Origin of the sequence: Streptomyces lydicamycinicus, assembly GCF_000829715.2 — a bacterium.
Classification (GTDB): domain Bacteria; phylum Actinomycetota; class Actinomycetes; order Streptomycetales; family Streptomycetaceae; genus Streptomyces; species Streptomyces lydicamycinicus.
The window spans coordinates 1-57,671 of sequence record NZ_BBNO01000013.1 but is presented as its reverse complement, the minus strand read 5'-3'; the positions used below and the strand labels follow the sequence as shown (position 1 = coordinate 57,671).

At 68.5% G+C, this 57,671-nt stretch carries 45 protein-coding genes and 7 pseudogenes (1 of these 52 running past the window's edge); 27 read left to right on the top strand and 25 right to left on the bottom strand.

Features of this window, described 5'->3' with window-relative positions; all coding sequences use genetic code 11:
- From TU31_RS34890 to TU31_RS34865, 6 genes are all read left to right on the top strand, one after another.
- On the top strand, positions 1–2,395 hold the 3' portion of the coding sequence (locus TU31_RS34890) for an NHL repeat-containing protein (protein WP_042162264.1). 1,460 nt of this gene lie to the left of the window's left edge; the window shows 2,395 of its 3,855 coding nt (coding positions 1,461–3,855); its start codon lies off the left edge, out of view; it ends in the stop codon at positions 2,393–2,395.
- A gap of 22 nt (positions 2,396–2,417) precedes the next feature.
- Complete coding sequence (locus tag TU31_RS34885; RefSeq protein WP_042162262.1) at positions 2,418–4,088, top strand: LBP/BPI/CETP family protein; 1,671 nt, start codon at positions 2,418–2,420, stop codon at positions 4,086–4,088.
- A gap of 13 nt (positions 4,089–4,101) precedes the next feature.
- The gene (locus tag TU31_RS36130) at positions 4,102–6,411 is read left to right on the top strand and encodes a pentapeptide repeat-containing protein (RefSeq protein WP_052719144.1); all 2,310 of its coding nucleotides are present in this window, start codon (positions 4,102–4,104) and stop codon (positions 6,409–6,411) included.
- Positions 6,412–6,735: 324 nt separating this feature from the next.
- Positions 6,736–7,176: a glycosyltransferase family 2 protein gene (locus TU31_RS40040; protein WP_052719143.1), complete on the top strand. Its 441-nt coding sequence runs from the start codon at positions 6,736–6,738 to the stop codon at positions 7,174–7,176.
- 18 nt (positions 7,177–7,194) lie between these two features.
- Positions 7,195–7,845, top strand: a complete 651-nt coding sequence (locus TU31_RS40035) for a hypothetical protein (protein WP_052719142.1) — start codon at positions 7,195–7,197, stop codon at positions 7,843–7,845.
- 79 nt (positions 7,846–7,924) lie between these two features.
- Positions 7,925–9,238 (top strand): UDP-glucose dehydrogenase family protein, encoded by a 1,314-nt coding sequence (locus TU31_RS34865; protein ID WP_042162260.1) that lies wholly within the window; start codon positions 7,925–7,927, stop codon positions 9,236–9,238.
- A gap of 135 nt (positions 9,239–9,373) precedes the next feature.
- On the opposite strand, the gene TU31_RS34860 is transcribed toward TU31_RS34865, so the two are convergent.
- Complete coding sequence (locus TU31_RS34860) at positions 9,374–10,168, bottom strand: class I SAM-dependent methyltransferase (protein WP_245698979.1); 795 nt, start codon at positions 10,166–10,168, stop codon at positions 9,374–9,376.
- 433 nt (positions 10,169–10,601) lie between these two features.
- On the opposite strand from TU31_RS34860, the gene TU31_RS39285 reads away from it, so the two are divergent.
- Positions 10,602–10,751, top strand: a complete 150-nt coding sequence (locus TU31_RS39285; protein ID WP_181018736.1) for a hypothetical protein — start codon at positions 10,602–10,604, stop codon at positions 10,749–10,751.
- A 1,071-nt stretch (positions 10,752–11,822) separates the two neighbouring features.
- Here TU31_RS39285 and TU31_RS34855 read toward each other — a convergent pair.
- Both TU31_RS34855 and TU31_RS34850 read right to left on the bottom strand, forming a co-directional pair.
- Positions 11,823–12,695, bottom strand: a complete 873-nt coding sequence (locus TU31_RS34855) for a PhzF family phenazine biosynthesis protein (RefSeq protein ID WP_042162256.1) — start codon at positions 12,693–12,695, stop codon at positions 11,823–11,825.
- 110 nt (positions 12,696–12,805) lie between these two features.
- The gene (locus TU31_RS34850) at positions 12,806–13,114 is read right to left on the bottom strand and encodes an EthD family reductase (protein ID WP_042162255.1); all 309 of its coding nucleotides are present in this window, start codon (positions 13,112–13,114) and stop codon (positions 12,806–12,808) included.
- On the opposite strand from TU31_RS34850, the pseudogene TU31_RS37555 reads away from it, so the two are divergent.
- A pseudogene (locus tag TU31_RS37555) lies at positions 13,100–13,962 on the top strand (IS5 family transposase). The gene TU31_RS34850 and the pseudogene TU31_RS37555 overlap by 15 nt on opposite strands.
- A 57-nt stretch (positions 13,963–14,019) precedes the next feature.
- On the opposite strand, the gene TU31_RS34840 reads toward TU31_RS37555, so the two are convergent.
- Complete coding sequence (locus TU31_RS34840; protein WP_042162254.1) at positions 14,020–14,556, bottom strand: Lrp/AsnC family transcriptional regulator; 537 nt, start codon at positions 14,554–14,556, stop codon at positions 14,020–14,022.
- Positions 14,557–14,616: 60 nt separating this feature from the next.
- Between TU31_RS34840 and TU31_RS34835 the strand changes: the two genes are divergently transcribed.
- The 3 genes from TU31_RS34835 to TU31_RS37550 all read left to right on the top strand — a co-directional run bounded on the left by TU31_RS34835 (position 14,617) and on the right by TU31_RS37550 (position 17,221).
- On the top strand, positions 14,617–15,882 hold the full coding sequence (locus tag TU31_RS34835) for a trans-sulfuration enzyme family protein (protein WP_245698974.1): 1,266 nt from the start codon (positions 14,617–14,619) through the stop codon (positions 15,880–15,882).
- A gap of 366 nt (positions 15,883–16,248) precedes the next feature.
- The gene (locus TU31_RS34830; RefSeq protein ID WP_063770851.1) at positions 16,249–16,695 is read left to right on the top strand and encodes a hypothetical protein; all 447 of its coding nucleotides are present in this window, start codon (positions 16,249–16,251) and stop codon (positions 16,693–16,695) included.
- A 346-nt stretch (positions 16,696–17,041) separates the two neighbouring features.
- Complete coding sequence (locus TU31_RS37550) at positions 17,042–17,221, top strand: CsbD family protein (protein ID WP_078886116.1); 180 nt, start codon at positions 17,042–17,044, stop codon at positions 17,219–17,221.
- A gap of 488 nt (positions 17,222–17,709) precedes the next feature.
- Here the strand turns inward: TU31_RS37550 and TU31_RS34825 are convergent.
- From TU31_RS34825 to TU31_RS40795, 5 genes and pseudogenes are all read right to left on the bottom strand, one after another.
- Positions 17,710–18,417 (bottom strand): annotated as a pseudogene (locus tag TU31_RS34825) (PAS domain-containing protein); the annotation flags it as partial.
- Positions 18,418–18,583: 166 nt separating this feature from the next.
- Positions 18,584–18,756: pseudogene (locus TU31_RS40725) on the bottom strand (transposase); the annotation flags it as partial.
- 257 nt (positions 18,757–19,013) lie between these two features.
- Positions 19,014–20,357, bottom strand: a complete 1,344-nt coding sequence (locus tag TU31_RS34820; RefSeq protein ID WP_042162250.1) for a serine/threonine-protein kinase — start codon at positions 20,355–20,357, stop codon at positions 19,014–19,016.
- A gap of 700 nt (positions 20,358–21,057) precedes the next feature.
- Positions 21,058–21,671 (bottom strand): annotated as a pseudogene (locus TU31_RS34815) (serine/threonine-protein kinase); the annotation flags it as partial.
- Between the two features lie 829 nt (positions 21,672–22,500).
- Positions 22,501–22,794: a DUF8730 family Cys-rich protein gene (locus tag TU31_RS40795; RefSeq protein ID WP_078886115.1), complete on the bottom strand. Its 294-nt coding sequence runs from the start codon at positions 22,792–22,794 to the stop codon at positions 22,501–22,503.
- Positions 22,795–23,764: 970 nt separating this feature from the next.
- Between TU31_RS40795 and TU31_RS34810 the strand changes: the two genes are divergently transcribed.
- The 3 genes from TU31_RS34810 to TU31_RS40030 all read left to right on the top strand — a co-directional run bounded on the left by TU31_RS34810 (position 23,765) and on the right by TU31_RS40030 (position 25,292).
- Positions 23,765–24,421 carry a YeeE/YedE family protein gene (locus TU31_RS34810; protein WP_042162248.1) on the top strand — a complete coding sequence of 219 codons (657 nt, stop codon included), beginning with the start codon at positions 23,765–23,767 and terminating at the stop codon, positions 24,419–24,421.
- Positions 24,421–24,837 carry a YeeE/YedE thiosulfate transporter family protein gene (locus tag TU31_RS34805; RefSeq protein WP_042162246.1) on the top strand — a complete coding sequence of 139 codons (417 nt, stop codon included), beginning with the start codon at positions 24,421–24,423 and terminating at the stop codon, positions 24,835–24,837. Before TU31_RS34810 ends, TU31_RS34805 begins: the two co-directional genes overlap by 1 nt.
- A 215-nt stretch (positions 24,838–25,052) precedes the next feature.
- Complete coding sequence (locus TU31_RS40030; RefSeq protein WP_245698971.1) at positions 25,053–25,292, top strand: transposase; 240 nt, start codon at positions 25,053–25,055, stop codon at positions 25,290–25,292.
- An 842-nt stretch (positions 25,293–26,134) separates the two neighbouring features.
- Here the strand turns inward: TU31_RS40030 and TU31_RS39430 are convergent.
- The 3 genes and pseudogenes from TU31_RS39430 to TU31_RS34790 form a co-directional block, all read right to left on the bottom strand.
- Positions 26,135–26,367 (bottom strand): annotated as a pseudogene (locus TU31_RS39430) (site-specific integrase); the annotation flags it as partial.
- A 239-nt stretch (positions 26,368–26,606) separates the two neighbouring features.
- A complete protein-coding gene (locus TU31_RS34795; protein ID WP_042162244.1) occupies positions 26,607–27,806 on the bottom strand; it encodes a serine hydrolase domain-containing protein in 1,200 nt (399 codons plus the stop codon).
- 70 nt (positions 27,807–27,876) lie between these two features.
- The gene (locus TU31_RS34790; protein ID WP_042162242.1) at positions 27,877–29,076 is read right to left on the bottom strand and encodes a serine hydrolase domain-containing protein; all 1,200 of its coding nucleotides are present in this window, start codon (positions 29,074–29,076) and stop codon (positions 27,877–27,879) included.
- Positions 29,077–29,216: 140 nt separating this feature from the next.
- On the opposite strand from TU31_RS34790, the gene TU31_RS34785 reads away from it, so the two are divergent.
- Positions 29,217–30,458, top strand: a complete 1,242-nt coding sequence (locus tag TU31_RS34785) for a sensor histidine kinase (RefSeq protein ID WP_042162240.1) — start codon at positions 29,217–29,219, stop codon at positions 30,456–30,458.
- Positions 30,459–30,540: 82 nt separating this feature from the next.
- Positions 30,541–31,221 carry a response regulator transcription factor gene (locus TU31_RS34780; RefSeq protein WP_042162238.1) on the top strand — a complete coding sequence of 227 codons (681 nt, stop codon included), beginning with the start codon at positions 30,541–30,543 and terminating at the stop codon, positions 31,219–31,221.
- Between the two features lie 117 nt (positions 31,222–31,338).
- Here TU31_RS34780 and TU31_RS34775 read toward each other — a convergent pair whose 3' ends face one another.
- Entirely contained in the window at positions 31,339–32,511 is a 1,173-nt protein-coding gene (locus TU31_RS34775) for a GDSL-type esterase/lipase family protein (protein WP_042162236.1), read from the bottom strand.
- Positions 32,512–32,547: 36 nt separating this feature from the next.
- Here TU31_RS34775 and TU31_RS40370 point away from each other — a divergent pair, with 36 nt between their 5' ends.
- Positions 32,548–32,673: a hypothetical protein gene (locus tag TU31_RS40370; protein WP_275451877.1), complete on the top strand. Its 126-nt coding sequence runs from the start codon at positions 32,548–32,550 to the stop codon at positions 32,671–32,673.
- Positions 32,674–32,853: 180 nt separating this feature from the next.
- On the opposite strand, the gene TU31_RS34770 is transcribed toward TU31_RS40370, so the two are convergent.
- Positions 32,854–33,858 (bottom strand): alpha/beta hydrolase, encoded by a 1,005-nt coding sequence (locus tag TU31_RS34770; protein ID WP_042162234.1) that lies wholly within the window; start codon positions 33,856–33,858, stop codon positions 32,854–32,856.
- Positions 33,859–34,097: 239 nt separating this feature from the next.
- Here TU31_RS34770 and TU31_RS34765 point away from each other — a divergent pair, with 239 nt between their 5' ends.
- On the top strand, positions 34,098–37,046 hold the full coding sequence (locus TU31_RS34765) for an AfsR/SARP family transcriptional regulator (protein ID WP_042162332.1): 2,949 nt from the start codon (positions 34,098–34,100) through the stop codon (positions 37,044–37,046).
- Positions 37,047–37,955: 909 nt separating this feature from the next.
- Here TU31_RS34765 and TU31_RS37530 read toward each other — a convergent pair.
- Positions 37,956–38,473, bottom strand: a pseudogene (locus tag TU31_RS37530) (HNH endonuclease family protein); the annotation flags it as partial.
- A gap of 231 nt (positions 38,474–38,704) precedes the next feature.
- Between TU31_RS37530 and TU31_RS34760 the strand changes: the two are divergent.
- Positions 38,705–39,211, top strand: a complete 507-nt coding sequence (locus TU31_RS34760) for a hypothetical protein (RefSeq protein WP_042162231.1) — start codon at positions 38,705–38,707, stop codon at positions 39,209–39,211.
- A gap of 244 nt (positions 39,212–39,455) precedes the next feature.
- Entirely contained in the window at positions 39,456–40,034 is a 579-nt protein-coding gene (locus TU31_RS34755) for a hypothetical protein (RefSeq protein WP_042162230.1), read from the top strand.
- Between the two features lie 325 nt (positions 40,035–40,359).
- Here TU31_RS34755 and TU31_RS34750 read toward each other — a convergent pair whose 3' ends face one another.
- A complete protein-coding gene (locus TU31_RS34750) occupies positions 40,360–40,815 on the bottom strand; it encodes a VOC family protein (RefSeq protein WP_042162229.1) in 456 nt (151 codons plus the stop codon).
- A 589-nt stretch (positions 40,816–41,404) separates the two neighbouring features.
- Here TU31_RS34750 and TU31_RS40025 point away from each other — a divergent pair.
- Entirely contained in the window at positions 41,405–41,584 is a 180-nt protein-coding gene (locus tag TU31_RS40025) for a hypothetical protein (protein ID WP_245698968.1), read from the top strand.
- A gap of 1,165 nt (positions 41,585–42,749) precedes the next feature.
- Here the strand turns inward: TU31_RS40025 and TU31_RS38905 are convergent.
- On the bottom strand, positions 42,750–42,887 hold the full coding sequence (locus TU31_RS38905) for a hypothetical protein (RefSeq protein WP_158894858.1): 138 nt from the start codon (positions 42,885–42,887) through the stop codon (positions 42,750–42,752).
- Positions 42,888–43,599: 712 nt separating this feature from the next.
- On the opposite strand from TU31_RS38905, the gene TU31_RS38900 reads away from it, so the two are divergent.
- Together TU31_RS38900 and TU31_RS38895 are read left to right on the top strand one after the other, a co-directional pair.
- Positions 43,600–43,848 (top strand): hypothetical protein, encoded by a 249-nt coding sequence (locus TU31_RS38900; RefSeq protein ID WP_158894855.1) that lies wholly within the window; start codon positions 43,600–43,602, stop codon positions 43,846–43,848.
- 33 nt (positions 43,849–43,881) lie between these two features.
- Positions 43,882–44,025: a hypothetical protein gene (locus tag TU31_RS38895; protein WP_158894852.1), complete on the top strand. Its 144-nt coding sequence runs from the start codon at positions 43,882–43,884 to the stop codon at positions 44,023–44,025.
- Between the two features lie 728 nt (positions 44,026–44,753).
- Here the strand turns inward: TU31_RS38895 and TU31_RS34730 are convergent.
- The 4 genes from TU31_RS34730 to TU31_RS34715 all read right to left on the bottom strand — a co-directional run bounded on the left by TU31_RS34730 (position 44,754) and on the right by TU31_RS34715 (position 49,543).
- A complete protein-coding gene (locus TU31_RS34730; RefSeq protein WP_042162223.1) occupies positions 44,754–45,587 on the bottom strand; it encodes a PIG-L family deacetylase in 834 nt (277 codons plus the stop codon).
- A 629-nt stretch (positions 45,588–46,216) separates the two neighbouring features.
- Positions 46,217–47,254: a hypothetical protein gene (locus tag TU31_RS34725; protein WP_052719141.1), complete on the bottom strand. Its 1,038-nt coding sequence runs from the start codon at positions 47,252–47,254 to the stop codon at positions 46,217–46,219.
- The gene (locus tag TU31_RS34720; protein ID WP_245698967.1) at positions 47,254–48,045 is read right to left on the bottom strand and encodes an AAA family ATPase; all 792 of its coding nucleotides are present in this window, start codon (positions 48,043–48,045) and stop codon (positions 47,254–47,256) included. The genes TU31_RS34725 and TU31_RS34720 overlap by 1 nt, the downstream gene beginning before the upstream one ends.
- Positions 48,020–49,543 carry a TnsB C-terminal domain-containing protein gene (locus tag TU31_RS34715; protein WP_052719149.1) on the bottom strand — a complete coding sequence of 508 codons (1,524 nt, stop codon included), beginning with the start codon at positions 49,541–49,543 and terminating at the stop codon, positions 48,020–48,022. The genes TU31_RS34720 and TU31_RS34715 overlap by 26 nt, the downstream gene beginning before the upstream one ends.
- A 417-nt stretch (positions 49,544–49,960) precedes the next feature.
- On the opposite strand from TU31_RS34715, the gene TU31_RS34710 reads away from it, so the two are divergent.
- The 3 genes and pseudogenes from TU31_RS34710 (at position 49,961) to TU31_RS34700 (ending at position 50,913) form a co-directional block, all read left to right on the top strand.
- Entirely contained in the window at positions 49,961–50,275 is a 315-nt protein-coding gene (locus tag TU31_RS34710; protein WP_042162220.1) for a hypothetical protein, read from the top strand.
- A gap of 92 nt (positions 50,276–50,367) precedes the next feature.
- Positions 50,368–50,639, top strand: a pseudogene (locus TU31_RS34705) (hypothetical protein).
- Positions 50,640–50,748: 109 nt separating this feature from the next.
- Entirely contained in the window at positions 50,749–50,913 is a 165-nt protein-coding gene (locus TU31_RS34700; protein ID WP_370682786.1) for a hypothetical protein, read from the top strand.
- A gap of 48 nt (positions 50,914–50,961) precedes the next feature.
- Here TU31_RS34700 and TU31_RS34695 read toward each other — a convergent pair whose 3' ends face one another.
- Positions 50,962–51,216, bottom strand: a complete 255-nt coding sequence (locus TU31_RS34695; RefSeq protein WP_245698966.1) for a hypothetical protein — start codon at positions 51,214–51,216, stop codon at positions 50,962–50,964.
- Between the two features lie 379 nt (positions 51,217–51,595).
- Here TU31_RS34695 and TU31_RS36115 point away from each other — a divergent pair, with 379 nt between their 5' ends.
- The gene (locus TU31_RS36115) at positions 51,596–52,981 is read left to right on the top strand and encodes a WD40 repeat domain-containing protein (RefSeq protein WP_078886112.1); all 1,386 of its coding nucleotides are present in this window, start codon (positions 51,596–51,598) and stop codon (positions 52,979–52,981) included.
- Between the two features lie 33 nt (positions 52,982–53,014).
- On the opposite strand, the gene TU31_RS34685 is transcribed toward TU31_RS36115, so the two are convergent.
- From TU31_RS34685 to TU31_RS34675, 3 genes are all read right to left on the bottom strand, one after another.
- A complete protein-coding gene (locus tag TU31_RS34685) occupies positions 53,015–55,510 on the bottom strand; it encodes a DEAD/DEAH box helicase (protein ID WP_078886111.1) in 2,496 nt (831 codons plus the stop codon).
- Positions 55,511–55,538: 28 nt separating this feature from the next.
- Positions 55,539–56,099, bottom strand: a complete 561-nt coding sequence (locus TU31_RS38890) for a hypothetical protein (RefSeq protein ID WP_158894849.1) — start codon at positions 56,097–56,099, stop codon at positions 55,539–55,541.
- Between the two features lie 504 nt (positions 56,100–56,603).
- Positions 56,604–56,909: a hypothetical protein gene (locus TU31_RS34675; protein ID WP_042162216.1), complete on the bottom strand. Its 306-nt coding sequence runs from the start codon at positions 56,907–56,909 to the stop codon at positions 56,604–56,606.
- Between the last annotated feature and the right edge of the window lie 762 nt (positions 56,910–57,671).

Sequence of the window (57,671 nt, the reverse complement as noted above, 5' to 3'; positions counted from 1 at the left end):
CACCGCCGCCGCCGGCTTCGTCCTCGGCATCGTAGTGCAGAAGGGCCTGGAGAAACTGGGAGAGTGGCTGATCGAGCAGGTCGGCGAGGGGGCTCTGGCGAACGCCTTCGGGCCGGTGGGCTGGGCGCTGAAGCTGGTCGCCGCGGGCATGGACTTCGAGCAGATCGCGATCACGACCGGCGAGGTGCTGTCCTCCCCTGCCTGCGTCACGGTCAAGGCCAGTAGGTCGCTGGACGTGACCCTCACCCTGCACCCCGACCCCCGCCACGGTGAGGCCGGCCACCCCGAGACGGCTGTGTGGCCGGCGGTGGCGACCCGGTATGTGGCGACGCTGCAATACCGGGGCGGTGCCAGCCGACAACTCACCGGCGAGCTGCCCGCAGTGACGAGCAAAGATCCGCTGAAGCTCCGGTTCGCGGACGTGCCCGCGGGTGGCGACCTGCAGATCGTCGTGGGCGTCTACAGCGCCGGCGGCTGGCTGGCCGGGTCCTGGCAGAGCGACTGGACACCCTCGAAGCCCACCGGTGAGGCCGTGCTCGACCTCGGCGACCACCAGATCACCGAGAACCTCGTGCCGCTCGCACCCGACACCCAGTACGTCTACAAGGAACAGCTCGCACTGTCCGACGGCAAGCCGGCCTGGCGGGCCGACGGAACTCCCCCGAGCGCCACCAAGGCCGACCTCGACTGCCAGGGTGTCTCCGGCCTGTGCGACATCGCCGGCGCGACGTTCAACAACAGCGCCTTCCAGGTCGGGTACGCCTGGCGCGCCTCAGGGCAGGAGCTGCATCCGGACCACGTTGACGCTCCGGTCTCCGACGACCAGCTGTGGGCGGTGCAGAACGTGTCCGTCCTGGCCGACCCCGACGCGCGGCGGAAGACGACCACCGTCGGCTTCACCGCCCGCCCCGCCATCGCGTACGCGCCGTCCCCCAACGCCAAGGTGGTCGACGAGACGAACTTCGTCCTGGACCCGCGCGACGGCGGCATGCACCTGCGGCAGGTGCGGCTCGACGACGGAGTACGGGACTTCGGCTTCGACCAGAAGGACCTTCCGAGCTGGGGCCGGTTCCCGCTGGAGAACGTCGACGCGCTGGCCGTTCATCCCAGCAACGCCGTGATCGCCTGCTCCTGGCAGCACCACAAGCTGATGCTGCTGTCCCTGCCGGCGGAGCCGGCCACCGATGACAAGGCCCAAGAGGCACTGCTCGTCTCCGGTCAGGGCATCCGCCAAGGGCTGCTCAAGGGCCCGAAGGCACTCGCCGTCGCCCCGGACGGCCGCATCCTGGTGCTGGAATCGCTGAACAACCGGATCCAGGCGTTTGATACCAAGGGCAACCCGGTGCCGTCCTTCACCACCAGTGCCGCCGTCTGCCGCGTCCCCACCGCGCAACTCGCCGCCGACCTGGACGACGGCCGCATCCCGGAGGCGCTGCACGCGGGGTTGCAGGAGGCGGACGCCACCCTGCTGTTCCCCCTCGACGCCCGCTTCACCACGCAGCTGGACTCGGCCCGCTTCCAGCCGGCGAACGACCCGCTGATCGACATGCTCGCCGCGAACGGTATCGCGTTGGCCTACGACCCGGACCACATGACCGACCCCGCGCAGAGCGCGCGGATCACAGTGGTCGAGGCGGGACGATCGTGGATCATCTCAGACCCTCGCGGCATGGCCTGGCAGGTGCTGAGCGGTCATGACGGGCTCACCGTCCATCACCGCCTGACCAGCACCGCCATCCACACCGAACGGGCGGGCGCCCGGTGGCTCGTCCTGGACGACGACCGTGGCAATGCCTGGAAGCTCATCTCCGCCGCGGACGACACGACCCAGACGGAGGTGTACGCGTGCACCTCGTCCTTCCCACTGAGGGGCGACGGCGCGAACGCCGACGGCTCCCTCACCTACCTCGACATGGCCGTCGAGTCCCAGGGCTACACCTACGTGCTGTCGTACACGGGTGCCGGTTCCCGGCCGCAGGACTACCTGCTGGACATCTACGGCCCCGACGGACGGTTCATCGTGCGTACGCCCGACTCCACCGTCACCAAAGCCCCGCAGAACATCGTGGCCGCGAAGATCGCGGTGGACGTCTGGCGCAACCTGTACGCCCTGGGCTATGCGCCGCTGGCCGAGACCCGTCACGGCCCGACGTTCGCCCACTGGACGCCCACGCCGCCACTCTTCACGCTCCCGCTCACCGCGCAGCCGAACTACGACGACCGGAACATCTCAGCTGTCAGGGCGGACTTCGCCGCCCACAGCATCACGCTCACCAATGCCGCGGCCGTCACCGTGACCGTCGCCGGCGGCGCGTGGCAGGTCCAGGACGGCGCGACCATCTACCACCTCTACCGCAGCGGCGACGGACTACAGGTCTACGCCATTCCCGCCTGACGACGTACGGAGTACCCCACTCATGCAGACCCTCACCGTTGCCATCGGCGCCAAGGGCATCGACTTCTTCACCAAGCACTATGTGACCGACGTGCTGGCGAACGACCTCAAGGGCATGAAGTTCCCGGACCATGACGTCCCGGGTATCAAGGAGTTCACGATCGAGGACACCGGCAGTACCTGGGTGTACTGCGAACACCTGGACGTCAACCTGACCAACGGCAAGCTGCAGGGCTTCGATCCCGTGTACCAGGGCGTCAAGCAGCAGTCGAACGGCACGTTCACGCTCACCTACGACGCAGAGAAGTTCACCGTTCCATACACCTGGGCGGAGCAATGGGACAGGAAGGCCTGTACCCGGTTCGGATGTGACCCCGCCACGTCTCAGGGGCCTAACTCCTTCGACTACAACCCCAGCATCGGCAAGCTCGACACGACCGTGACCGTGAGCTTCGCCTACGACTCCGGCCGCAACAGCTACGACATCAAGTACCAGAGTTCGAGCGCGACCCCGTCGGACAGCTCAACCGAGCCGCCCGGCGACAGCGTCATCCAACACGAGAAGGGGTTCTGGGGCGGCAAGCACCTCAATACGGACGCCGTGGCCGCCATCGGTGGTGTCGAGTTCGCCAAACCCGTCCAGGACTCGATCAACCCGATGCTCGCGTCCATCCCCGCCAGCGGAAAACTCACCGACGACATCACTTTCAACTTCGCCGTCGGCGACTCCAAACTCGCCTTCCCCGGCGACAACGGCATCACCATCGGCGTCACCGGCGAGGTGGCCTACAAGGGAACCCCGTACCCCGGCCCGCAGCCCACAGCCCTGCCCGTGCCGACGCCGCCCGTGGACGACCACCACGTGGAGGTCTACGTCTCCGACTACACCGTGAGCGCCCTGCACTGGGCCTACTGGAAGGCGGGGAAGCTCGACCTCACGCTCCGGCCCAGCGACCTGCCGGACCCGGACAGCCTGAAGGTGAAGACCTACGTGACCGCGGTGAAGGCGTTCAAGCCGTACGCCGCCTTCGCCATGACGGCACAGGTCACTCCTGTCGCCCTGCCGCAGAAAGACATCCCGCAGACCTACGAGTTCGCCCAGGTCTACGAGTTCACTCAGGCCACGGAGACCATTCTCCAGAAGCAGCTCCCGTCCGACGTGTACGCCTTGATCAAGACCAGCCTGGACGGCAACGCCTATACACAGACCAGCGACCTCACAGCGGATCTGCGCCAGCTGGGCGTCGCCGAGCAGTACGACGAAGCCATCGGGAAGGCCACGCGGGTGATGGGCATGGTGGTCACCCAGAACCTCGAATTCGCCCTGTTCATCGAGGACGGCAAGAGCCGTCCGCAGATCGTCTTCGACCTGCTCCGCACCGACGTGCTCCAGAACCTGGCGCTCGGCCGGTCCGGGAACGCCCAGACGATGCAGTACGACTTCCACAAGGTGACGTTCGACGCCACGCTCAAGTCCACCACCGTCCCGGGTTTCGACAAGGTGGACTTCGGCGGAATGGTGTGGCCCATCATCGGCGAACCACGCTACGACGAGGCCCTCCAGAAGCTCGGAAAGACCGGTGTCGCCCTGCCCATCGTGCAGGACTTCACTTTCCTCTTCGAACAAGCCCAGTTGAGCATCCAGGAACACTACGTGTCCGTTCTGGCCGACGTGGCCTACAAGAACGCGTAGGAGGACGGACACCATGACGGGACCCGGACAGTTCGCAGGGAAGCTACTCTTCGCCTCGACCGGCTCGGACTCCGCCGTCTACCTGACCGTCTTCGAGGTCAAGGGCAGCGGCGGCAAGAGGATCCGGGTGCCCGGTATGGCCGCGAAGCAGGCCACATCGGCCGAGCGCACGACCCTGTACCGCGGCGGCGACGGTGATACGCGCATTCAGCTCGCCGGCCGGTGGTGGATCCGGGCCGACGAGGGTACAGGGTGGCTGATGCTCACCGAAGACGGCCACGACGCGGCCGCCTTCGTCCTGTCCGGGCCCGTCACGGGTACGACCTGGAAGGTACGGACGGCCGAGGAGGGTACGCAAGCGGTGACCTACTCCGTGGACCCGCTCGCCCCGCTCCTCACCACGACCGACGACGCCCCGGGCGTCTTCGCCCCTCAGATCGTCACCGCCGGTCTGCAAGAGATCCAGCGCACGAAGTCCGCCGCCGAAGCCGATCTTCGGCAGGTGTTTCTGGGCGGCGCCGACCTCTCCGGTGTCGACCTCGGCAAAGCCGACCTCACATCCAGTGATCTGACCGGCGCGAACCTGTCGTCCGCCACCCTGAGTCACGCCACACTCGCCAGCACCACGCTGACGGGCACGCGTTGCGACGGCACGCTGCTCGACGACGCCGATCTGACCGGCGCCATGCTCGAAGCGGTGTCATGGCCCACGCTGCGCAGCGCAGCGCGCGTCATACTCGCCCAGAGTCACGCCCGCGGTGCAGCCCTCGGCTCCGCCGCCGGATCGGGGCCCGGCCCGGCGCCGGGCGGCCGGCACCTGCTCGACTGCACGGGCGCCAACCTCTCCGGCGCCGACCTCCGTTCGGCGACACTGGCCTCCTGCGACCTGACCGGAGCCCATCTCTCCGGAACGCTCATCTCCAATGCCAGGTTCGCGGGCTCGGTCCTCGACAAAGCCGACCTGAGCGAGGTCGTCGCGGTCGGCGCCGACCTGAGCAAGGCGAGCCTGCGCGACGTCAACGGCCCGGGTGCCAACCTCACCCACGCCGACCTGTCGGGCGCGGACCTGTCCAACGCCCAGCTCGGCGCCAAGGCCTTCCTGTTCACCCTCGACTCCGTCACGGCGCAACAGCTCGACGACGCCAAGTACGCACCGGACGCCGTGGTCACCGCCTTTGCCAAGCACGGCATCACCATCTCGCCGCACGATGAGGTCGTCTGCGTGCTCAAGGGTGCCCGCTGGCGCATCGAGAACTACACCCTGCGGCTCCACGACGGCGGTTCCGGCATCGACGTTCTCACCGACCAGGTACGCCCTGCCGTCCTGCGCGGCGCGGTGTGCGAGGGCACGCAGGCGACCGCGGCCAACCTGGCCGGAGCCGACCTGCACGGCATCCGGTGGTTCGGGACCGGGGCCACGGTCGACCACGTCGACTTCGACGGCGCCGTACTCACGGGCGGCTACCTCCAGGGCATCCGGCTGACCCAGTCGTACCTCTCCGGTACGGATCTCAGCGACTGCGTCCTGATCCAGGCCCAACTGCCCGGCTGCCACGCCACGCCGGGAGACGGCCAGCGGCCCTTCTCCCTCGCCGGAGCTCTGCTGCACGGGGCCGACTTCCGCGACACCACGCTGCGCTCTGCCCTGCTCGTCGACGCCGCCGTGGCGACAAGCCGCGGAGTGCCGCTCTTCACACTCCCCGAGACCGCTCAGGCGTGCCTGGACGCCGGAGATCTCCACGCGCTGGCCGACGCGTTCACCAAGGTCGGCCAGCCGCTCGGCGACGATGCCGACACCCGGAAGGTCCAGGCCCGGCTCCTGGACAACTCCAAGGATCCCAACCAGGCCGCACCACGCATCTACCGCGTCACGATCCTCCCCACCGAGCTGCGCGTCTTCGACGACAGCACCGCGCGCTTCCTCTTCAAACTCCCCGCCGCCGACGCCAAGTACCTCAACGCCCCCATCGCCGGTTCCGAGCTCATCGCAGCCTTCCGGCAGCAGAACCACACCCTCGCCGCCGGTGCTCCCATCAGTGCCGAGAACTACTGGGAGATCAACACGGGCACCGTGGCCGTCCAGCCGCGACAGGCCGCCTACCCAACCATGCGCGTCTTCACGGGGAGCGGCGGCCTGCCCGTCTACGGCTGCGTCCTGGTCCGGCTGCGGGACCATCCCCAGCAACCGGAAGTGGCCTTCGCCGCGACGGTGGCCCTCGACACGGCACTCGACGCCGACTCCATCGGCCCCAGCGGCTATGCCCGATCACAGGTGGACGCCGGCCTCCTGACCTGGGAGGAGTTCCTCACGCCGCCAGCCTGACCAACCGCCGGTCACGCTGGGCTGCTCGCGCCGGTCAAACGTGGGGTGTTCAGGACTTGACCTTCATGACGCCGTCAAGGTTGACGATGTCGTCACGACAGATCGCCACACCGCGAACGGAGCAGCATCGTGAACGACTTCAACCGACGTGTCATCGTGGAGTTCCGTGCACGCGGCGGAAAGGCGGGCGGCCCCTTGGAAGGGTAGCCCCTGTTCCTGTCCCTCCCCTCCTCTATCCAGACTCTGCTCTACCACCTCGAACGCCCCCGGCGCGTCACGGACCGTGTCGCACGCCAGCTCGACGCTCTGCATGTCGCCATCCTCATGCCGGTCTATAACGAGGAACCCGGCTATCTGCGGCTGGGACTGGAGTCGTTCCTGCGGCAGACCCGTCTGCCGGACAGCGTGCACATCGTCGACGACGGATCCACCACCTCGGAGTACGCAGAAGTGCGCGAATGGTGGCAACGAGCCGCTGCACAAAGGGGAGTCAGTACGACCTGGCAGCGTGTAACCAACCAGGGGAAGCGCCATGCACAGGCGCATGGCGTCCGGGTGAGCCCGGAGGCACAGATCTACGTCACCGTGGACAGTGACTCCTGTCTGGCGCCGAACGCCATCCAGGAGATCCTCGCGCCCTTCGCGCGGCCCCGGGTCCAGTCCGCCGCCGGCATCTTCATCGCTACCAACAACCGGGCCAACCTGCTGGCACGCATCACCGACCTCTGGTTCGTCACCAGCCAGCTGGTCGACCGGTCGGGTTAGTCGGCTGTCGGTGCCGTCATGGTCAACTCCGGTCCGCTGGCCGCCTATCGCGCAGAGGTCGTCCGCGACAATCTCGGCTCCTACCTGGGCGAGACCTTCATGGGGAACACGGTGATGTTCTCCGACGACTCGCTGCTGACGCTCTACGCCCAGGAACGCGGGCTGACCGTTCAGCAGCCCTCGGCGATCGTCTTCACCGCCATGCCGGAGAAGTGGAGCCATTTCACGTGCATATATCTGCGGTGGATGCGGGGCTCGACGATCCGCTCGGTGTGGCGGATGCGCTATCTCTCGCCTGCCCGCCCTGCCTTCTGGCTGCACCTGATGAGGTGGTTCCAGATGGTCATGACGCAGGTGGTGACGGTGTGGCTGTTGGTCGTCGAGCCCGTCGCCTACGACAACCTGCCGCCCCTGTCCATGATCTGGGTCCCCTTCCTCCTGGGCTGGGCGCTCGGCCTGCGGGACCTCGGCATCATCTGCAGTGATGAACGCATCCGCTCTCGCGCCCTCACCTGGGCCATGATGCCGCTGGCCATCGTCATGGCCTGGACCGTTCTGCGCTGGCTGCGCTGGTACGGCATCTTCACCTGTGCCCGCACCGGCTGGAACACTCGCCAAAACGGTGCCGAAGTCGCCCTCGACACCCCACCGACTCCAGTCGCCGCCTGACCCGTCCTCAAAGACCGCAAAGCCGGCCGCTCCACGCGCGGAGGCGGCCAGCCTTCACTCTTCAGAGAGAGATCGTGCCATGGCAAGCACCTCACGAACCGTCGCCGTCTTCGGTGCGGGATACATCGGCCTCGTCACCGGGGCGTGCTTCGCAGAACTGGGCCACCGCGTCGCGGTACGCGATGTGCAGCCCGAGCGCATCAGACTGCTCAACTCGGGCGATGTGCCGATCTACGAGCCCGGCCTCGGAGAGCTGATCGCGGCGAACAAGGAGCGCCTCACCTTCACCCTCGACGCCCGTGAAGCGCTCCAGGACGCCGAGGTCGCTTACATCTGTGTGGACACACCGCCCACCGCATCCGGCGACGCCGACCTGTCACGCGTCTGGGCGGTCATCGAGACGCTCAAGGGCGCCCCGCACCTGACCGCTGTGGTGATCAAAAGCACGGTGCCCGTGGGCACCGGCGACCGGGTCCGCTGCGCCCTGGACGACGCCGGCCTTGCCCACGTCGGCTACGCAGCGAACCCCGAATTCACCGCCGAAGGCAAGGCAGTGGACGACTTCCTGCGCCCCGACCGCATTGTCATCGGGGCCTCCGACACGGCAACTGCCCAGCTGATCACGGACCTTCACGACGGTGTCGACGGGCCGGTGCAGACCCTCTCGATCGCCTCGGCGGAGATGGTCAAGCTCGCCGCCAATGCCCTGCTCGCCACCAAGATCACTTTCATCAACGAGATCGCCACCGTCTGCGAGGCCACGGGCGCGGACGTCGAAGAGGTCGCCACGGCCATCGGCATGGACCACAGACTGGGCCCACACTTCCTGAAGGCCGGCCTCGGTTACGGAGGCAGCTGCTTCCCCAAGGATTCCCGCGCCCTGCGGGCCATGGCAAGCAACTCCGGATACCCCTTCCAATTGCTCAATTCCGTCATCGAGGTCAACGACCTCCAGCCCCGGCGCGCCATCCAGCGCCTCAAGACCGAACTCGGCGGCATCAAGGGACTCCGCATCGCCCTCCTGGGCATGACCTTCAAGGCGGGAACCGACGATCTCCGTGAAGCTCCCAGCGCGGTCATCGCCGCCCGACTGCTCGCGGAGAGTGCCGAGGTGCACTGCTGGGATCCCATGGCCCGGCCCGCCGACGTCGCCCCGTGGAACGCGACCGTGCGCCACTCCACTCCGGGGGAGGCCATGATCGGTGCGGATGCCGCCATCGTGGTGACGGAGTGGCCGGAACTCAAGACCGTCGACTGGTCCGCAGCGGGCCGCTCCATGCGTCGCCGTGTTCTCTTCGACGGCCGGAATGTCCTCGATCCCCATGCGATGGCCTCTGCCGGCTTCACCTACATGAGCGTCGGCCGCGCCACGGTCCTCCCAAATGCCGAGTGATGCCTCGTCTCGCGGTGGAGCGGGGGATGGAAGTCCTGTGTTCTGAGCTTGGGAATCAGGGTGCTTTCGGGCGTCTCATACATTCCTGAACAGGGAGAACACTTTAGATAGACGTGTGCCCGGCTGACCGCTGGGTCATGGCATGGGGCGTTGTGCGGTGACCGTGAAGTAGTCGAGGCTGCCTTCACGGTAGGCCCGCAGGAAGTTGCGAGGCCAGGCACCGGGTTCCCAGCTGCGTGCCAGCCAGCGGTCCCAGCCCGGCCATACCGACGCCCCGATCGGGGTGGCGCGGACCCCGGTCAGGCCGGCCCGTTCGAGGCTGCCGGTGAGCTGCGGGATGGTGTGTGCGACGTCCAGGCCAGTGCTGTAAGTGTCGAGCAGTTCGGCCAGCCGCTCGGGTCGGGCCGGGTCGGCGTCGGGGACGAAGAAGCTGGCGATGACGGCGCGGCCGCCGGGCCGCAGCACACGTGCGGCCTCCCGGGCGAATGCGTCGAGATCACGGAAGTGCTGGGCGGCTTCCACGGTGTACAGGCAGTCGAACTCTCCCTCCGCGAACGGCATGCTCTCGGCTGCTCCGTGTGCGAAGCGCAGCTGTTCGGGGCGGCGGGCCAACAGATCGGCGTTGGCCTGTTCAGCCCGCTTGAGCTGCTGCGGATGGATGTCCATGCCGGTAACGTGCGCGAAGCCGTACTCCTCGAGCGCAACGGCGCAGCCGACCCCCAGCCCGGAGCCGACCTCCAGGACCTTCGGCCCCTCTACGGGCGCCAAGGCGGCGAGCACGTGGCGGTACATGGCCTGTTGGCTGCTGATCCGGTCGTGTTCGGTGAGCGGCCGGTCGAGGCCGATGCCCTTCCAGTAGCCGAAGTTGATGAACCCCCCACCGAACAGGGACAACGAGCTGAGATCCGCCGGACCATACGCTTCCTGCACTGCGGGCGGGATCGGGTACGGGGTCGCCCCGGGACACTGCGTCATCTGCACCTCCGCGATGTAGAGCGCGCCGCCACCGCGGCGACCGCACACCCAGTACTACCCATCAGCAGCCCGACCAGCGCCAGAGTGCCTTCCACGCGAGGTAGCCGAATGCCGGGACCGGTCGCTCCTATGCCCAGGCAACCTGAGAGCGAACGGCCGGCGACGGCCCCGGTCATTCCGTCCCCGGCCGGGCCGTCGGTTCAGGGCGTGTACAGCGACTGCACCCTGGCCACGTCGCCGGCACCATTGAAGTTGAGGTCGAAGCCGACAAGGATCTTCTCCTTGTCCAGCGGTGTATGACCTCCGGCCTACCTGTCTGAGGTGTGGCTCCACTGGGTCCACAAGACCGTCCGCCAGCGCGATCCAAGAAGCACTGCTGCGCTTCCGTATGGACTTCCCGCTCCTGCTGCCACAGGTTCAGGGGATCGTCCTTGAGGTCAACGGCTCCCAGCACTACACCAGCCCGAGCGGACAGGGCCCTGACAGCGTCAAGTACCCGCCAGCGGTTGCCTGGGCCCGCGTCCTCAAGCTCAGCTGATGCGAGGTCATCAGCCGAACGGGTCGTCAGTCCTTTCCAGCCACGAGATGGAAATATGCTTTCGAATCCCTAAGAGGCTGCGATAAGTGTGGGACACATGGAATGCCGGATTGCATGCCAGATATGCACCTAAAGGCGGAAGTTCATGAGATCAACGCGACCCAGCCGCCGCTGGAGACCGTTACAGGTTGTGTCACTGCTGACCGCATCCGCGTTGGGGGTGGGGGCGACGCCGCCGGTGTCCTCGGCTGATTCGCCGGTTGGGCAGCGAGTTGAAACGTTCGTGCTGCCCGCTGGAACGCCGACGCCACGCTCGATGAGCTGAAGTCGGGGAAGGGGCTGCAGCGTCTGCAACGGGCGGCCGCGGAGGTGGGCGGGGCACGCAACGCCCTCGAGACCGTCGGGCCCGCCGCCGGTTACGCCGCCAAGTTCTCCAAGCCGTCCGCCGTTGGACCCACCTTGTCGACTGCTTCGGGCAAGGCGGCGTCCGTGGACAGCGCGGCAGTGACGTATCCGGATCCGCCGCGGTCAATGTCGCTGCGTGAGTGCAAGGCCCACATGGGCGGGGACGCACCGTACTACTTGAAGTCCCGGTTCTCCGTGTGCACTGCCCTCCGGATTACTCAGGTGTGGACCAGCAGCAGGGGCAGGGCGGGCGCTAGCAGCTTGACCTTCTACATCCGTGCTTCCGTGCCCAAGGACACCAGCCGCACCATCAACTTCGACTGGGACGTCACGGACTTCGCCAAGGGGCGGTGGCGGACTGCAAGCGCTACTTCGGTCCCAAGTACTCCGAGAACAACAGAGCTCGGCCAGGTCTGGCGACATCTGTGGCAGGGGCTCGGGGTAGATGGCCGATCACGTCGTACTGGTGCGACTCGTACCTACTTGTCGTCTCTTTTTCGTTCTTGTTCGGGCCGCCGCCCTTCCGGCGAGCTGGTCATCGTCTCGACCGGCCCTGGCTCGGTGCGTCGGTCGGGGCTGCGGCCGCCACCGGGGGCCAACGCTTGACCGCAGCGGACAGCCCCAGCCCATGCGCGGATCGCAGAAGAGGACGGTCTAGTCGTCGCCTCAGTGTCCGTCGCGGACCACCGCTAACCCGCCGACCCGGGTCGTGATGATGCCCGCCGGCCCGCGTCGGGCCGAAGCGAGCACGCTGGCCGGTCGACCGAGGGTGTCGCCCTGCTCCACCTCGATCGCGACCGTCTGCGCCCCTGTCGTGTCGAGCAGGTGGGCGGCCAGGCAGCCGGTGCTGTTGGCGTTGGCGACGTCCTCGTCGACACCGATCGCCGGCGCGAACATCCGCGCCGCACCCGGTCGGTCGCCCACCGGCGGTACGTACACGAAACAGCCGAGGAGCCCGTACCGCCGGCATGCCGCTGTCAGCCTGCCGAGGTGTGGGCAGATCCTGAGCAGCGCCGACCTGTCGTGGACCGGTACCAGCATGCGTGGTGCGCCGGGCGCGGCGATCCGTGGCGCGTCGATCGGATGCGGATCGTCGGCGGTGAGCCCGAGCGCGGCGACGATCGCGGCGCGCTCGTCCGGTGCCGGGTGTCGCAGCGCGACGAGGCCCTGGTCGAACCACACCTCGATGCCGGCGGGGCGGCGGATCGCGACGGTGTCGAACATGCGCCCGCCGGTGTGTTGGCGGTCGTTCAGCTCGCCCAGCGCGGTGCGGGTCAACCGGACAGCCTGCGCGGCAACGGTGCCGTGGCCGCAGCCGGACAGTTCGGCGGTGGCGGTGAAGAACCGGACCGGCCAGCCACCGTCCGGCGCCCGCCTCGGGCCGAGGAACGCCGCGTGCGAGGTGTCGGCCGCAGCAGCGACCGCACGCCGGTTAGCGTCCGTCGCCGCCGGGTCGTCGTCGGTGACGGCCGTGGGGCTACCGCCCCGACCGTCACGCCGCACGCACGCATCAACCACCGTGACATCCCGCCAGGACATCGGCCCACCTTTGACGCTCAACGAACCGGCAACCGCCAATGGCGTCCGCCGCTGGCCGGACCTGGCCTTAAGCGGCCGACCGAACGCGTCCCAGAGCGTACCGGCCTGCCTCAGCCGGTGCCGTCCTGCACCGGATAGTGGATGACGACCAAACCGCCGGTTGCGTAGTTGACGACATCGGCGGCCACCCGCTGGCCGTGCGGCGACGCCTGCGCCGCGGCCATGGCGGCGTCAGCGAAGTCGGCTTCGAAGACGGCGAAATACGGCGCCTCTCCCTCGGTCGCCGCCACGTCGAAGCTGTAGCGCCACGCAAGCGGGCCGGGCCAATTCTTGACCAGCGGAAGGTGGTGGTTCACGTAGTAGAGTCCGTCTTCAAAGATCATCGGCTGGTGAATCATGGTGAGGTGGTACGTCGCCATGAACTCACCGATCAGGAGTGGGAGTTACTCGCTCCGCTGATACCACGAGCCGTCACGGGGCGGCCACGCGTCGCGGACCGGCAGGTCGTCAACGGCATGGTCTACAAGATCCGGACCGGTGTCTCCTGGCGTGACCTGCCGGAACGCTACGGACCGTGGAAAACGGTCTACACCCGCTTCCGCCGCTACGCCCTCGCCGGCGTCTTCACCAGGGGCTCTGCAGCAGATCCAGGCCCAGGCGGACGCGGCCGGCGACATCGACTGGCTGGTCCAGATCGACTCCACCATCGTCCGCGCCCACCAGCACGCCGCCGCCACCGGCCGAAAGGGGGCAGCACCACCAGGACGAACCGGACGATCACGGCCTCGGTCGATCCCGAGGCGGACTGACCACCAAAATCCACCTCGCCTGCGATGGCAAAGGACGCCCGCTCGCGATCCTGCTGACGCCCGGCCAACGCCACGACAGCATCTGCGCACGCCCGCTACTCGAACGCATCCGCGTTCCTCGCACCGGTCTGGGCCGACCACGCTGCAGGCCCGACCAGGTCATCGCAGACAAGGCCTACAGCTCCCGTGGCTTCCGCTCCTACCTGCGGAATCGCGGCATCGCGCACACCATCCCCGAGAAGGCGGACCAACAACGGCATCGCTACAACCGCGGCCGCCACGGCGGCAGACCACCAGGATTCGACCGGCAGATCTACCACCGACGCAACATGATCGAGCGCTGCTTCAACCGGCTCAAGGGCTTCCGCGGCATTGCCACCCGATACGAAAAGACCGCCACCTTCTACGAGGCAGCGGTCACTCTCGCGTCGTTCCTGCTCTGGGCAAGATCCGTTTGAAGACGGACCCTAGTAGGCGGTCTCGTGCCGTGGCTTCGGCTTGGACCGGTATACGCATCAGGCCCCGGGGTTCCCGGGGGCCTGATGGTCGAAGCTGGTCGTGGGGGCGGGAGCGCCGTCGGGCCAGGGTGGCAGCAGCGGGCCGCAGTCCCACTGCTGGAAGATCAACCGGGTCTCGACGCGGGCCACTTCGGGCCGTGAGGTGAACCCGTCGAGGACGAGCCGCTGAAGATCCGCCATGTCCGCGACCGCGACATGGACGAGATAGTCGTCGGGCCCGGTCAGATGGAAGACCGTAATGGACTCCGGCAGCGCCCGGATCCGCTCAACGAACGGCCCCACCAACTCCCGCCGATGTGGTCTGACCTGCACGGACAGCAGTGCCTCCAGTCCCCGGCCCAGTTTCGCCGGGTCCAGCCGCAGCTGATGGCCGAGAATCACTCCCGAGCGGCGCAGCCTGGTTACCCGGTCCAGACAGGTCGAAGGCGCGACACCGACCTGCGCGGCGAGATCGCGGTACGTCATCCGTGCGTCGTTCTGCAGCAGCCGTAGCAGATGGAGATCCACCGGATCCAGTACGACAGAATCGGCCATATATCGAACGTAACACGGGATCCGGCGCTCGGACCCCGCTCGGTGTTCAGACTCCTGACCATGGACTCCGGCAGCTTTGACGCATATGACGTACCGGCCGACCCGCAGGGAACCGGCCATGATCCCGACGGCACCGGTCGTCGTGTCCCGGGCGTGCCCGCACCCCGGGCGATCGCCACCGAGGCGGTGCACGCCGGGCGGGACGACCTCGCTCGGCAGGGGGTGCACGCCCCGCCGATCGACCTGTCCACGACCTACCCCTCGTACGACAGCCGGGGCGAGGCCGCCCGGATAGACGCCTTCGCGGCCGACGGTGCCGAACCGGAGGGCCCGCCCGTCTACGGCCGCCTCGGCAACCCGACCGTCGCCCGCTTCGAGACCGCCCTCGCGCGTCTTGAGGGCACCGAGAGCGCGGTCGCGTTCGCCACCGGGATGGCCGCGCTGAGCGCCGTGCTGCTCGTACGCAACGCGATGGGCCTGCGCCATGTCGTCGCCGTACGACCGCTGTACGGATGCAGCGATCACCTGCTCACCGCAGGGCTGCTGGGCTCCGAGGTGACCTGGGTCGACCCGGCGGGCATCGCGGACGCGCTGCGCCCCGACACCGGCCTGGTGATGGTCGAAAGCCCGGCGAACCCGACCCTCGCCGAACTCGATCTGAGAGCCGTCGCGCACGCTTGCGGTTCCGTCCCGCTGCTCGCCGACAACACCTTCGCCACCCCCGTGCTGCAACGCCCCGTCGAGCAGGGAGCCCGTCTCGTCCTGCACAGCGCCACCAAGTACCTGGGCGGCCACGGAGACGTCATGGGCGGCGTGGTGGCCTGCGACGAGGAGTTCGCCGGGCGGCTGCGCCAGGTGCGGTTCGCCACGGGCGGAGTGCTGCATCCGCTCGCGGGCTATCTGCTGCTCCGTGGTCTGTCGACGCTGCCCGTACGGGTTCGAGCCGCGTCCTCGAACGCGGCGGAGCTGGCCGGTCGGCTCGCCGCCGACCCACGCGTCACCCGCGTCCACTACCCGCGCATCGGAGGCGCCATGGTCGCCTTCGAGGTAGCCGGCGACCCCCACGACGTCATTGCGGGCGTCCGACTGATCACCCCGGCCGTGAGCCTCGGCAGCGTCGACACCCTCATCCAGCACCCCGCGTCTATCAGCCACCGCATCGTGGACGCCAACGACCGCCGCGGCGCGGGAGTCAGCGACCGGCTGCTGCGGCTCTCGGTGGGGTTGGAGGACTCGGAGGACCTGTGGGCCGACCTCGACCGGGCGTTGGGGACGGCGCCGGGGCCGGGCAGGGTCCTCCGGGAAGCGGCGGTCGCGAACAGGTAGAACCGCCGCACGGACCGCTCGCGGCCGGACCGATGTCGGTCAGCTCTCTGGTGACGGTGACCGGGTCGTCGTTCTTCAGCTCGTCGACCAGCTGCTTGACCTTCGGCCAAGACCCGGCGCGAGATCGTCCGATGCCTCAAACGCTACGCTGCCCGGGAGGTCTTCCACCTGGTCAGGCCCTCACCATCATGACCTTCGTCATAGGGGCAGCGTGATACCGCGTGAGAGGTGAGGAACCCGTCGGCTCCGTGGTCGCTGACATGTCGATGAGGATCGCCCGCAGCCGAAGAAGGTGCCCGGTGGTGTCTGAGAGCGGATGGGTGCAGCCTGAGAACAGCGGTTTCGGGTGATTATCAGGAGCTCGTCATGATTGTGATTCTCGGAGTGATCCTCTTGATCGCTGCGGTAGTCGTCGGCGTCGCCGCCGTTGTTACCAACATGGGTAGCGCACACGAACTGACGGCAGCGTTCAAGGTTTTCGGGTACCACATGACCGGATCCACCGGCATGTTGTTCCTCTTCGGTGCCATCATCGGTGCGGTGGCAGTGCTCGGGCTGAGTCTGCTCCTCGGCGGCATGCGCCGAACCACCCGCAAAAAGCACGCAATGCGTCAAGCGCTCAAGGGGGAGCGCCACGATGCAGCCGTTGCACGCAGCACGGACCACGAGGGCCGCGTCGACCACCCTGACACGAGGAGCGACCTGGGAACAGCGGCACGGCAGGACGGCACCTCTCCTCGGGATGGCCGACCCGACCGGGACGGACACCGTCGCAAGCGGCACCTATTCGGACATCGACCTGCCCAGCGGTAGGTCATGAGCCGAGCTGGTCCGGCATCATCGTGCACGAGCCGTGAGCCACTCGCCGAGGTGGCCGAGTCGGCCTCCAGCGCGCCGTCAGCACGGCAAGCGGAGAGCGTCAACGTGCTACCCCGCGACAAGCGCCGAGCGGCACGCCGCCCGGCGCTGTCGGGTAGCCGTGCCGTCGCCCGGCTGTTCGGCGGAGCAGCAGGTGGCCCGCGGCCGTCACTGATCCCGGACGGCCGCGGTTTTCGTGGCTTTGTGGCCTGGGCGCCATTTTCCCTATTGGCTCGAACTATTCGAATGCATTCTGTGCGATTATTGCTTCTAGCAGCTGGGCGCGAGAAAGAGGTGAATCGTGAGCGCGAGCGAAAAGGCGAAGGCGAAGGCCGAGCAGGTCAAAGGCACAGTGAAGAAAGAAGCCGGTCGATCCGTCGGTAACGAGGGTATGACCGTCAAAGGTCAAGCGCAGCAGAGTAAGGGTGCCGCCCGTGAGGCCAAGGAGAAGGCGAAGGACACTTTCAAGAACAGAGGCTAATTGCATGGAACGGTAGGTCACGTTCCGAAACTCTGTGTTGCGCCCACCTACGCGCACTTCGGTACCACCCCGCATCATGGGGTGCCGGGCGAATGGTGAATGCCTGCCCGAGGGGGGAATGGGCGCGCAGCTCGTGGGCGAGTGCGTCCGAATCCGTCGTCGGTGGCGGGCCGATCCAGGCGACGCAGCCGTTTGCACGTCTGGGCGAGGTTGCCCCTGGGTGATTTGAGCCGTGCTATTGCGAGCACAGGGCCGGGCATAGGTCGTAGACGGCGGCGATGGGCTCGGCGGAAGCGCGGAAGCCGGCTCGGTATCTCCTTGATGCCGGGTGGAGGTCAGGGGATTTAGTTCTGCGGCGGCGGCCAGGCCAATCCCCGGCACACGCATGGCCGCGTCGCGCAGCAGCATCGCTTCGAAGAGCAATGCCCCGGCTGCGAGCAGGATCAGCGAGGCGGCCAGGGCGGCGGGGATGCGACGCGCGTCCAGCCGTACAGCGAGATCGACCAGGCGTGCATGTGTGGGTGGGCGGGGGTGTGGCCGACGATGGTGTACTCGTCGATCATGGGGGCTCCGGTCTTGAGGACCTGCCGCATCCCGGCCTCCGGACCCTCGAACTTCGCCGCGGTCATGATCTCGCGGTAGTGCCGACCCAGATGGTCTTCCGCGAGGATGCCGTGCATCCGTTCCAGAGCGGGGTTGACGGCCACGTACCGCAGATCGGTATCGAGGATCGCCAGCCCGATGGGAGACTGGGAAATCAGCCGGGTGGACAGGGCGAGGTCCCGATCGACCTCCCGAAGCCTTGACCTGTCGGTGGCCATGCCGAGGGTGTAGAAGTCGCCGAGGTCGTCCAGCAGCCGCATGTTGCGGAACTCCACCAAGCGAGTGCTGCCGTCCTTGTGCCGGATGGGAAATGCCCCGGCCCACCGCTCCCCGGTGGCCATGACCTCGGCGAACAACTTGATCATCAGATCCCAGTGCTGTTCGTGAACGAGTAGCGGCGCAGCGTACTGGCCGAGCGCCTCCTCAGAGGTATAGCCGAACAGCTCCTCGGCCTCCGGGCTCCACAAGACGATCCGCCCATCGGCATCCAGCAGCACCGCGGCAACGCCGAGAAGATCCATCAGTCCGCTCGGCTGCGACGATCGCTCTTCCGGCTGGCCGGCGTCAGCCGGACGCCCATCGGCTGTGCTCACGGGCACTCTTTCCCTGCGCCGGACCACAAGGGCCTCTGCTGCCAGTCCGTGCCCCTGGCCCGTACCTGTGGAGTGCTTTGGCTTCCATGGTCCACCTTGGAGCGGCCGACCGCTCACGCGCTGGAGCAGGATCGTCCCCGATGAGGAGTGGGTGCCGCGGGACCGTCCGCCGGACCAGGACCCCGTTGATCACCTGCGATGGCACTTCCATCGTCCGTCCCGGCTGACGTTCCTCGGCAAATGTGGTTCCAGACGAGCCCACTCCGCATCGGCGAGATCTACCGCCTCACACCACGCTGAACGGTCCGGTCTCCGGCTCGTAGCCGACCCATTAGACAGGCCCTAGCCGGCAGGCGTTCGGGTCATCGGCTCGTCTGACGTGTCGCTCGCCATCTCGGGCGTGGTCGGCTTGCGGGGCAGCCTGGGGTGTGGGTGGCGTCGATGGAGGCGAGGGCTACGGCGAGCATCCCGGCCCATGGCCGGACTCAACGCGCGAGGTGGTAAAAGCCGTTGCGACCGGGGGAGCACTTCGCCGTAGGTCCGGGGTCGCTCGGTCAGAGCCGCACCACGTCACCACGCTGCTCGGTACACCCTGGTCAGTGCTTGCCCTTGCCTCCGTGCTTGCCCGCTGCCTTGGGACTCTTCTTGGCGTCGGCCGGTGCCGCCGTCTTCTCGTCGGCAGTCTGCGCAGCGGACGAAGAGGGCGAGGGGGTGGGTGAAGATGGGGGAGCCGCGCCACTCGATGCTGGGGACGGTGGGATGGAAGGGTTCACAACAGCGGACGGCTCAGCCTGCGGCACCTGCGCCGTGCCGGTGTCGGGCGAGAACCACGTCAAGCCCGCGAGCAGCGCCACGAAGAACAAGGCGGCACCGCCCAGCAGCGCCACCAGGCGGGAACGGCGTGAGATCGGCAGGTGAGGGCGGTGCGGCGCGGCCCGGTGCACCGTCGTCTTCCACTCCGTTTCTGCTGCCGGGACATAGACGCCCCCGACAGAGGGGGCAGGTACGGCGGTGCCTGGTACTGGGAGGCCGGGGACGGCGGTGCCCGGGCCGGTGATGTGCGGCCCGCGCACGGCGGAGGGCGCGGGCCTGCGACTCTGTGCCGGAAGTTCCTGCGGCAGGGGCTCCGGCGTCCCGCGCCAGGCTCCGCGCCCGAACCAGTCCGCCACCTGATGGGCCGTGGGCCGGTCCTCGGGCTGCTTGGCCAGGAGCCCGAGCAGGTAGCTCTCGAAGGCAGGCGGGAGGCTGGTGCCGAGCTGCCGGGGTGGCACCGGGGAGGCGTCGAGGTGCTGGTGGAGGATCGCGAGGGCGGTGTCCGCCTGGAACGGCGGCCGCCCGGTGAGGAGTTGGTAGAGCACGCAACCCAGCGCGTACACGTCCGAGGCAGGGCCGGCGGGCCGGCCCAGAGCGCGCTCGGGCGCGAGATAGAGGCTGGTGCCGACGATCTGTCCGGTGACGGTGAGGGCCGCACCGGGGTCGTCGACGAACCGTGCGATGCCGAAGTCGCCGATCTTCAGTGAACCGTGGGTGTCCAGCAGGAGGTTGGCAGGCTTGATGTCCCGGTGGACAATGTTTTGCCGGTGGGCCGCGGCAAGTCCGGCCGCGGCCTGCGCAGCGATAAGGGCCACGCGCTCGGCAAGCAGCGGACCGGAACCGGCGAGCCGGGCAAGGCTGTCGCCCTCGACCAGTTCCATCACCAGAAACAGACGGTCCTCGTGCTCGCCGAAGTCGAGGACACCGACCACGTGCGGGTGGTTGAGGCATCCGGCCGTTTGCGCCTCCAGGCGGAAGCGGGAGGCGGCACTGGGGTCGGAGCCCTGGGGAAGCAGCAGTTTCACCGCAACCGGTCTGCCGAGCGATTCATCGAAGGCCCGCCAGACCTCCCCCACCGCTCCCCGACCGACCACGTCCTGCAGCCGGTACCGGCCCGCTATCAGCACCTGTGTTTCATCCTCATGCCATGAGACGTCTCGACCACCGCAGGCCGTAACTCACCACGTGGGTGAGGGTGGGAGGTGCCGCAGCAGCCCCAGCATACCGGCCCCGCAGGCCCCCCTTCCCGGCCCTGGCACTCCTGCCGCAGACCGTGTGCTGCCACCCGCTCCTCGCATCGCAGTAGTGTTCTGGTCGGCTATCCGGCCCTAAGCGGTGGGGGTTGTTGGGCCTCCTGCTCGGGGCGTACGAATCTCACAAGTCGGGAGCCAGATGACCGCGGTGGACAGGCGGGCACCACAACTCGTCGGGCACCAACCGCTCAACCAGATCCGTCATGCACGATTCAACGGACGATCACGCCATAAGAAACGGCGTCGTATCAGGCCACGGTGTGATCCTGCTGTCCGCCGCGCGTAGATCGGGGGCCGCCGGGCACGGCGCTTCGGCCGGCACCCTGACGGCGGCGCAGCCGCCGCGTTAACAGGTCTGTGCCCCTTCACATGCCGTGCCTACCTGGACTTCCCGTGCCCCTGGAGCGACTGGTCTTGATCTCAGGCTGATAGCCGACTGCTCAGCGGCCAAGCTCCATCGACGAACCTGCCCGCCGCCTCCAGCAGCGGCAACTTGCACGTGATGGGCCGCTGCTGACCACACGACCGACCACTCGCATCGTCCCACCTCGCAGGCCGGCGAAACTGCACGCCCGACAAGGGGGTAGAGCACGCAGCCCAGGGAGTACGCGTCGGATGCCGGGCCGGCGGTGCGGCCCAGGGCCCGCTCGGGCGCGAGGTAAAGGCTGGTGCCGACGATCTGCCCGGTGGCGGTGAGCGAGGCACCGGGGTCGTCGCGGAAGCGGGCGATGCCGAAGTCGCCGATCTTCAGGGTGTCGTCGGCGCCCAGCAGGAGGTTGGCCGGCTTGATGTCCCGGTGCACGATGCCCTGCCGGTGCGCGGCGGCCAGCCCGAGGGCGGCCTGTGCGGCGATACGGGCCACGTGCTCGGCGGGCAGCGGTCCGGAGACGGTGAGCAGGTCGGCGAGGCTGTCCCCGTCGACGAGCTCCATCACCAGGAACAGACGGTCTTCGTGCTCGCCGAAGTCGAGAACGCCGACCACGTGCGGGTGGCTGAGGCGACCGGCGGTCTGTGCCTCCAGCCGGAAGCGGGAGGTCGCGGTGGGGTCGGAGTCGTGGGGGAGCATGAGTTTCACGGCAACCGGTCTGCCGAGCGTCTCGTCGAAGGCCCGCCAGACCTCCCCCATCTCGCCCCGCCCGAGGGGTCTCCCAGCCGGTATCGGCCCGCTATCAGGGACTTGTTCTTCATCCTCATGGCCAAAGACGTCTTGATCGCTGCAAGCCATGGCTCGCCGTGGGGCGCGGATCAAGGTGCGGGGGGGCAGCAGCGGCCTCAGCTTACCGGCCCTGCAACCTTGTCTTTCCGGCGGCGCAGAGCCCGGCTGCTACGGGCAGCCCCGCCAGAGGGCGGGATGCGTGCATGGTTCTCGGCTGAGTCGTGACGGTTTCAAGTTGCTCCATTCACAAGAGCGCTGGATTAGTGGCCAATCTCCAGCCATCAGTGACATTTCAGGGACATGGTGCGCAGGAAGGAGTGACCCGATCACGAGGGTCGAGGCGCTCACCCTCATGGAGAGGTGCGCGGGCGCCGATCGCAGGAGCGGGGTGGTTCCCCCTGCCGGCCCGCTCCCGCGCACATACGACAGCCCGGGCGTCCCACATGGCAGTGGCGCCCGGGCTGCCGTCAGTAGCGAATCCTCAGAGGCCGTCGGATGGCACCGGCGGCCAGGATATTCGCCCTCTCGCACGCGTCCACGACGGTCTGCCCGGCATTCACGTCGGCGACGCGCGACTGGCAGCTTTCCATCCGGAGCATCATCTCTACATCCGGCGCATCATCGCGCTCCGCCAATCGGTGCAGCGGGCCTGCGGAAAGTGGTTGAGGATGAGGTCATCAGAAGAAGTGGATGCTGTTACGCAGAGCGCCTATGACGTTCGTCGCGAGACGCGAGTGTCGGTGCTGGCTCCGTGCTCGGCGTCACTTGGCACCCCGGAGTTCTGAAATCGGGGTTCTCATGGCCCAACAACCCACGCCTTGGGCTCAAGGGACCGAAAGCAAGCACACTCGGATGATTACCTCAGGCCGGGCTTTTCGCCCAATCGATGAGCCGAGCCCACCAGCCGCCCCTCGACCGGCCCCGTGGACTCCCCGGGGCACCAGGAGCGCGTGTGCGTCGCGACGACTCGCCTTGTCGGGCTGGCGCCGATCCCGTTCGAGTCGCCGCCTTTACTGGGCGCGCACGCTTGCGTTCCGCAGGCTCACACATGCACCGCTGGGCGTTTGGTACGCCCATGAGTACTTGGTCCACATGCCTCCCGCAACCCTCAAAGGTCAACTTCCGGCACGACGGACAGACGGCACGTTGGCACACGATTACCTCCCTTGGTTCTTCGCTTGAGATCCACGATATTCACGCCATCACCACAAGGAACTCCAGAATTTACAACTCCTTCAGAAGCAGCTTCCTTGCGCCGGTGTGGGCCGTCCTCATGGAGCCGAATCACGATCCAAGTTACCTCGCCGGCGGTCATGAAAATCCGGACATGAGAGGCAGGTGCCGCATATCCGTCGCGGAGAGTATCTCACTAAGTGGTGTCAAGTGACCTGTTTGGAAAAATTCCCGAAGTTGCTCGGGACACCGAAACAATGGTTGCATCTCGCCCGGTCGAGAAAGGGAGGCACAGCGCCTTCTGTCACTGCCCGCCACCGCATTGCTTTTCACGCCGCCGACCGGGCCAGCGTGGGCAGGAATCGAGAACAGTAACCGCTCTCCCCCAACGGGTGGTACACCAGTCAGGAGGGAGCAACGTGGGTTGCTCACACGCCGCAGGATGCCCCCTTTTCCCCCTACTCAAGGCGAGCTTGCAAGGGTGGCGCGAGTACTACTGCGACAGCGCAGATCAATGGCACGGCTGTGCCCGCTACCAGATGTCACTCACCGGCGAGCGCGTGCCGATCAGCCTGCTGCCCAACGGAGCCAGCGCGCGACACCTCGAAGCCCCGGCCGAGGCGGGCCGATCCAGCGCCACCAGCGCGGCGGCCGCCCCTCGACAGTCCCCGCCGCCACGCCCCACTCCGGGGTCACCGGAGCCCGCGTCCTGGCCCCAGCCGGCACCGACCCAGCCACATGAGCAGTCACAGTCGTGGCCTGGAACCGCGACACAGGAAGCCATGGCCCAGATCGGAGCCACACCTCCACCAGCAGATGTCTGGCATGACCGGCCGTCACCGCCCCCACAGGTCGACCGATCTTCAGACAGCCTCACTCGACAATCACGGCACGCGCCCGCCCCGAAGCGCGGCTGGTGGGCTCGTTTTGCCGATTGGATGAGAGGACCCGCATGAGTACCTACTGGCCCTGGTGGGCGGGCGCTATCGGGCTCGCCCTGGTCACCATCAACCACACCCTCATCACTGATCGGTCTCTCGGGGTGTCGGCCGCGTGGGATCGCGTGCTGCACTGGCGTCGCGAACGCGAGCTCGAACGGATGGACGAGGAGTTCGCCGACGATCAAGCTCTGGCCGACGCGCTTGCCGCAGCCACAGCGGAGCACTTCGGCACCGGCACCGGCGCGTCCACCGTGCCGCAGGCTCCGCACGAGAAGTCGCAGCCACTGGAAGCCGACACCGAATCGGCAGCGAGTGAGCGTCCGGCAGCCACGAGCCTGCGCCCGGCCCCGCTGGTCACTCAGGCTGCCTTGCTGATGTCGATCTTCCTCGGTGGGTTCATCGCCGCGGTCGCCTCCGGGCGGTTCCACCTTCGCTTCGACATGGGACCCGGCTTTCGGGACCTGGTCACCGCCGATTCGACCACCATGGTCGCCATGCTGTTCGTGGGAGGTGTGCTGGTCGGCTTCGGCACCCGGCTGGCCGGTGGGTGCAGCTCCGGCCACGGACTCAGCGGCTGCGGCCGGCTGCGGCCGGTCAGCCTCGTCGCGACCGCCGTGTTCTTCGGCACCGCCGTCGCGGTGTCGTTCCTGCTGTGGAAGGTGATCTGATGCGTACTCGGGGCGCGATTCTGCTGGCCAACATCATCACCGGACTAGCTCTCGGTTACACCGTCACCAACATCGGTTTCGGCGACTTCACTGAGCTGAACCGCATGTTCACCTTCCAGGACCTGCGCATGCTCCTCTCCTTCGCGGGTGCTGTGGCGATCCTCGTGTGCGCGTTCGCTCTGCTGCGGGTCCGCCGCACCCCGGGACGCATCCACGCCGGCGTGATCCCCGGCGCGGTGTTGTTCGGTACGGGCTGGGCGATCTCAGGCGGATGCCCGGCAATCCCGATCATCCAGGTCGCCAGCGGATACCTACCTGCCCTGATCACCATCGTCGGCGTCATCGTCGGTATCCGGTTGTGCCGCTGGGCCAACGCCCGGTACTTCCACCTCGACCGCGGCTCCTGCGGGCTGTAACCCAGCACCCCACACCGACACGAGCCATGCAGCTTGGGTCTCTCACTTTGGCGATCCCCCGACGGCCTCCGGCAGCCCGTGCACATCTGACAACGTGATCAAGCCCAACCGGAAGCGCAGCACGTACAGAGTAAATACGCGACGCACATACGGCTCTCCCTCGTGCCCGTGCTCGGCACCAAGCGACTGGAGATCCTCGGCCCGCGCCACGTTCCGTGTTCCTCGCCGACGTGGCCCGCAAGTCCTCCGCGGCGACGGCCAGGATGCTCACCGCGGTCGGCGTAACTCCGCGCATGCTGATAGCGCTGTGCGAGGTCAGCCCGATCGAGCGTTCCTCGGGCAGCCGGCAGTACTGTCGCCTCAACCCCGGCGGCGACCGGCAGACCAACGCCGCCCTCCACGGGATCGTGCAGACCCGCCTGCGCTTCGACACACGCACCCAAGACTACTTTTGAGCGCCGCACCAAGGATGGCAAGACCCGACGCGAGATCGTCCGATGCCTCAAACGCTACGCCGCCCGCGAGGTGTTCCACCTGGTCAGGCCCACACAGCCATGACCTCCGCTATAGGGGCTGTTGTGATCGGCTCCACCCAGAAGATAGGCACGGGCACGCTGCCGTGGTGCCGCGGCTGTGGCCTTCAGCCGCAGAAATTCAACCAATCGCCCGGCGATCCAGGTCTTGCCGACGTCGCTGTTGTGGTGCTGGCCTCTGGCCACTGGAATGCAAGGATCGGCTCCCGGTGCTGCGGTGTGACGGCGTAGCTGCTGTGGTGCCGCGGAGCTTCATGGGCGAGGTGGCCTTGATCTGCTCGGTGCCGCTGGAGCTGTTGCGGGGCCGCAGTCCAGGACTACGGAGATGTAGTTGGTAGCCCTCGACGGCCCGGACTTCGTGGACGCTGCCGCTGTGGTGCCGCGGTTCACCACCGCAGAGATGCCCCGCATCGACCTACCCCCATCCACCACCACCATCACCCTGCTGTGGTGCCGCGGCCCTTGGCCGCGGAGATGCTGTCAACCTGCCCGGCATCGGCCTGGAACGCAACTGGGTTGTGGTGCCGCGGCTCGGGACCGCGGAGATACCAGCTCGGGTGTGGCCGCCACCACGTAGGCCGGGTAGCTGTTGTGGTGCCGCGATTCGTGATCGCGGAGATGCCTTAACGACGCTCTCCAACACGCTTGGAAAGCGTGTTGGGGGCAACCCCTCACGAGTTCGAATCTCGTATCCTCCGCCAGTGCCTCACCGGGCACAAAGTTGAAGGGCCCCACCGCTTGCGGTGGGGCCCTTCAACTTTGTCTCAGCCCTCGTTGTCCTGGCCTTTGTCCACAAGAGCTGTTTCCGGGGTTCCCCAGATCGCCGCGCCGATCTTCCGGGCCACTTCCTTCAACAGGTGGTCGGGGACATGGAGATACCGCGCCACATCCGTGCGGCCCCGCCCGGTTCCCCACCCATGATCTGGTCGATCACCCGGTCCGGGACGCCCAGCACCATGAGCACCGTTCCGGCCTTGTGCCGGACGTCGTGCAGTCGGGCCGTCCAGGTGGCGGGCGACGACCGAGGTCCGGTAGGCCATCGCTGATCAGGTGATCCAGGCTCCAGCGATCAAGGAGTTCCCTCACGAGGTGGGCGACAGGCGGCCCTCCAGATCGGCCGGGCCGACGTCGTGGGCGGTGACGACGTGGCGGCTGTGCGCACACATGAGACCGATGGGCCCGACCCCATGTCGGGCCCATCGGTCGTTCTGCTTCACGCAACGCCCTCGGCGAGGTTCAGCGGCACAGGGCGGTGTCCACGGCGCGTTCGAGATTCCTCCGGCCCGCCTCGTCGGTGAGCTGCATGGTGACCGCGACGTTGGTGGCGCGGCCGTCGTCGGTGGCGCCGCCCCGGGTCTCGTACCCCGGGAAGCTGCCGCCGTGGCCCCAGGAGAGGCCGCCGCACGGCAGCGGCCTGCTGACGAGTCCAAGTCCGTAGCGGGCGCCGGGGCCGAAGGTCGCTTCGGCGGGGACGGTGGAGCGCATCTGGGCGAGCTGGGCCGAGGGCAGGAGGCGGCCGGCCAGGAGTGCGCTGAAGAAGCGGTTGAGGTCGGAGCCGGTGGAGATCATCTGGCCTGCCGCCCAGCCCCAGGAGGGGTCGATCTCCGTGATGTCGCGCAGCGGCACGTCCGCCGATTCCCGGTAGTAGCCGTGGGGGTGGGGCTCCCGAATGCTCGCGTCACCGGGGGCGGGGAAGTAGGTGTGGCGCAGCCCGGCGCCTCGGACGACGCGCCGGTCGATCTCCTCGGTGAGGGGGCGGCCGGTGACCTTCTGGATGATCAGGCCGGCGAGCACGTAGTTGGTGTTGCTGTACTTCCAACTCGTCCCGGGGGCGAAGTCGGCCGGGTGCTGGAGGGCTGTGGCGAGCAGTTCGCGGGGGGTGTAGTACCGGACGTCGTCCCCGAGGTGGTTGCTGTAGTTGGGGAGTCCGCTGGTGTGCTGGAGGAGCTGGCGGACGGTGAGGCGGCGGCCGTCGATCCCCTTTCCGCGGACGAGGCCGGGCAGGTAGGTGTCGACGGAGGCGTCCAGGTCCACCCTCCGCTCCGCGACGAGTTGGAGGACGACGACCGCGACGAAGGGCTTGGTGTTGCTGCCGATCCGTACCTGGCCGTCCCTGGGCACCTTCGAGCGGGTGGTCAGGTCGCCCACTCCTGCGGTGTAGGTGCGGATGCGGCCGTTCCGGTCCTGGACGCTCGCCAGCGCGGCGGGCATCCCGTCGTCGCGCACCAGCGTGTTCAGGGCCTGCTGGACGGCGTCCGGCCTGGCGGCGGCAGCAGCGGAGGCGGCAGAATCCGAGCCGGAGGCGGCGGGCGGGGCGAGGGCGCCCAGTGTCATGACGCCGATGGCCACCGCGACCGCGGCCGACACGGCTCGTCGCCGTCTGCCGCCCTGCTGCCGGGTCGGCGAGCGAAGCCCTTGCCGTGTCTGTCCACGCATGAGTCAACTCCTGAGGAATCGTTGGACCGTTGTTGGGGTTGCCGGGTTGCCGGGTTGCCGGGTGCGTGATTCAGCCGCACAGGGCCCTGTCCACGGCGTCCTTCACGTGCTGCGTGGCTGCCTCGTCCGTCGGGATGTTGGTGACCGCGACGTTGGCGGCGCGGCCGTCGTCGGTGACACCGCCCCGGGTCTCGTACCCCGCGATGTCGCCGCCGTGGCCCCAGTAGACGCCGCCGCACGACAGCGGCCTGCTCGTGAGCCCCAGCCCGTAGCGGAGGCCGGAGGTCCCGGCGGGGACGGTCGTGCGCATCTGGGCGAGCTGGGCCGCCGGGAGGAGGCGGCCGGCGAGGAGCGCGGTGAAGAAGCGGTTGAGGTCGGAGTTGGTGGAGATCAACTGACCTGCGGCCCAGCCTACGGAGGGGTCCATCTCCGTGAAGTCGCGCAGCGGTGTGTTCGCTGGGTTGCGGTGGTAACCGTGGGGGTGCGGCTCTCGGATGGTCATCTCGCCGGGGGTGGGGAAGTAGGTGTGGCGCAGCCCGATGCGCTTGATGATGCGCCGGTCGATCTCCTCGGCGAGGGGGCGGCCGGTGACCTTCTGGACGATCAGGCCGGCCAGGACGTAGTTGGTGTTGCTGTACCCCCACTTCGCCCCCGGAGCCGCGTCGGCCTTGTACCGGAGGGCGATGTCGAGCAGCTCGCGGGGCTCGAAGTACCGGTTCCTGATCTCGTCGTCGTCGACGTGTATGCCGTACTCGGGGAGTCCGCTGGTGTGCTGGAGGAGCCGGCGGACGGTGATGCGGCGCCCGTCGATCCCCTTTCCGCGGACGAGGCCGGGCAGGTAGGTGTCGACGCAGGCGTCCAGGCGGATCTTCCCTTCGCCGACCAGCTGCAGGACCACGACCGCCGTGAACGCCTTGGTGTTGCTGCCGATCCGTACCTGGCCGTCCCTGGGCACCTTCGAGCCGGTGGTCAGGTCGCCCACTCCTGCGGTGTAGGTGCGGATGCGGCCGTTCCGGTCCTGGACGCTCGCCAGCGCGGCGGGCATCCCGTCGTCGCGCACCAGCGTGTTCAGGGCCTGCTGGACGGCGTCCGGCCTGGCGGCGGCAGCAGCGGAGGCGGCAGAATCCGAGCCGGAGGCGGCGGGCGGGGCGAGGGCGCCCAGTGTCATGACGCCGATGGCCACCGCGACCGCGGCCGACACGGCTCGTCGCCGTCTGCCGCCCTGCTGCCGGGTCGAGGAACGAAGGCCCTGCCGGGTCTGAGCACGCATGAGTCAACTCCTGGGGAATCGTTTGGTCGAGGCACGATCCTGGTTTCCAGGGCCCGCTGACCGCATCGCGGGAAGGCGGGAGAAATCGCTCCCCCGATCGGGGGAGGCTGCCGGGGGGCTGCCCGGCGATACTGGCGCCCATGATCAGGGGAATTCGGCCGCTGCTGCGCGGCTCCACGTATGCGGGTGTGCTGTTCGCCTATTGCGGCGCGCTGGCGAGCCTTCCGCTGCTGCCTTTCGCCCTGTTGCCGGCGCTGTCGTGGCGATCCGCTTCCGAGAGCGTGCAGATCGTCCTGGTCCTGCTGGTCTGGGCGGTACTGGTCGGCGTGGTCGGCCTGGCGCGCCCCGTACGGCGGGTGCTGGTCGTGTCGGCCCGCCGGCTGCTGCGGGTGCCGCTGCCGAATCCGGTGGCCGGTCGCCGGCCCTCCGGTTCACTCGGCCTCGACCGCTGGCGGACCCCGCTCTGGCTGGTGCTGCACGTGGCCGTCGGGTGGACGGGGGCGCTGGCGAGCGGGGTGCTGTTCATCATGGGCCTCGCCCTGCCGGGGAACTGGCTCGGCGCCGAGGCGCGGGCGAGTCTGTTCGGCACGTCGGTCCGGGTGTCGGGCGGGTGGAGCTGGGTGGTGGCGGCCGTGTGCATCCTGCTGGCGGTAGCCATCTGCGTACTGGTGACGAAGGCCCTGCGGTGGGCGGCGCCACGGCTGCTGGGGCCGTCGGCGGCCGAACGGCTCGCGCTGGCCGCCGAGCGGGAACAGCTGCTGGCCGAACGCAACCGGATTGCCCACGAGTTGCACGACTCGATCGGGCACACGCTGACGGCGGCCACCATCCAGGCGGCGGTGGCGGGCGAGGCGCTCTCCGCCGACCCGGCGACGGCGCGGGCCGCCATGCGCAGCATCGAGGAGTCGACGCGGGCCGCGCTGGAGGACCTGGACTACGTGCTCGGAGTGCTGCGCGAGGAACAGTCGGGGACGGCGCCGACCCGGACCCTGGCCGACCTCCCCGAGCTGCTGGACCGCCTGCGGCACGCGGGCGCGGTGGTGGAACCGGAGCTGTCGGGCGACCTGGCGCAGGTGCAGGGGACACTCTCCCGGGCGGCGTACCGGATCCTCCAGGAGGGGCTGACGAACGCGCTGCGCCACGGGGCGGGCGGCCCGATCGTGGCCCGGGTGGCGGCCGGGCCGGACGGACTGGAGCTCACGGTGGTCAACCGGACCGGGGCACGGACGAGCCCGGGCCCGGGGGAATTCCCGACCTCCGGCCACGGTCTGCCCGGACTGGCCGAGCGCGTCCGGCTGCTGCACGGTGAGTTCCAGGCCGGCCCGGACGGGACGCAGCACTGGCGGCTGGCCGTCCGGCTGCCGGCGCGGGGGTCGGCGTGAGTGGATCCGACGCGGGCGAAGGCATGGCCCTCCGGCTGCCGGTACGGGGGTCGGCGTGAGTGGATCCGACGCGGGCGAAGGCATGCCCCTTCCCCCCGTCACCAGCCCCGCCGTCACCCTCCTGATCGCGGACGACGAGGAGGTGACCCGCAGCGGCCTGCGCATGCTGCTCGCCGCACAGCCGGGCATCACGGTGGTCGGCGAGGCCGCCGACGGCGTCGAGGCGGTCGAACGGGCGCAGAGCCTGCGGCCGGACGTGGTCCTGATGGACGTACGGATGCCGCGTCGCAACGGGATCGAGGCCACCCGCCAACTGCTGGCCGAAACGGCCGACCCGCCGAAGGTCGTGGTGATCACCACCTTCGAGAACGACGGCTACGTCACCGCCGCCCTCAGCGCGGGCGCCAGCGGCTTCGTCCTCAAGCGCCTCCCGGTCCGTCAGATCGCCGAGGCGGTCCGGGTGGTGGCGGCGGGCGAAGCGGTCCTCTTCCCGGCCGCACTGGGCCGCATGGTCGCCGCCCGCCCGCTGGGCTCCGCCCAGGCCCTGCCGCACGCCGCCCTGACCGGCCGGGAGGAGGAGGTGCTGCGCCTGATGGCCACCGGGCTCTCCAATCCGGAGATCGCGGAGTCCCTCACGGTGAGCCTGGAGACGGTCAAGACCCACGTCGGAAACGTGCTGACCAAGCTCGGCGCGCATAACCGGACCCATGCGGTGGTGATCGCGTACGAGTCCGGCCTGGTGGTCCCGGGCTTCGCCGGCTGACGGCTTCCGCCCCTCTGCGCGGTCGCCCGCAGGCTGCTCAGTACCGGCCGCGACGTAACTCTGCAGCTACGTCCTGGTTGCAGTTCAGCCGGAAGCCGCCGCCCCAGGCGGTCCCGGTCATTCAGCAGCCCCGGTCATGCAGCCGAAGGGACCGTGGTTCGCGAAGGCGTGGGTGGCGAAGCGCTTGCCCATCCGGCGGTATGCGGCGGCGGTGGGGTGAAGGCCGTCGGGCAGGTCATGCACCTCGTCCGGGCCGAGCAGCTCGCGTCCGTCAAGATAGTGGAGGTGGGGATCGCGGGCCTGCCGGGCCGCCACGATCCGGGCCAGCTCGGCGCGGACCACCGTCAACGACAGCGCCCCGCCGGCCACATCGGCCGGGTCGCCCAGGGCTGTGATCTTCCCGTCCGGGCCCATCGCGGTCGGGCCGGGAGTCTCCTCGACCGCCGGACAGCTCACCGGGGACATCAGCAGCAGCGGCGTCTCCGGGTGCCCGTCCCGGATCGTGTCCAGGAATCCGTGCACCGCCGGGGCGAACGTCCGCAGCCGGAACGCGGCCAGGCTCACGATGTTGATGCCTACCTTGAGGCTGATCAGGTCCGCGGGCACATCGCGGATCGTCCGGGCGACATACGGGTCCAGCACTTCGTTGCCCGCCTGGCTGAGGTTGATCACCTCCACGCCTCCGAGTGCAGCCGCCACCACCGGCCAGGTGCCGGTCGGGCCGTCGGCCTCGATGCAGTGGCTGATGGAACTGCCGTAGTGCACCCAGCGGCGCCGACCGTCCGGCAACGGCGCCAGCACCTCGCCGTCAGCCTTCAGTGCCACCAGTTCCGTGGGGGTCTGCTGCGGCAGCCACAGCTCGACGTTCTTCATGCCCGTCGGCAACCCGGCGAACCGTACGGTGCCCGGCTCGCCAGGGATCGTTCGCTGCACGGCCCCAGGGCCCGCCATCCGCACCACGTTGCCCACCGGTGCTTGCCGACGACCGGCCGGAGCGCCGTCCACCAGAAGTTCCAGCATCCCGGTGGGCCGGGGCTGGGGGTCGGTGTCGAGCTGCCCTGTGGAGGTGAGTACCTCGAACTCCAGCTCACGCGCATCCGTGCGGAACACCAGCCGCACCCCCGAAGGCATCAGGGTCACCCCGTAGACCGACGGGTTCTGATACTGCTCCTTGGTCCACGCGGGTAATCGGCGCGGCATCACCCCCGCCGGTGTCATCTCCAGGTCCAGTGCACCCCGTAACTCCACCGGCCCGCCCATCAGCGGAACCGCCCGCATCGCCATCGTCATCGCTCCCACCCCGGGTCAAAACGCCCTCAGGTCCGGATGCGTGTACGCACCCGCGAGTTCGCCGCCACCACCCTGACACAGCAGCACTCCGTGCCCTCTCCGTACGTCGGCGTTCAGGGCCATGGGGCCTGCGAGATCTATGCGGGCACCGAACTGGAGTGAACAGCGATGAGCAGCGATGGGCAGCCATGAGCAGCGGTGGATACAGCTTTGAACTGCACCAACGGACTTGGAAAGCGTGTTGGGGCAACCCCTCACGAGTTCGGATCTCGTATCCTCCGCCCGGCCTCACCGGGCTGAACGAAGGCCCCGGCCGGGAATCCGGCCGGGGCATGGCCGGCTCTACGCCTGACGGAGTCGGGCGATGATGCCGTCGATGTCGCGGATGGCCATCTCGGGGCGGACGAAGTGTCCGCCGGGCTCCTCGTGCCACTCGTGCGGGATGCCGGCTTGGTCGAGGCCGGCTCGGAACTCCCGCTGGCCGGCGAGCACTTCGGTCTCGTTGAGCAGGTCGAACGGGTCGACCGGGGTGGGACTGGTGCCGGCGACCATGAAGACCCGCTTGTTGCGGTAGCTCTCGATGTGCTCCATGGGGTTGTCGGCGCTGACCCTGGCCTCGTCGAACGGCTCGCCGTAGATCGTGCCGCCGCCCAGGTCCAGGGCCGCGGAGGACACGTTGGCCCAATGGGCGACCGCGCTGAGGTCGCGGCGCAGGCTGGGCGGGCCGGAGTGGGCGCTCACCGAGGCGAAGTGGCCGTAGTACTTGGCTGCGTACTTCAGCGCGCCGAAGCCACCCATCGAGAACCCGCCGACGGCGCGGCCGTCGTACTCGGCGTACGTCCGGAAGTTCGCGTCGATCCACCGGAGCAACTGGTCGATATGGAAGGTCTCCCAATTCCGGGGGCCGGTAAGGGAGTTGACCGGGTTGGAGTACCAGCCCGCGTGTCCGCCGTCGGGCATCACGACGATGATCGGCTTGCCGGCGGTCCAGGCGCGGATGCCTCCCTCCGGCAGCCGGTCCCAGGTCATGAAGTCCTGATCGGTACCGCCGCCGTGGAACAGGTAGAGGACGGGGTAGGTGCGGCCGCTGGTGTGGTAGTCGTCAGGGAGCAGGACGTTGACGGCGGGGTCCCATTCGACCGCGTCGGTCGCGAACCGGTAGTACCACATGCGGGGGTCGGCCTCGTTGCGGTCCTTGATGGTCAGCCCGAAGCCGTCGTCGGCCGCACTGGCCGCACTGGCCGGCGACGCCGTCGCAAGGACGCCTGCGCCGCCAAGAGCCATCGCCGCGGAGATTCCGCCGACGGCCTTCAGAACACTCCTGCGGGTGGAGAGGTGCTCGCTCAATCTGACCTCCTGGTCGGGAAGTTGCACGAACGGATCGCTTGCTGCGGAACACTCGGGTACGTCATGGTGAGTTCCCCCGTGGCGGGTGCCGTGGAGCCGGCCGAGCCCGCGCCCGGTGCCTTCCCTCTCTCGCCGTTCCCTTGCTTCCCAGCGGTTCTCGGTGGTGACTTGCCAACCCTTGCGGGAGGCGCTGAAATGCCGATGAAATCTCGATGATGCGGGGGAGCGGAGGCTTCGGGATGGACGGGGGATCGCATCAGCGGCTTCGGATCGCGGTGCTCGGGCCGGTGCGGGCCTGGCGTGACGGGACGCCGCTGGACCTGGGGCCGGTTCGGCGGCAGGCGGTGCTGGCCGCGCTGGTGCTGCGTCCGGGCCCGCTGGTCAGCCAGGAGCAGCTGCTCGTCGGCGTGTGGGGTGGACAGCCGCCGAGGTCCGGTCGCCGGGTACTGCCGAGCTACGTCTACCCGCTGCGGAAGGCGCTCGACGCGGAGGGCGCCGGACGGACAGGGTCGGTGATCCGCAGTGGCCGGGGCGGGTACAGCTTCGTCGGCGACGGAGTGCGGCTCGATGTGGCGGAGCTGGCCGAGCGGGTCGGTGAGGCACAGCGCGCGAGGGCATCCGGTGACCTGGCCACCGCAATGGACCGGTTCACCGAGGCGCTCGCCCTGTTTCGAGGCGAGCCCCTGGCCGGGCTGCCGGGGCCGTTCGCGCAGGGCGAGCGGCAGCGGCTGTCGCAGCGCCAGCGCACGCTTCAGCGGGAGAGGCTTGAGTGCCTGGTTCTTCTCGGCCGGTCCGCCGATGCCCTGGACGACCTCGCCGCTGTGTCCGCTCTGCCCGAGTCCGATCCGTACGACGAGTCGCTGACAGCGCTGAGGATGCGTGCCCTGTACGGCATCGGACGCCAAGTGGCCGCGCTGAGCGCCTATGAGGACATGCGCGAGCGGCTGCGTGACCAGCTCGGGGTCGATCCCGGCGAGGAACTCCGTCGGGTGCACCAGGCGGTGCTGCGCCGGGATGACGAGCAGCTCCTCGGTCCGGCGGCGGCGCGCTCTGCCGCTCCGCCGGACCGGCCCCGGCCCCGCCGCGCGGTCAACGAACTGCCGGGCGACACCGGCCGCCTCATCGGGCGGGAGCGCGAACTGGCGCTGCTGACCGCGTCCTCGCCGCCCGAATCCGTGTCGATCGTGGCGGTGGACGGCACGGCCGGCGTCGGCAAGACCGCGCTCGTCGTCCACGCTGCCGGTGCGCTGCGCGCCCACTACCCGGACGGCTGCCTGTTCGTGGACCTGCGCGCGCACAGCACGGAACGGCAGAGGCAACCGCCGCAGCGAGTGCTGCGGCGGTTGCTGCGCTCGGTCGGCGCAGCCGACAGCGAGGTGCCTGACGACCTCGACGAACTCACCGCGGCCTGGCGGGCCGCGACCAGCTCGCTGCGGCTGCTCCTCGTGCTCGACGATGTGCTGAGCGCGCAGCAGATACGGCCGCTGGTGCCCGCCGGGCCGGGCAGCATGGTGCTGGTGGCCGGCCGGCGGCAGCTGGCCGGACTGGACACCGACCGACGAGTCACGCTGGAGCCCCTGGAGACAGGCGATGGGCTGTCCCTGCTCAGGCACATCGTCGGGGAGGAGCGCGCGGACCGGGAGCCGGAGGCGACGCGTGAGCTGGTCCGGCTGTGCGACGGGCTGCCGCTGGCGCTGCGCATCGCCGGGGCACGGCTGCAGACCCGCCCTGCCTGGACGCTGGCGTACCTGGTGGACCGGATGGCGGGCGACGAGCGCCGCCTCGGCGAGCTGAGTGCCGGGGATCGCAGCGTGGAGGCGGCCTTCCGGCTGTCGTACGACCAGCTCGCGCCGGCGCAGCAGCGCGGATTCCGTACCCTGGGCCTGTCGCCGACGGTCGAGTTCAACCCGCTGACATCAGCGGCCATGCTGGGTTGCTCGTCCCGCGACGCCGAGCAGACCCTGGAAAGCCTGGTCGACGCGAGTCTGCTGCAGCAGACTCGTCCGGGCCGCTACCGCTTGCACGACCTGGTTCGGGTGCACGCGCGGCGGCTCGCGGAAGCCGCACCCGCCGAAGCCGGCGCGGCCCGTACAGCCGTACTCCGCCTCTATCTGGACGCGGGCCGGATCACCAGCGACTGGGGCCAAGGCGGTTTCCCCACCGGGCCGCAACCCGCCGGAGCGCCGTTCGCGGACTGGAAGGACGCCGGCGGCTGGCTGGACGCGGCGAGCGGAGAGCTCGTCGACGTCGTCGGGCACGCCGCAGCGCTCGGCGAGGCCGACTACGCGTGCTGGATCGCCGAGGCCCTGAGCGACTACTTCGTACGCCGGGGCCGTTACCACGAGTGCCGAACAGCCCTGGAGATCGCGCTCGCGCATGCGGACGAGGCCACCGACCGGCGGATGGCCCCCGCACTGCGGAACTGCATGGGCGTCACCGACATCTATCAGGGCCGCATCCGCGAAGGGCGCGCCTGGTTCACCGAGGCGCTTCACCTCAGCCGCCGCCGCGCGGACCGGCGCGAAGAGGCGCGGGCCCTGGCCGGGCTGGGGGCCGCCGACCTGAATTCGGGCCGGGTCGAGCGGTCAATTCCCTGTCTCACCGAGGCAGTTGAGCTGGCTCAGCGGCTCGACGACCACTGGCTCGCCGCGATGGGGCTTTGCGTACTCGGCGCCGTCCACCACAGTCAGGGGCGATGCGAGGAGGCGTTGGCCTGCTTCGCCGCCGCCCGCGCCCACGCCGAGACGAACGGCAGACCTCGCATGATCAGCATGGCCTTGGGCAACGCCGCCGGCGTCCACCTCGACCTCGGCCAGTACGGTGAAGCCAAGATCCTTTACCGCCGAGCGGCGGACCTGGCTCAGCGGGTCGGGGACGTCCTCATGCACGCGATCGTCCTGACCCGGCTGGGCGCGGCAGAGCATGGAGAGGGAAACCTGAGCGCCGCGGCGGCCCTCCACCACCAGGCTCTCTCCCAGCACCGGACGCTGTCCCCACTCACTGAACCCAACTGCGACCGGCTGGAGATGGACATCCGTTACCGGCTGGGCCGCACCTACTCCGCGGCAGGCCGCGTCGCCGAGGCACGAGAGCAGTTCCACACCGCGCTCGCCCTGCCCGGAGCCGACGAGCACCCTGAGGAGCGCGCGCTGGCGATCGCGGGACTCAAGGAGTGCAAAGACTGCTAGCCAGTAGGTCGGCGTGGATGCGGCGTCGCCACCATGCAGACCGCGCCTCTGATCCACCCGGGCTCCGGAGAGCGTGAGCGAGTCACCCGACCCACGTCACCACGGCGCCTCGATACCCCGCTGACCAGCGACAACCAACGGAACTCTGGTCTCAGTCCCGGTCTCGTTCATGGGTGTCCAGGGTTGCACACCAGCCCCGCCGAGGACGGGTCCACCGCAGGTCGGAACGGTACTGATCATTCCCGAACCCCCAGACGAACATTCGCGTGGATGGCGCTTTTGTGGTGCCGTGGCTCCCGACCGTGGAGATGCAAAGGACGACGCTGGGCGAAGTCCATAGACGACATCCTGTTGTGGTGCCGCGGTGCGTGATCGCGGAGATGCCCCGGCCCGCTGCTGCGCCGGATCGACCGCCACGGACTGTTGTGGTGCCGCAGATCAGGACTGCGAAGGCGTCCGCAGGACGCGCCACAGCTCGTCCAGGACAACAAGCCGCTGTGGTGCCGCGGTCCCTGGCCGCGGATATGCGGGGGAGCGAGTCGGCGCCGTGAGCGAGCCGGTGGCCGCTGTTGTGGTGACGCGGTTCGTGACCGCGGAGGCGCGTCGCCTCACGCGTTCGCAACGGTGACGGCGGGGGCTGTTGTGGTGCCGTGGTGCGTGACCACGGAGATGCCTGCTCCAGCTCCCACGACTCGTTGGGATGTACCTTCCCGCTGTGGTGCCACGGTGTGACCATGGGGACTCCTACCGGAAGTGGGCCCTCGAACGCCTCGCGTAGAAGCTGTTGTGATGCCGCGGCCTTCGGTCGCGGAGATGCCGGGCGCCCGCAGCCCACCGGCCCGATCCTGCGTTCGGGCCGACCCTCAGAAGAATCGCTCCGGACCCACTCTCACCACGGCTCACGGGTCGCCGCGGCATTGCAGCCTGCGGCATCCACTGGGCAGGGTCCTGGTCGGCTTTGGACCGGTTGCTCTTCGCGGTGACGGCGACCAGGGAGCGTTCGGCGCCGAGGTCGTTGGCGTAAGCCTGGCGCCGGGCTGCGGTCCATTGGGAGGCGCCGGAGTTCCAGGCTTCGGCGAGCGGCACCATGTGGTCGATGTCGAGGCCGGACGGCCCCTGGACGGTGGTGTCGTCGTAGTAGGAGCGCCAGGTTCCGCCGGTGATTTTGCAGCCGGCTCCGATGGTGGGCTGGGTGACGGCTTCGGCGAGGAGGACTTCCGCCCTCGTGTTGCAGCTGTCCTTGTCCTTGTCGATGCAGTGCTTGAACTTGGTGCGCTCGTAGCCGTCGCGGGACTCGGCGGCCTGGGGGAGGGTTTCGATGGCGTCGTGGCGCTGAGGGTCTCGGCGGCGTGTGCGGGGGTGGTGGCGGGGAGGGGCAGCAGGGCGAGGGGCGCGGCCGCGAGGGCGCGGGCAGTCGTCTTGATCATGGCCTGTTGATCGCGCCGGCGGGCTGGTGGCCGTGCAGGATCCGGATGGCGGTCACTCGGGGGAGTGGGCAGTCACACCGGCCCCGATAAACTCACGTGGGTGTCCTGTTTGGCCAGCTGAAGGCAGCAGGCCGCTACGGCATCAGCTCCGCGAGATCGATCGCCTGGGGCGGGAACTCAATTGTCGCGGCTGTAAGGAGGCTGCGGTTCAGTCCGTTGACAGGAGGCCCGGTGACTCATGATGAGGCGCTCGAGGAGCTGAGCCGGCTCGCGCACGAGCGAGCTTTCGGCGGATACTTCGGGTCCGACATGCTCATTCAGGCCGGTCTGGACGCACTGCTTGCCGGGGTCGAAAGCGAGTCCCTTACGATGCTGGCCGGCCTCGGGCGCAACGAAGAGCTCGAGGCGCCGGAACTCTTCGAGCGGGTGCTGTACGAGCTGGGGCTGGAAATAGAGGTACCACCCAACCCCCGGTCGGCGAAGTGGGCCCTGGCCTCGTGGCTCGCCGGGCGCATGGTGGACGGTTCCCTCGACCCTGCGGCCGGCGCCTTCCGGATCTGGCGCGACGTCGCCTGGGACCTCGATTACCCGGACGCACTGCAGCCGCTCGTCGTGTGTGCCTACAACCTCGACGACTGGGACGACAGCTGGGGTGTACCAGTGGAAAAGTTCAAGAAAGAAGCGATCGAGGCAGCAGCACACTTCCTGGCCCAGCAACCACAGGCTGAGCACGACTGAGCCCAGCTCTCCGGTGGAAGTCCTGGAGTGGTCCACCAGGGGCTGTTCGTGCGTGTTTCTGATCATGGGCTGGCCTGGTCAACTGGCCGAACGGGACACCGACTCGCACGTCCCCTGCTCGGGGGACCACAAGCGGACGACGTGGCCTGCTCGGACATGCTGTCCGCGAGACAATCGAGCCGCTGATCTGACTGTTCCGCCGCACCAGGGCAGTTGTCAGTCCTGATCACTAGGATCCAGGCGCATGACCTACATCTTCGATGTCTTCACCGGTGCGCGCCGTGGCACCACCCTCACCGGCAGTGTTCAGTACCGCGATCCCGACAACTACGGGTTCTCCCAGGGGCCCGTATTCGGCCTGCAGCTCATCATGGATGCCTGGAAGGAGGGCGGTGACTTCGGGGCCGGGCCTGTCTCCGCCGCAACGGAAGCCGAGTTCCAAGAGCTTTTCGAGTTGTACCTCGGACCGACGGTGCGTGTTGACGTGGAGGGCTACCTGCTGGAGGAGGGCTCCACCCAGGTGCGCATACCTCGCGTCAAGGCGAAGGAGTTTTACCAAGGCCGGCTCGACCCCCACGGCGGGCGGGGCTTCTCGGACGGCACCCACTACATATGCCTCGCTCCGCGGTCGGAGGAGTTTGCCCGCCGCGCCGAGGAGATCATCGTCTCCTGGGAGATCCGCGAGGACGACTCCACCGATCTCGACGAAGACGAGGGGACGTCCGCCGACTTCACCCTCGAAGTGAGTGACCCCCGCTATCTCGAGCACTTCACCAAGAATGCGTACTTCCAAACGGCGTTCACAGGCCACCTCCCCTCGTAGGTTCGATCAGCCGGTATTTCGCTGTCGTCCGGCGGCTTTCTGGGCTTGCCGGTCTTCGGGTCAGGCACCGAGTAGAAGAAGCGCCGTCAGGTGTCGGCTGGTGGCTTGTTTCCTCGGCCAGCTGGGGTGGCGCCTTTCCGGGCCGGGCGCCTGGTCGTGAGGGTGGTGGCCGCCCAGGTGATCAGCGTCTCGGAGTGTTGGATGAGTGCCGCGACCGCTGACCGGCCCTGAACCCGCCGGTGAGCTGTGCTGTTCACCGGCCTCTGCCGTAGGCCGGCACCTGCGGTGCGTCGCTGCGTCCAGCTGAGCGCCATGCGATGAGAACTCAGCTTCTGGAGGGCTCGTCGATGGCGGGCATCGGCTTCCCGTCCGGATTCCACCTGCTGAGGAAGCTGGATTGCCTGCTGACGTCAACGAGTTCGATCCGTGTACCGACGCTGTCCATCCGGTGATAGGCAAACGGTCGACCGTACGGGCAGCCGGAGAAGTCCACGGGCATGCCCTCTTCTTCCAAACGCTGGGACCCTTGCCGCACATCGCTGGTCCAGAAGCCGATGTGATCGAACCTGGCTCCCGTGGAGGCATCCCAGGGGCTGCCTGACGGCCCTTCAATGAGCTCGATGAAGGGCGGCCCGCCCGTGGTGAAGACGATGCGGTAGTCCCACTCACCAAGCCGGTCGGAGACAGGATCACTCCACTCAACCCCGGCCGCACGCTGAAAGTCCTGCATCGCCTGCTCGATGTCCGGGACCACGAAGCACACATGGTAGAAGGCAGTCATCCACCCATGATCAAGCACGTCCCCCCAGAGGCGCAGAGGTTTAAAGACAGGCTGTGTGCCGGTGTCGGAACCCTTGATCGGTGACTATCTGTGGCCGGTGGGCAAGTCTGCTCACCGGTCGGTCGGGAGAGGCCCACAGGTGCGCGGCGCGGGGCAGCAGGGCGAGGGCCGCGGCCGCGAAGGCGCGGCCTGTCGTCTTGATCATGATCTGTTGCTAGCGCTGCTGTGAGCCGTGGCCCGGGAAGGCGGTGGTAGCCATCCGGGGGGTGGCAAGTCATGCCGCAGCACCAACGCCCCTACGCCGCGGCGTCCGCTCAGTACATAACCTCATGGTGGTTGAGGGGTGGGGATGGAAGAGGCGGTCGTCGAATCCGTCAGGTACATCGCTCCGTGCGTGGACTGCGGGGCGCGGCTGGAGTGCTGGGGCGTGCACGGTGTGATCGGTGGCTCGTTGCGGTGGGACGTGGAGTCCGTTTGCTTGGCTTGCGGGCAGGCGAAGGCCGACTGTGGCCGAGCCCTTTCTGCCTGGCTGCGGGACCGGCTGCTCGCCGACCATGGGCTGGCCGTGTTGCACGTGACGCATCCTTCGGTGGAGCGTGTCACCCTCATGAAGGTGCTGTGTGCTCAACTCGGCATCGGTCTGACGGAGGCCCAGGCTGTCCTGGGCCAGGTGCTGGCCGGGGTCTACTCAGGAATGCTGCCGGAGGTGGAGTATCTCGCCCGCAAGCTGCGCAGAGCGGGAGTAGATGCGGTAGCTGCCCGCCCCTGAGGCACTGGTGGCGACGGAGTTGTCAGCCGGTGCCGGGGCAAGCTGGTGTCGGCAGGGGTGCACGGCGGAGGCCGGCGTAGGCGCGGACGGTGACGCCGGCTTCGCCGGGGTGTGCCAGGGCGGAGGCGCCGCTGGGGGGCGGTGCTGGGTACCGATTTTGTTTCTGGCGAAGCTGGAGTGCTGCCCTGGGGCATGTGGCGCACGGAGTCCGCGGGCGGGTCCACAGGTTTGATCTGGCTTCACGCCCGTTCGGTGAATCCGGTAGTGGGCCCGTCGGTGCTGCGGCTTCGTCGTCTCCGGGCCTGCTCGGGCGCCAAGGGTATGGGCAGAACGGCTGGAGGCTGTCATGGGTGAGCGGGAGGGGTGGACGACGGAGGAGTTCGGCTCTTCCCGCGAGGGTGTGGTCGGCGTGCTCCTGGCCGACGGAATCGTCCCGGCCCCGTCTTCTTCGATACAGGCTCCGGTACAGGCGGCCAGTCGGTGTCGCAGTGAGCGTCTACGACGGCCAGATCGCGCACGGGCCGCGGGCGGCCGCACTGCGCGCGGTGTGTTCCTGCGGCTGGAATGGCCCAGAACACCGCCTGGACTGGGACGCGGTCGGCGAGCAGAAGCTGATCGAGGCAGCTCACGGCACGGCGGACACCTGCGTGGAGGACTGGACACGCACCCCGCCGAAGTCGAGCAGTCGGCCATTCTCTTGCCGGGACGGTCACTGCCCTGCCGGCACGGCTGCAGGAGGAGACCGAGAAGCCGGCGAAGGCCTCACCGCTGGCGGCCGTACGGGCAGCCCGCCAGCTGGAGGTAATCGCCGCACAGGTCGGGTACCGGCCGGCCACGATGCCCGGCAGGACACGACAGCCGAACGGGCCGCCGCGGCCCTCGGCTCAACGAGGACGCTGCCCGCAAGCTGATGCCCGCTTCGGCGGCTGGAGCCCCTGTCCCTGATCACCGACAACATCCCCTCCGTGGGGCGGCTGACGCGGGCGGTGGGGGCGGTGATCGGCCGATGCCGCCACCAGCTCGGTCACACTGTCCACCGCATCCGCGGCCTCCGTGGCCTGACGAGGAACGGACGGGGCCCGACCATCTGGCCGGGCCCTTGCCATTCCGCTTTCGAGCTGGCGCCGACGCCCGGTAAACGCTCCGCTCCCGGACGCGGCGTCTGCTAGATGATGATCGGGTTCGCTTCCACGACGCAGCCCGATCCGATCACCACGAGCGTCTCCACCGGCACGGTGTCGAGGGCCTTGCCGAAAAAGGCGACCGAGTCGGTGCAGTACAGCTGAGTCCGATTCGCTGGCACGGAGCACGACCGGGCCGTCCTTGGGGTAGGGGTATGTCTCGGAGTACGGGTCGGTCCGTACTGCCTTGTCGCAGCCCAGGCCGAGGCCGGTGGCTTCCGCCAGCCCCAGCTGCTTCGCCACCTCGTTGATCTTGTCGACGGGATAGCCGAGCGGGGGGTGTTTGAGATCGACCGTGCCCAGCGAGCATGCCCGTGCCGGGGTGCCCTCAGGGGCTGCTTCGGCAGGTGAGGCTAAGGCGATGGTGGCCAGGATGACGGAGGCGACAGTAAGAGTCCTCTTCATGTTCCTGATGGTTGCCCGTACCGGGACCACAGGGGCGGTCTTCAACGCTTAAGCACGGATTCTCCGCACTTCCTCGGTTTGCGCGCTCTCGCGCTTTCCGGCCATCACGCCGCGTGCCCAGACGTCGGTGCCAACCGCAAGACGGACAACCGCTGGACGACGCACGGATGGTGAACAACAGGACCGGTGGGACTATGCCGACGCGCCGATCGGCGACAGCGAACGCGGACAACACTCCGACCTGTCCGGGACCTGTCCGGGACGGGTCCGACCTGCCCGGCTGAGCAGCCCGGACCTGTCCGGGCCTTTCCCGGACAGGTTGTGTGCTGACATCCCCAGACCCAGGGACCAGCTTGGAACATCCGACCCGACGGGAATCCCGAGCACTGGTAACCGTCCAACATCCCCCACTGCAAGTGGAGTTCACCTATGAGAATGCGTTTAGCCGTCGCGGCGGCTGTTGTGGGTGCTACCGCCGCTGTCGCCGTGCCGGCGACGGCGACTGCTGCCCCGTCAACGATCTCTTCGTCCTGGTACGACACCGGCGAGACATTCAACAAGAAGGCCGCGTGCGACCGCAGCGGTCAGTGGTGGAAGGACAACCACACCAACGTCATTCGATGGCGCTGCGACTGGACCTCGACCAGCAGGTTCCACCTGTACCTGCTGCTCCGCTGATCCAGGTACTGCAAACGGTCCATCCCTCCGTGAGTGGTGCTGTGGCGTAATGAGCTGCGACGAGCACAGAGCATCGAGGACTTCAAGGAAGTCCGTGAGCGTCGCCAGATCGTGGGTGTCGTCCCGGGCGGGGGCTGGATGACGGAGTGGCAGGACCCGAGCGAGGAACCTCGTTAGCTGATCCGGTGGTGGCCTGGGCGGTCTACTCCGACGGAGACGCCAGAGCTATCGACACCGACGCCGACGGCGAGGCTGTGCTGCTGTCTTTGATCGCCAAGCACCGGCGGACCTACCACCCGGGCCAGATCCCGGAAACGCCGCTACCTGACGAGCAAGCGCCGGGTGCAGCGGCAGAAGGCAGGTGAAGCGCGTTCGCAGATGACCACGCTGCGATGTGCCGGTTCGGTGTCAGTGGGGTGTCAGTGACGGGCAGGTCAGGCCGGGGTGTTGTCGCTGGTCGGGTGTTGAGTAAGAGCGAGGTCTCTGCCGTGGGTGGTTTCTGCAGCGGGTGCGGCTGTCATGGGGCGGCATCCCACTCCGCTCCGCTGTCTCGGGATCGGCACTTCTGATCCTTCAGTGGCCGCGCGGCGGCGCGGTGGTGGGCGCCGGTGTCCCGGGGGGGAGGGTATGGGGTGGGGGAGCCGGGCGTGTGGGGTGAGGTCACGGCGCGGTTGGGGGTGTCCAGGCCGGTGCTGGTGGCGCGGCTGCTGGAGCTCGATGCGGCCCGGGGCGTGACGACGGCGCATGTCCGTGTGGGCAGCCCGCGGGTCTCTCACCTGCGCGGTTGCCAGGCGGTCGCGGGCTGCCCGCAGCGGAACCCGCGTGGACAAGCCTCCAGGTGTGTGACGTGCTCGATCGTGCTGTGCGGCTGATGGCCGCTCCCAGGCCCCGGCCGGACGGTCGGATCAGCGCAGTCCGGCGAAGAGATCGTTCTCGGGTACGGTCCCGCCGGTGGCGTCCTGGACACGTACGAAGGTCTCCATGCCCATCAACTCGCCGAACCTCTCCTTGCCCATCTTGAGGAAGAATATGTTCTCGCCCTGACTGGCGTGTGCGGCCAGTGCGTCGAACTTCTGACCGCTGAATGCGGTGGTGTCCACCCACGTGGTGATCTCATCGTCGGGGAGGCCGATCTCGGCCATCGCGGCGGCCTCGGCAGGATCCGGCTCCGGCATGTCCTCATGGAACTCGCGCACCATCTCCCCGAACCGCTGCATCATCGAGCGGGGCATCGTCGTCCAGTACACCTTCGGTGTCAGCGCGGTCATCTCCAGCGCCGCCATCGTGATGCGGTGGGCCTGGATGTGGTCGGGGTGGCCGTAGAAGCCGTTCTCGTCATAGGTGACGACCACATCGGGTCGGTAGTGCCGCATGAGTTCCGCGAGCCGGGCGGCGCCTTCCTCCACGGGGGTCTGCCAGAAGGATCCAGGGGCGTCGTTGCTCGGCCAGCCCATCATCCCGGAGTCGGCATAGTCCAGCATTTCCAGATCGCTGATCTTCAGGGCTTCACAGCTCGCCTCCAGTTCTTGACGCCGCATCAAGGCGACGGCCGCCGGATCGTGCCCGGGGTCGCCCGGCTTGGCACCCCCTGGTCCGTCACCGCAACCGCCGTCGGTACACGTCACGAGAACCGTGCGGATGCCCTCCGCCGCGTACCGCGCGAGAACCCCTCCCGTTCCGGTGGCCTCGTCGTCGGGATGGGCGTGCACTGCCATGAGCGTCAAGGGCCGGTCAGTCATGAACAAGTCCTCCTGCGGAAATACAACCTGGTCTGAGTGCGCGGCGGGCGTACCGCGACCCCGGGGCCCGGATCCTTTCGGGGCGGATGACCTTGTTGCCACCGTGCGACGCCGGTCCCTCGGTCGATGCAACAGTGCCGGCAGGACGGCGATTCCCAGAGGATGCAGCCGCGGTCCTGGGACAGAGGGAGCGGCCGCCGCGTACCGCTCTGAGCACCCGCCCGCATTCCGCCCGGTGGTAAGCCCCTGGTGTTGAAGGGCGCCAAGGGCTGCCTGCCGGCGTGCCTCCTGCTGTGCGTCCTACGGTTTCCCCTACCACCCCCCTACGCCACCCTCTCCGGCGCAAGAGGCTAAAGCCACAGGTCAGAGTGATGATCTGCTGGTTTTTGTCGGTGGTGGTTCGGTGTTGTGATGTCAGTGGGTGAGTATCGATCTCTCTGCTGTTCAGTGGACTGTTGTGGGTGGCTCGACTGCTGTCATGGATGCCGATCTGGCGCTGTCGTTTTTGGTGATGGTGTGGGTCGTTTGGTTGCCGGTCGGTATGGCGCGGGGTGTGTTGTCGCTGGTCAGGGTTGTGGTAGCAGGGGATTGGGTGCCGAAGGTTGAGGCCGGGCGGGCATCGTCGCTTTCTACCGATGGGGACCGAGTGTGTAGTGGATTCCTGTTGCGGTGAGGCGGAGTTGTTCGCCGTCCTGGACTGTGATGAGGGGGAAGAGTGGGCTGTCCGGGGCGCGGTCCTTGAGCTGTCCGTGGATGCCGGCGGCGCGTGCGAGGCGGTGTGTCCAGGTGGGGAGGGGGTAGAGCCGGCATCTGCGGTGGGCGGTGCTGTCGTGGATTTTGACGGCGGTTGCTGTTTCGTTGATGTCGATGCCGCGGACAAGCGCGAGCCGGTTGATGTCTGCACCGGTTGCTGCGTGGATGGTCAGGGCTGTGGCGTGCAAGGGGTGCGCCACGGTGTTCAGCCGTGCGGCGAGGACGTCTGCTGGTGTGCGGCTTGGCCCTTGCGTGGGCGGAGCGCCGTTCGTCGGGACGAGCACGGGGGCGCCCTGGCACGGGGAACGTTTCGGACGGTCTGTCACCGTGCCGTCCGACGGTGCGGGGGAGGTGATCCACTGGCCGTCGTCCTGGTAACGGGTTGATTCGTCGGTCCGTCGCTGTGCGGTGCTTCGGGCGTCGGTCGGCGGGTACCCCGGCTGGCTCGTAGCGACCAGGGCCTGGGGGAGGGTGTCGATTATGTGGTGCGGGGTCTGTTCGAGGAGCGTGTCCAGGGCGGGGCCGGCCGGCCGGTGCCAGAGGAGGGTGAGGTGGATGCCGCAGCGTTCGCGCAGGGCGAGTAGTTGTTTCTGGCGGGCGGTGGTGAGGCGGTCGGTGCGGCAGACGATGAGATGTCTGATGTGGTGGGTGAGGATCCAGGTGGCGACGGCGTCCCAGGCGGGGCGTTGGGAGTCGGCCCAGGTCCCGTAGGTTTCTCCGCCTTGGGGGAGGCGTTTGCCCAGGGCGTAGAGGAGGTCGTGGGCGAGGGCGGCGGGCGCTCCGTTGGCGGGGCTGGGGTCGACGGTCAGACGTCCCATGACCGGGTCGTGCGCGGCGTGCGCGGCGGCTGTCCAGTCGGGGTGGTCGTCTTTGTCGAGGAGGACGGTGACGGCTGGGAGGCTGCCGGCCGTCACTACATGCCGCCGATTTTGCTGTAGACCCAGCGCACGAGGTCTTCGTCGACCTGCTTGAGGTTGAGCTTCTTCATGCCGGAGAGGATGTGGGTGGTGATGTTGGCCCAGTTGCGGAAGCTGCCGTGGGCGGCCTGCTTGTCGATCGCGTCGATCAGCGCGGTGTCGACGTCTGCCCAGACGGGGTGGAAGGCGGGGATCGTGGCCCGTACCTCGTCTTTGGACATGCGAGTGAACTCCTGCCAGATGAAGATCCTGGAAGCCAGCATGGGTTCGCGGCGCAGCACCTTGTAGCAGCCGTCGCCTCCGGCGAAGATCACGGCGATGTTGGTGCGTTTGTCGTCCCACAGGTGGCGCCAGAACTCGAACCCGGTCTTCTTCATCCACTGCGCCTCGTCGCAGACCAGGACCCGGAACTCCTCGGCGAGCGCTTCCTTGAGGAGGGTGTCGAACTCGATCGGGCGGGTCGGCGGTTCACCGGGCAGCCCGAGCGCCTGGAAGAGACCGTGTCGGATGTCCCTGGGGGTCGGTCCGGCCCGTAGTTCCAGGCGGTGGGTGATGTCCGGGGCGAGGTGGCGTAGCGCGGAGTTCACCGACATCGTCTTGCCGGATCCGGCCGGCCCGTAGACGCACATCATGGCCTTGGCCTCGATGACGGCCTCGATGTTGTCCCGCGTGGTCAGCAGCGTGTCGGTGCCGACCAGCTGGGCCTGTTCCAGGCCCAGGAAGTGGTCTTCGCTCTCGTCGGGCAGCAGCCCGTAGTCCAGGTCAGCGATCATCAGCTTGGTCCTCATCAGGGGTGGGTGTGCGCGGGGGCCTGGGGCGGGCCCAGGTATCGGGTGCGGGGCCGTGCGGAACGAGATCGGGACGGGCCAGCGCACGGCGGTCCGTCTGCGCTGCTGCGCCCAGTTCCTCTTCGGCCTGCGCGGAGGTCGGGGAGGTGAGAGGCATGGGCGGGGCAGCCGTGGTGGAGGCTTCGAAGCGCCGCCGACGCAGCTTCTCCGCTGCCCTCAGGTCGGCCTTGAGCCGGCGGGCGGCCGCGGTCCGGGCGGCCTGGACGGAACGGATCTGTTCCTGGCTCGCCGCAGCGGCCAGGAACGCCGATCCGAGGTGGTGGCCGGTGGTGGCGTCGAAGACTTCGATGGTGTCGTCGTGATGGGGGAGGTGGCGTACCGAGACCTTGGTGCCGGTCCGGCCGTTCATCCACGGGGCGAGGTAATCGCGGCGGCGCCACCGCACCCCGCTGGTGCTGATGGTGTACGTACGCCCGTCGTCCTCCAGGGCGAACGTCGCCAACTGCCCAGTGGGCACGTCTGTGAGCGGCGTCGCGTCGGCCTGCCACGCCTGGAGGGGGGTTTTCCCATTCAGCGCGGACGGGCGATGGCGAGTGTTCCACCAGGTCACCCAGTCCAGCAGCAACCCCACGAACGCCTCATACGTCAGGGGCGGGGCGCCGGGGTCGGCGAGTCGACCGCCGGTGAGCTTCTGGCGGTCCGTGTAGCGGGGGAGAGAGACGAGGAACATCTCCTCCACCGCGTCGTTCAGCGCCTCGATCGTGCCCTTCAAGTGAGGGGTGTAGGCGGGCAGGTCGGTCACGGGGACGGCGAGCGCGCCCATCGCTGCGGTGACCGCCCGGCACAGGAACTCCTTGCCGCGGTCGACCCGGATCTGACCGGGCAGCCCGCCCACCGGACCGAACGGCTCGGTGCGGGTGATCGCGATGCGCAAGGACGCCAGCACCGCGTCGCGGCTCGGAGCGTGCGCGGTGACCGCGACCCCGGTGATCGCCTTGGTGGCGCAGTCGATGAACCAGGTCACCCACGGTGTGGCCAGCTCACCCTCCACGTCCACCTCGACGGGCACGTGCTTGTGATCGCCCTCCCACACGGCGTTGCGGTGGGTGGCCGGCCGCTGCCCGAACACGTCGTGCGCGCGTCGTGCCGCTTCCCCGCTCTTGAGACCGGCACGTTCCCCGCGGGTCAGGTCCCGGCGGATCGCCCGGTGCAGGGTGGAGAGCGACGGCACCGGGGGCACGTCCTGATCGCCGGCCGCCCGCTGCACCAGCTCGGCGTGCACTCGGGAGGCGTTACCGCCCCACAGCGCCAGCAGCCGCCGGACCTCCGTGGTGACCGTGAAATGGGACGACTCCATCCGGGCGAGGCGGTGATCCTCCCGGGCAGCGGCCAGCCACCGCCAAACCGTCCGCTCCGACTTCCCCAACGCCTTTGCCACCAGGCGCACATGCGCGGTCGTCAGCTCTCCACGCTTGTCGAGGTCCAGCAACCGGGGCATCGCCGCCGCACGCCCCGACGCTGGCGGGAACACGGCCATCGGAGCGTCTCCGGGATCCTCGCCATGGCTTCCCGACATGTGTGGCCCCCTCCGCCGAGTACTGGACCGCACGGCCTGCCGTCCTGCTCCCAGGTATCCCAGCCCTTCGGCACCCAACTGACCGGAATCGGCATACGACTGACACGACCATCGTCATCCGGTACAGCCGTGTCCGCGTACGGACTGGCGATCTGCTGGGCGGCCTTCCGCAGGCGTCGTAGAGCTCCCGGGTGCACTCCGGGATGAACCGCGGCCTTGGGCACCGTGCCGGCCAGGCCCACTCGGCGTTGCTCCGCCTTGACCGCGACCACATGGAGCCCCTGCGGGAGGCGATCGGCAACCCCCCGCCGCGAGGCGGCGCCCGGGAAGCGGCCATGCGTGCCCCAGGAGGAGTACAAGGAACAGGTGCGACGGGCAGCCCGGGAGCAGGACGCGAAGAAGGCCGCCGAGCGTGAGGCCCGCCGTCCCGTCTGCACCGGCTGCGGGGCGAAGTTCACCGACGAATGCTGGGAGAAGGCGCTGGCGACGGACTGGGGTACCCCCAGGGACTCCCACCCGCAGCTCTGCGACGACTGCAAGCAGCAGGCCCAGGCCGCCGCTGTACGGCAGGCGCCTGTCGGTAACGAGCACCAGGAGCAGCACCAGGCCGTGCCCGAGCAGAAGACCGGCCGCTGGTTCTCCCGCCGTGCCTGACCCTGGGCAAGCCTCCCGCTGGACGCGTGGGCAAGCCCAAGGTGAACCTGGGCAAGCCCGCGTTGTCGGTAGTGGCTGGGAGGCTGAGACGCATGGACAGGGATGAGGAGTTGTTGCGCGGCCGGATCTACGGCGAGGACCACGACACCCGCGTCCCGGCCCCAAGCCCGGCCGGGCCTACGCCGAACTGGTCGGCGGCCCGCTCGATGGGCTGTTGCTCGACATCACCGGCTGGACAGCGGACGAGATCCAGACCGGCGTCGCGCTGACAACCGAGCTCGGGCAGTTCCCCCGCGGCCGGGCCTTGTACGACCCGCGCCCCGGCGAGCGGAACCGCTGGGACTGGTCCGGCGACTCACCCTGACGCCCTGGGCCGACTCGCCCAGCCGATGGCCCGGGGCCCGCTGGGTGGCATGACCAGCGTGCCGATCGTCGTCCACCGGCCATCCCATTCGGGAAGCCGGAGAGTCACCGTGCACAGCCACGGCCAGGACGAGATCCTCGGCACCGCCGACAGCGACCACGACCTGGTCGTGTTCCTCGAGGGCGCTGGCGTTGTGGAACCCGAGGGCATCCCGGACGACCCGCAGTGGGTGGAGTGGCGCGCCGGCCACGTCCACCAGTTCCACGCTGCCTGACGGAGGCGGCGGGGCCGGGCGCAGCATGTGCACCCGGCCCGCCGCCGGTCAGCCGATCAGCTTGTGCAGCACGGGAACGCTGCCTCCAGCGGCCACCAGGCCCGTCGCGACGGCCGCGGGCACGGACTTGTCGTGGAGGAACATGAGGCCGCCCATGACGAGGCCGATGATGACGGCCGCCAGGAACACCACGGAGGCGTGCACCGACAGCAGCGGGGTCTCCGGCGGCATCCCTGCGCTGGCCGGGCCGGGCGGTTCGGGTCGGGCGGGTATGGGGGAGTGCGGGTGCGGGTCCCGAAACATCGGGAGTCTCCTACGAGGCGGAGGAACAGAGACGGCGGACACCTGTGGTGGTGTCGTCCGCGTGGGGGTGGTGCGCGCCTCGCGGTCGGCGGTCCTGCTGCGGCTCTCTGGAGAGCGTCCCTGCGGGGCTTCTGCCCGAGTCCAGGGTGGCGTGTTAAGCGTAGCGGCGATCGGCGCGGGTGTTGCCCCGGGTGTCTGGCGGGTTGTCATCACTACCTCCTTGGCCCCCAGTCGAGCCCAGCCGCGGTTGTTCTCTTGCACAGCGCGAAAAGACGCATACACAGCAGCACCGGAGTGAGTCTGCGCAGTTCTCCAGCCAAATCCAGCGGGCTGCAGCATTTTCCGGTCATCTGCAAGCACTGCTCCCTAACCTGGGCAGATGGCCGGAACAGCCGCCGTCGTACACGGATTTGGGAGCAATGTGCGCACAGCTAAGGGTGACTTCGGGCGAGAGCTGAGGCTCGCTGCTGCAGAACTGCGCACGCTCAGGGCACTGCATGGTGACCCGACGCTCGCACAGATCGCGGCTCGGGCTCCGCGCGGCCAGCACCTGTCCGCCTCCGGGATCAGTGCGGCCCTGCGAGGCCGCACTCTGCCCAGCCGCGACTACTACCTCACCCTGGTGCGCGTCCTACTGGCCTACGACACCAACAAGATCGCCTCACTGCAGCATCCGGACCTGCCTCAGTGGCGGGATCGCTGGCAGCGGCTGTCTCTGTTGCGCCACGCAGAGAACAGCAACACCCCAGCCTCGCTGCCGACAGGGCACCACGCCGCCCTGTCTGAGCAGGTCGTCCTAGCCGCGCTGCGCCGGGGCGAGCATGTGCAGCTGCCCCCGACCGCTGAGGATCTCGGAGGGGTGTGGGCGGTGGCGTTCTCCCCTGACGGCCATCTCCTGGCTACCGGACACGGCGCCAAGACCGTGCAGCTGTGGGACACCGTCGCACAGCGCAGGGCGGGACCGGCGCTCTTCGGACACACGGACCGTGTGACGAGTGTGGCCTTCTCTCCCGACGGCCGGCTCCTGGCGACGGGAAGCGAGGACGCAACCGCCCGCCTGTGGGACGTAGAAAGCCGAACGCTCGTTGCAGAGCCCCTCCACACCAGCGGCTTCGGCGACAGTCTTCTCTTCGCCCCCGATGGCCGGTCTCTCTATGTCCAGGGACGCACGATCCGCCGTTGGGACATTACCGATCCCCGGCAGCCACAGAAGACGGAGAAGCACTTCGCCAGCAACCTCACCAGCGCCCCAGCCCTCTCCACCGAGGGCTTGCTGATCACCGGCCATGCCGAAGGCGTCGCCCACCTCTGGAAGGCGCCAGAGCAGACGAGAATCGACGCCCCCCTCCGTGGACATGCCTCGGACGTCACCGCTCTGGCTCTCTCACCACACAACGACCTTCTGGCCACCGGCAGCGAAGATGTGCAGCTCTGGGACGTACGCACCCGCCAGATGATCCACGAGCCCCTCGAGTGCCCAGGAGACATGGTCACAGAGATGGCGTTCTCACCGGACGGACATATCCTCGTCGCCATCAGCGGCGACCGGGTCTCCGATGCCCCGGAGGACCCAGACTTCCACTTCAGCATCTGGGAAACAGCCACTTGGACCGAGCTCCCCAGCCCGCAAATCGGTCACAACGGCCACGTGGCAGCATCAGCTTTCTCACCGGACAGCAGACTCTTCGCAACAGGCGGCACAGACGGCATGCTGCGCATCCGGACCCTGCCTACAGCCATACCAAACGAACCAGCGGCGACCTGAAACCTCCCAGCGGCCAGCCCGACGTGGGCGCCTTCACGTCCACCGCATCCCGATCGCGGACAGCAGCTCCACCCGCTCCGGGGACAGCGTCGCGGCCCTGCTGCGCTGGTTCGCGATCCACGCTCCGAGCCGGAGCTCCCGCTCCTCCTGGTCCTCGCCGACGGTCCGTTCGACGTGCTTGCGGGGTACCCGAAGGTGTCCTTCGCGTTCGTAGAACTGCTTGGCGGCCTCGTAGTTCATGGCCCACTTGTCGGCCTGCGTACGGCGCGGCTGCGGCTTCTCGTCCTCGGCCGCGGGCTCGATCCCGAGGACCTGCTCACACATCCACTGCTGCACGGTGGTGAGCTTGTCCCAGCCGAGCCGGACCGAGCGCACCCACCGGCCGAGGTCCTCGCCCTGGTGCACGACGTCACCCGGCTCCATCGGCAGCTCTCCGCCGACCTCATCGAGGTGGAGCCGGACGAGGTGGAAGGCGCGCTGCCACTCCACCGGCCAGGCCGGGCACCACGACGGGTCGATGTCCTCCAGCTGCTCGCGCCGCATCTCCGACAGCGCCCCGGCCGACGACTCCACCGGCAGGCCCTCGGCACGCCGCTGCTCGATCTCGGCAGTCTTCCGGGCGGCGGCCCGCGCGTTCTTCAGCCAGATGCCCACCCGGTACCCCTGGTGTGTGGCGTCCAGCGGGGCCAGGAGGTGCCCGTTCGTCTCGGCCCACCCGCGCGCCGCCGCGAGACCTTCCTCCCATGCGACGTCGAAGTGCGACCACACCATGCCCAGCTTCTCCAGCTGCTCGATGCGGTCCTCGTCCATGTCCCCTCGGGCGTAGAAGCGCCGGTTGTCGGCGATCCACTGCCCGAGCGGGAAGTTGGCGAGCGAGGCCGGCCACCCGACCCCTTCCGCCTCTTCACCCTCGGGGACGCGGTACGTGAACGGCACCTTCAGGTCGCCGTGCTCGCGCGCGAAGATGACGGCGGCCTCCACCCCGCGCCGCCAGTGCTCGTGCTCGGGGTTGAGGACCCGCAGGTTGATGAACGCCGCCAGCTGCGCCGGGTCGCGCGGCGTGCTGAACTTCAGCAGCTTCCGCGCGGGCGCCGACGGGCCGCCGGACCCGTTCCCCTCGCCCCGGCTCTCCTGGCCCTGCGCGGCCTTCTGGGCGGGCTTGTAGGCGCTGGGGGCCTGCTGCTGCGCCAACTGCTCCACCACCCGGGCGTCGTGCGCCCTGAGCGCCTCCAGCAGCTTCGCCAACCCGCCGAACGCCCTGGAGGTCAGCATGTTGTCCGCCGTCTCGCCGGGCCCGAGCAGCACCGGCACTACGAGCGAGGCGACCTTGCCCTCGCCCGGCTGCATCCGCAGCGCGCGGCCCACGGCCTGGACGAGGTCGGGCATCGAGCCGCGCACGTCTGCCCAGTAGACGGAGTCGCAGTTCTTGGTGTCGACGCCTTCGCCCAGGACCTTCACCGAGCCCAGGAAGCCCTTCTCCACGACCGTGCCGTCCGTGGCGATCCCGGCCGCGAACTCCCCGAGGACCCGCCGCCGGTGGTTGGGCCTGTGCTCGCCGCACAGCCAGTCCGCCCAGATCGTCTTCGGGTACAGCCCGGGGTCCGCGGCGTGCAGCTGCGCGACGACGTCGGGAAGGCCGGCCGCGAACGCCTCAGCCTCCTTCACGACGTGGTGGAAGACCAGCGTGCGCCGGAAGCTCTCCTCCGAGGACGCCTTGAGCAGGGCGGTCTGGAGCGCTGCGAGCCGGGCCCCGCGGACCTCGTCCGAGCGACCCTCAGCACCCAGGAGCTGGGCGGCCTGGAGCTGGGTGTCGGTGATGTCCACGCACACCACCTGGTACGGAGCGCAGATCCCCCGGTCGATCGCCTCCGACAGCGTCAGCGTGTAGCAGCGGGCCCCGAACGGCCCCTTCGGGTCGTCCTCCATGCTCGCCACCAGCTCGCCCGGCGCGCCCTCGGCGTCCTCGTCCAGCTGCCACAGCCGGGGCGTGGCCGTCATGTACAGGCGGCGCAGGGACGGGATACGGGTGTTGTCGTGGACGACCGCCCACGGCTTACCCAACCGCCCCGAAGTCCGGTGCGCCTCATCGACCACGATCAGGTCCCAGCCCAGGAGGCCGGCCTTGTGCGCGCGCTCCAGGGTGCCCAGCCCGAGGGAAGCGTAGGTGGCGAACACGGTGACCTTGTCGTACGGCCGTACCCAGTCGACCAACTCGTCCACGTCCGTGGTGTTGGGGAAGGTCACGTCCTCGCCTCGCAGGGACGAGACCCCGATCATCGGGCCCGTGCGGCCGCCCTCGCGCCACGCGGTCTCGGTCTGCGCGAGCAGGTCCAGTGAGGGTACGAGCACCAGGACGCGGCCCGCCCGGAGTGCCTCAGTGCTCCGGGCGGCCACAAGGCTCTTGCCCGATCCGGTCGCCATGATCACCTGCGTTCGCAGGCCGCGCTCCGGAATGGTGTCCCCCGTGCGTAGCTCGAGGGAACGCAGCACTGCATCTACCGCTTCGCGCTGATGAGGGCGCAAGATCATGTTGGCTCCAGACGGGAGGTGGGCTGGGTCAGGTCGCGTCGTAGGCGATGCGAGCCAGGCGCAGCGCGTCGTCGAGGCTTGCCTGGTCGGTGAGGTCGACGCTGACCCGGTACTCGTGCGGGCCGGTCGTAAGAACCCGAGCCGAGCCGACTCCCATGGCCTGAAGTTCCTGCTCCGTGTGGCTCAGCCGCAGGTTGATGCTGCTGCGCTCCGCGTAGATGTAGGCGAAACCGCCGAGCAAGGAGCCCTGCTTACGAAGCCGGAGGTACTGGTTGTAGTCGAGTGGTTCGCCGACAATCGCCTTCTTGCGCTTGATGCCGTGAACGCCCACCTTCGGCCACTCGACCACCTCCCTCAGGAACGCGACGAACAACTCAGGTGCAGGTCCTCGCCCCAGAAGCCGACGGACCGTCTCCTGCCCTTCCTCAGGTACGCCAGGCACGTTGCCCAGCGTGGCGTTGGCGCTGCTAGCCCCCGGTGCGGAGAACGCCAAGACATGCGCCGCCCCGTGTCCGGTCAGTGCGCGCAGAGCTTCGGAAGCGTCCAGCTCCTGTGGGGTGCCCTCGAACTGAAATACCGTCAACTTCATAACTGCCCCCTTCTAGGATCTATATCGTACATAGAAGCCTGAGTTGCTGTGGTTGATTGCATAGTTCCCTTGGGGCTGGTCGTATCGAGGAGTACCGTCGTCCACGCTGCCCGGGAGAACGTCCGCCGCGGTCGTCGTCGTCCACCGCCTGCAGAAGCCGCTCGAAGCGGACTACGGCCCAAACCACCCCGACACCATCACCGTGTTGACCGCCCGCGCGTGGCTGACCCTGATCCAGCGCACCGACCCTTTGGGTACCACCGCACTGATCACCACGCGCTTCGTTGGCAGGGGGCTCGGGCTCGGCCGGAGGCGGATACGGTGCGCGCGGCCCGCAATGCATACGCCGTTTGGCGGCTGCTCCGAAAGCAGGACCCGCTGAAGCCAGCGCGGCCGGGACTGCTGGAATCAGTCCCGGCCGCGCTGTCATCTTCCCCGGTGCCCCGTGCGTTGCTGTGCGGGGCGCCGCGGCGTTTCCACGACGCCCGGGAGGCGCCTCGGGGGTTACTGGTAGTTGGTGTGGCGTCGGAGTGCTGTTGTGATGGCTGGTCCAATCGCCGTCAGGGCTCCAGTGGTTGTGGCGACGCCGGTCATTACCTGGGCCATTCGCTCCAGCGGTGCATAGGACAGAGACAGCAGGCCGCAGGCTCCCGCGATGACGAACAGCATCGCTGCGGCTATCACGCCGGGCGTCAGCCAGGTGCGGTGGGTGGCCGGCGGGCCCTGCGGCGGTACGGCAACCGGCCCGACGGCGGGCGCAGAGGTGAACGTGTTGTTGACCGTGCCTCCGTTGCCGACGTAGATGGTCATTCCTCCGGCCTGGGGTGCGCCGGTTGCGGGCGGCTGGAAGGCGTCAGCGGGTACGAGCGGCCCGGCCAGCGGGGGACGGCTCAGAGGTGCCTGGCGGAGCGTCTGAAAGGGCGTGTGCGGGGTCGTGTGGTGGGTGGTCGGAATGGTCATGGTCGCCCTCTCGTTGCGTGGGCCGGCGCCTTGGTGGCGCGGCTGGAGGTGCCACCCTTGCCCCCGCTCCCTGCCTGATCCATTTCTCGCGAATTTCCCTCAATCCCCAGTTCAGAAGGGGGTGGAGCGCGATTCGCGAGGAGTGGACAGCAGTGCACGGCAGCGTTATTGCCGGGTGGCAGCAGCACCTTCGAGCAGCCGGAGGTTAGCCGCGCAAGCCCGAGCTGGCACGCCTTGGGAACCGACCGCCGAGGGACCGGAAGGGGTTGTGTTGGCGTTGTGGAGTTCTGGTGGCGCTTCTGAACTTGGTTTCCGGGGCCGCCATGACGGGCGCTCAGGGAGGCGTACAGCGCCTCGTGTTCTGCGGAGGTGCCCGTGAAGTGGTGAGGGAGCACCATTCCAGAGCTAATCCACACACGATTTTGATGCACGCGACCTGGTGATCGACCGCCCGTGGTCGGCCAAACCACCGACCCCCCTTGTAGCCAGCCGCCCGCGTCAGCGGGCCGGCCTGGAGGCGGAGCCGGAAGGCCAAGGGAAGCGAAGCGACCCGTTGCGCGAAGCGCAATCAGATCCCAAGCGGAGCGCGGGATCTGACGGCCCGGAGGGCCG

What these genes read in the sequence shown, in the direction of transcription:
- TU31_RS34720 (WP_245698967.1), bottom strand. Translation starts at nt 48,045, where the DNA reads ATGAGGACCAAGCTGATGATCGCTGACCTGGACTACGGGCTGCTGCCC.
- TU31_RS34865 (WP_042162260.1), top strand. Translation starts at nt 7,925, where the DNA reads ATGGCAAGCACCTCACGAACCGTCGCCGTCTTCGGTGCGGGATACATC.
- TU31_RS34790 (WP_042162242.1), bottom strand. Translation starts at nt 29,076, where the DNA reads ATGCGTGCTCAGACCCGGCAGGGCCTTCGTTCCTCGACCCGGCAGCAG.
- TU31_RS34810 (WP_042162248.1), top strand. Translation starts at nt 23,765, where the DNA reads ATGAGTACCTACTGGCCCTGGTGGGCGGGCGCTATCGGGCTCGCCCTG.
- TU31_RS34840 (WP_042162254.1), bottom strand. Translation starts at nt 14,556, where the DNA reads ATGGCCGATTCTGTCGTACTGGATCCGGTGGATCTCCATCTGCTACGG.
- TU31_RS34765 (WP_042162332.1), top strand. Translation starts at nt 34,098, where the DNA reads ATGGACGGGGGATCGCATCAGCGGCTTCGGATCGCGGTGCTCGGGCCG.
- TU31_RS38890 (WP_158894849.1), bottom strand. Translation starts at nt 56,099, where the DNA reads ATGAAGTTGACGGTATTTCAGTTCGAGGGCACCCCACAGGAGCTGGAC.
- TU31_RS34850 (WP_042162255.1), bottom strand. Translation starts at nt 13,114, where the DNA reads ATGGCGACGTACCACCTCACCATGATTCACCAGCCGATGATCTTTGAA.
- TU31_RS34715 (WP_052719149.1), bottom strand. Translation starts at nt 49,543, where the DNA reads ATGCCCCGGTTGCTGGACCTCGACAAGCGTGGAGAGCTGACGACCGCG.
- TU31_RS34695 (WP_245698966.1), bottom strand. Translation starts at nt 51,216, where the DNA reads ATGTTTCGGGACCCGCACCCGCACTCCCCCATACCCGCCCGACCCGAA.
- TU31_RS34805 (WP_042162246.1), top strand. Translation starts at nt 24,421, where the DNA reads ATGCGTACTCGGGGCGCGATTCTGCTGGCCAACATCATCACCGGACTA.
- TU31_RS34750 (WP_042162229.1), bottom strand. Translation starts at nt 40,815, where the DNA reads ATGACTGCCTTCTACCATGTGTGCTTCGTGGTCCCGGACATCGAGCAG.
- TU31_RS34775 (WP_042162236.1), bottom strand. Translation starts at nt 32,511, where the DNA reads ATGACGATGGCGATGCGGGCGGTTCCGCTGATGGGCGGGCCGGTGGAG.
- TU31_RS34785 (WP_042162240.1), top strand. Translation starts at nt 29,217, where the DNA reads ATGATCAGGGGAATTCGGCCGCTGCTGCGCGGCTCCACGTATGCGGGT.
- TU31_RS34795 (WP_042162244.1), bottom strand. Translation starts at nt 27,806, where the DNA reads ATGCGTGGACAGACACGGCAAGGGCTTCGCTCGCCGACCCGGCAGCAG.
- TU31_RS40040 (WP_052719143.1), top strand. Translation starts at nt 6,736, where the DNA reads ATGCCGGTCTATAACGAGGAACCCGGCTATCTGCGGCTGGGACTGGAG.
- TU31_RS39285 (WP_181018736.1), top strand. Translation starts at nt 10,602, where the DNA reads ATGGACTTCCCGCTCCTGCTGCCACAGGTTCAGGGGATCGTCCTTGAG.
- TU31_RS34885 (WP_042162262.1), top strand. Translation starts at nt 2,418, where the DNA reads ATGCAGACCCTCACCGTTGCCATCGGCGCCAAGGGCATCGACTTCTTC.
- TU31_RS34855 (WP_042162256.1), bottom strand. Translation starts at nt 12,695, where the DNA reads ATGTCCTGGCGGGATGTCACGGTGGTTGATGCGTGCGTGCGGCGTGAC.
- TU31_RS34835 (WP_245698974.1), top strand. Translation starts at nt 14,617, where the DNA reads ATGGACTCCGGCAGCTTTGACGCATATGACGTACCGGCCGACCCGCAG.
- TU31_RS34730 (WP_042162223.1), bottom strand. Translation starts at nt 45,587, where the DNA reads ATGACTGACCGGCCCTTGACGCTCATGGCAGTGCACGCCCATCCCGAC.
- TU31_RS34830 (WP_063770851.1), top strand. Translation starts at nt 16,249, where the DNA reads ATGATTGTGATTCTCGGAGTGATCCTCTTGATCGCTGCGGTAGTCGTC.
- TU31_RS34755 (WP_042162230.1), top strand. Translation starts at nt 39,456, where the DNA reads ATGACCTACATCTTCGATGTCTTCACCGGTGCGCGCCGTGGCACCACC.
- TU31_RS40035 (WP_052719142.1), top strand. Translation starts at nt 7,195, where the DNA reads ATGGTCAACTCCGGTCCGCTGGCCGCCTATCGCGCAGAGGTCGTCCGC.
- TU31_RS36130 (WP_052719144.1), top strand. Translation starts at nt 4,102, where the DNA reads ATGACGGGACCCGGACAGTTCGCAGGGAAGCTACTCTTCGCCTCGACC.
- TU31_RS34780 (WP_042162238.1), top strand. Translation starts at nt 30,541, where the DNA reads ATGCCCCTTCCCCCCGTCACCAGCCCCGCCGTCACCCTCCTGATCGCG.
- TU31_RS40370 (WP_275451877.1), top strand. Translation starts at nt 32,548, where the DNA reads ATGCGTGTACGCACCCGCGAGTTCGCCGCCACCACCCTGACACAGCAG.
- TU31_RS34685 (WP_078886111.1), bottom strand. Translation starts at nt 55,510, where the DNA reads ATGATCTTGCGCCCTCATCAGCGCGAAGCGGTAGATGCAGTGCTGCGT.
- TU31_RS36115 (WP_078886112.1), top strand. Translation starts at nt 51,596, where the DNA reads ATGGCCGGAACAGCCGCCGTCGTACACGGATTTGGGAGCAATGTGCGC.
- TU31_RS38900 (WP_158894855.1), top strand. Translation starts at nt 43,600, where the DNA reads ATGAGAATGCGTTTAGCCGTCGCGGCGGCTGTTGTGGGTGCTACCGCC.
- TU31_RS34675 (WP_042162216.1), bottom strand. Translation starts at nt 56,909, where the DNA reads ATGACCATCTACGTCGGCAACGGAGGCACGGTCAACAACACGTTCACC.